Annotated in this window: 43 protein-coding genes; 14 read left to right on the top strand and 29 right to left on the bottom strand. The window is 70.7% G+C overall.

The genetic code is table 11. The features are described from left to right. A partial coding sequence (locus tag ACWCQ1_RS45590) for an RNA-guided endonuclease TnpB family protein (RefSeq protein WP_451029288.1) occupies window positions 1-459 on the top strand: 459 nt, incomplete at its 5' end. Between the two features lie 163 nt (window positions 460-622). On the opposite strand, the gene ACWCQ1_RS45595 is transcribed toward ACWCQ1_RS45590, so the two are convergent. From ACWCQ1_RS45595 to ACWCQ1_RS45635, 9 genes are all read right to left on the bottom strand, one after another. Beyond that, the gene (locus tag ACWCQ1_RS45595) at window positions 623-1,621 is read right to left on the bottom strand and encodes a quinone oxidoreductase family protein (RefSeq protein ID WP_451029289.1); all 999 of its coding nucleotides are present in this window, start codon (window positions 1,619-1,621) and stop codon (window positions 623-625) included. A gap of 629 nt (window positions 1,622-2,250) precedes the next feature. Further along, entirely contained in the window at window positions 2,251-3,066 is an 816-nt protein-coding gene (locus ACWCQ1_RS45600) for a DUF427 domain-containing protein (protein WP_451029290.1), read from the bottom strand. A gap of 22 nt (window positions 3,067-3,088) precedes the next feature. Next, on the bottom strand, window positions 3,089-4,102 hold the full coding sequence (locus tag ACWCQ1_RS45605; protein ID WP_451029291.1) for a 2-oxoglutarate and iron-dependent oxygenase domain-containing protein: 1,014 nt from the start codon (window positions 4,100-4,102) through the stop codon (window positions 3,089-3,091). A 20-nt stretch (window positions 4,103-4,122) separates the two neighbouring features. After that, window positions 4,123-4,971, bottom strand: coding sequence for an alpha/beta fold hydrolase (locus ACWCQ1_RS45610; RefSeq protein WP_451029292.1), 849 nt, complete (start codon window positions 4,969-4,971; stop codon window positions 4,123-4,125). A 32-nt stretch (window positions 4,972-5,003) separates the two neighbouring features. Beyond that, complete coding sequence (locus ACWCQ1_RS45615) at window positions 5,004-6,986, bottom strand: dipeptide ABC transporter ATP-binding protein (protein WP_451029293.1); 1,983 nt, start codon at window positions 6,984-6,986, stop codon at window positions 5,004-5,006. Then, entirely contained in the window at window positions 6,983-7,819 is an 837-nt protein-coding gene (locus ACWCQ1_RS45620) for an ABC transporter permease (protein WP_451029327.1), read from the bottom strand. Before ACWCQ1_RS45620 ends, ACWCQ1_RS45615 begins: the two co-directional genes overlap by 4 nt. Before the next feature lie 5 nt (window positions 7,820-7,824). Next, window positions 7,825-8,781: an ABC transporter permease gene (locus tag ACWCQ1_RS45625; RefSeq protein WP_451029294.1), complete on the bottom strand. Its 957-nt coding sequence runs from the start codon at window positions 8,779-8,781 to the stop codon at window positions 7,825-7,827. A gap of 3 nt (window positions 8,782-8,784) precedes the next feature. Beyond that, window positions 8,785-10,419, bottom strand: a complete 1,635-nt coding sequence (locus tag ACWCQ1_RS45630; RefSeq protein ID WP_451029295.1) for an ABC transporter substrate-binding protein — start codon at window positions 10,417-10,419, stop codon at window positions 8,785-8,787. A 161-nt stretch (window positions 10,420-10,580) separates the two neighbouring features. Then, entirely contained in the window at window positions 10,581-10,661 is an 81-nt protein-coding gene (locus ACWCQ1_RS45635) for a putative leader peptide (RefSeq protein WP_384482901.1), read from the bottom strand. A 204-nt stretch (window positions 10,662-10,865) separates the two neighbouring features. Between ACWCQ1_RS45635 and ACWCQ1_RS45640 the strand changes: the two genes are divergently transcribed. Then, window positions 10,866-11,639: a winged helix-turn-helix domain-containing protein gene (locus tag ACWCQ1_RS45640; RefSeq protein ID WP_451029296.1), complete on the top strand. Its 774-nt coding sequence runs from the start codon at window positions 10,866-10,868 to the stop codon at window positions 11,637-11,639. 88 nt (window positions 11,640-11,727) lie between these two features. Here ACWCQ1_RS45640 and ACWCQ1_RS45645 read toward each other — a convergent pair whose 3' ends face one another. From ACWCQ1_RS45645 to ACWCQ1_RS45700, 12 genes are all read right to left on the bottom strand, one after another. Further along, window positions 11,728-12,438 carry a DUF402 domain-containing protein gene (locus ACWCQ1_RS45645; protein ID WP_451029297.1) on the bottom strand — a complete coding sequence of 237 codons (711 nt, stop codon included), beginning with the start codon at window positions 12,436-12,438 and terminating at the stop codon, window positions 11,728-11,730. 59 nt (window positions 12,439-12,497) lie between these two features. Next, the gene (locus tag ACWCQ1_RS45650) at window positions 12,498-12,626 is read right to left on the bottom strand and encodes a hypothetical protein (protein ID WP_451029298.1); all 129 of its coding nucleotides are present in this window, start codon (window positions 12,624-12,626) and stop codon (window positions 12,498-12,500) included. Window positions 12,627-12,645: 19 nt separating this feature from the next. Beyond that, entirely contained in the window at window positions 12,646-13,971 is a 1,326-nt protein-coding gene (locus ACWCQ1_RS45655; protein WP_451029299.1) for an LLM class flavin-dependent oxidoreductase, read from the bottom strand. Further along, window positions 13,968-15,314 carry an LLM class flavin-dependent oxidoreductase gene (locus ACWCQ1_RS45660; protein ID WP_451029300.1) on the bottom strand — a complete coding sequence of 449 codons (1,347 nt, stop codon included), beginning with the start codon at window positions 15,312-15,314 and terminating at the stop codon, window positions 13,968-13,970. Before ACWCQ1_RS45660 ends, ACWCQ1_RS45655 begins: the two co-directional genes overlap by 4 nt. Before the next feature lie 13 nt (window positions 15,315-15,327). Further along, window positions 15,328-16,104 carry an ATP-binding cassette domain-containing protein gene (locus tag ACWCQ1_RS45665; RefSeq protein WP_451029301.1) on the bottom strand — a complete coding sequence of 259 codons (777 nt, stop codon included), beginning with the start codon at window positions 16,102-16,104 and terminating at the stop codon, window positions 15,328-15,330. Then, window positions 16,101-16,889, bottom strand: a complete 789-nt coding sequence (locus tag ACWCQ1_RS45670) for an ATP-binding cassette domain-containing protein (protein WP_451029302.1) — start codon at window positions 16,887-16,889, stop codon at window positions 16,101-16,103. Before ACWCQ1_RS45670 ends, ACWCQ1_RS45665 begins: the two co-directional genes overlap by 4 nt. Beyond that, window positions 16,886-17,728, bottom strand: coding sequence for an ABC transporter permease (locus ACWCQ1_RS45675; protein WP_451029303.1), 843 nt, complete (start codon window positions 17,726-17,728; stop codon window positions 16,886-16,888). Before ACWCQ1_RS45675 ends, ACWCQ1_RS45670 begins: the two co-directional genes overlap by 4 nt. Beyond that, window positions 17,725-18,675, bottom strand: coding sequence for an ABC transporter permease (locus tag ACWCQ1_RS45680; RefSeq protein ID WP_451029304.1), 951 nt, complete (start codon window positions 18,673-18,675; stop codon window positions 17,725-17,727). Before ACWCQ1_RS45680 ends, ACWCQ1_RS45675 begins: the two co-directional genes overlap by 4 nt. A gap of 7 nt (window positions 18,676-18,682) precedes the next feature. Continuing rightward, entirely contained in the window at window positions 18,683-20,236 is a 1,554-nt protein-coding gene (locus tag ACWCQ1_RS45685) for an ABC transporter substrate-binding protein (protein ID WP_451029305.1), read from the bottom strand. 35 nt (window positions 20,237-20,271) lie between these two features. Then, complete coding sequence (locus ACWCQ1_RS45690) at window positions 20,272-21,570, bottom strand: O-acetylhomoserine aminocarboxypropyltransferase/cysteine synthase family protein (RefSeq protein ID WP_451029306.1); 1,299 nt, start codon at window positions 21,568-21,570, stop codon at window positions 20,272-20,274. Then, entirely contained in the window at window positions 21,567-22,592 is a 1,026-nt protein-coding gene (locus tag ACWCQ1_RS45695; RefSeq protein ID WP_451029307.1) for an isopenicillin N synthase family dioxygenase, read from the bottom strand. The genes ACWCQ1_RS45690 and ACWCQ1_RS45695 overlap by 4 nt, the downstream gene beginning before the upstream one ends. 520 nt (window positions 22,593-23,112) lie before the next feature. Next, on the bottom strand, window positions 23,113-23,994 hold the full coding sequence (locus ACWCQ1_RS45700) for a sulfurtransferase (RefSeq protein ID WP_451029308.1): 882 nt from the start codon (window positions 23,992-23,994) through the stop codon (window positions 23,113-23,115). 373 nt (window positions 23,995-24,367) lie between these two features. On the opposite strand from ACWCQ1_RS45700, the gene ACWCQ1_RS45705 reads away from it, so the two are divergent. From ACWCQ1_RS45705 to ACWCQ1_RS45730, 6 genes are all read left to right on the top strand, one after another. Then, complete coding sequence (locus ACWCQ1_RS45705) at window positions 24,368-25,288, top strand: ABC transporter substrate-binding protein (RefSeq protein ID WP_451029309.1); 921 nt, start codon at window positions 24,368-24,370, stop codon at window positions 25,286-25,288. 108 nt (window positions 25,289-25,396) lie between these two features. Beyond that, on the top strand, window positions 25,397-26,434 hold the full coding sequence (locus tag ACWCQ1_RS45710; RefSeq protein WP_451029310.1) for an ABC transporter substrate-binding protein: 1,038 nt from the start codon (window positions 25,397-25,399) through the stop codon (window positions 26,432-26,434). Beyond that, window positions 26,431-27,192: an ABC transporter permease gene (locus ACWCQ1_RS45715; RefSeq protein ID WP_451029311.1), complete on the top strand. Its 762-nt coding sequence runs from the start codon at window positions 26,431-26,433 to the stop codon at window positions 27,190-27,192. The genes ACWCQ1_RS45710 and ACWCQ1_RS45715 overlap by 4 nt, the downstream gene beginning before the upstream one ends. After that, on the top strand, window positions 27,189-27,950 hold the full coding sequence (locus tag ACWCQ1_RS45720; protein ID WP_451029312.1) for an ABC transporter ATP-binding protein: 762 nt from the start codon (window positions 27,189-27,191) through the stop codon (window positions 27,948-27,950). Before ACWCQ1_RS45715 ends, ACWCQ1_RS45720 begins: the two co-directional genes overlap by 4 nt. Then, the gene (locus tag ACWCQ1_RS45725; protein WP_451029313.1) at window positions 27,947-29,014 is read left to right on the top strand and encodes a phosphotransferase enzyme family protein; all 1,068 of its coding nucleotides are present in this window, start codon (window positions 27,947-27,949) and stop codon (window positions 29,012-29,014) included. The genes ACWCQ1_RS45720 and ACWCQ1_RS45725 overlap by 4 nt, the downstream gene beginning before the upstream one ends. Before the next feature lie 3 nt (window positions 29,015-29,017). Next, a complete protein-coding gene (locus tag ACWCQ1_RS45730; RefSeq protein ID WP_451029314.1) occupies window positions 29,018-29,521 on the top strand; it encodes an AAA family ATPase in 504 nt (167 codons plus the stop codon). Between the two features lie 40 nt (window positions 29,522-29,561). Here the strand turns inward: ACWCQ1_RS45730 and ACWCQ1_RS45735 are convergent, their stop codons facing one another. From ACWCQ1_RS45735 to ACWCQ1_RS45750, 4 genes are all read right to left on the bottom strand, one after another. Beyond that, window positions 29,562-29,972 (bottom strand): nuclear transport factor 2 family protein, encoded by a 411-nt coding sequence (locus ACWCQ1_RS45735; RefSeq protein WP_451029315.1) that lies wholly within the window; start codon window positions 29,970-29,972, stop codon window positions 29,562-29,564. A gap of 37 nt (window positions 29,973-30,009) precedes the next feature. Continuing rightward, window positions 30,010-31,281, bottom strand: a complete 1,272-nt coding sequence (locus ACWCQ1_RS45740) for a sulfite oxidase (RefSeq protein WP_451029316.1) — start codon at window positions 31,279-31,281, stop codon at window positions 30,010-30,012. 317 nt (window positions 31,282-31,598) lie between these two features. Then, a complete protein-coding gene (locus tag ACWCQ1_RS45745) occupies window positions 31,599-32,879 on the bottom strand; it encodes an NtaA/DmoA family FMN-dependent monooxygenase (protein WP_451029317.1) in 1,281 nt (426 codons plus the stop codon). Between the two features lie 309 nt (window positions 32,880-33,188). Next, a complete protein-coding gene (locus ACWCQ1_RS45750) occupies window positions 33,189-33,518 on the bottom strand; it encodes a hypothetical protein (protein WP_451029318.1) in 330 nt (109 codons plus the stop codon). Window positions 33,519-33,682: 164 nt separating this feature from the next. Here ACWCQ1_RS45750 and ACWCQ1_RS45755 point away from each other — a divergent pair, with 164 nt between their 5' ends. Further along, the gene (locus ACWCQ1_RS45755) at window positions 33,683-34,432 is read left to right on the top strand and encodes an IclR family transcriptional regulator domain-containing protein (protein ID WP_451029319.1); all 750 of its coding nucleotides are present in this window, start codon (window positions 33,683-33,685) and stop codon (window positions 34,430-34,432) included. Between the two features lie 22 nt (window positions 34,433-34,454). Here ACWCQ1_RS45755 and ACWCQ1_RS45760 read toward each other — a convergent pair whose 3' ends face one another. Beyond that, entirely contained in the window at window positions 34,455-35,237 is a 783-nt protein-coding gene (locus ACWCQ1_RS45760; RefSeq protein WP_451029320.1) for an IclR family transcriptional regulator, read from the bottom strand. Window positions 35,238-35,407: 170 nt separating this feature from the next. Here ACWCQ1_RS45760 and ACWCQ1_RS45765 point away from each other — a divergent pair, with 170 nt between their 5' ends. The 4 genes from ACWCQ1_RS45765 to ACWCQ1_RS45780 are packed head-to-tail and all read left to right on the top strand — an operon-like array spanning window position 35,408 to window position 38,146. Next, window positions 35,408-36,307 (top strand): ABC transporter substrate-binding protein, encoded by a 900-nt coding sequence (locus tag ACWCQ1_RS45765; protein ID WP_451029321.1) that lies wholly within the window; start codon window positions 35,408-35,410, stop codon window positions 36,305-36,307. After that, window positions 36,304-37,134, top strand: coding sequence for an amino acid ABC transporter permease (locus tag ACWCQ1_RS45770; protein WP_451029322.1), 831 nt, complete (start codon window positions 36,304-36,306; stop codon window positions 37,132-37,134). The genes ACWCQ1_RS45765 and ACWCQ1_RS45770 overlap by 4 nt, the downstream gene beginning before the upstream one ends. Beyond that, window positions 37,134-37,883, top strand: coding sequence for an amino acid ABC transporter ATP-binding protein (locus tag ACWCQ1_RS45775; RefSeq protein WP_451029328.1), 750 nt, complete (start codon window positions 37,134-37,136; stop codon window positions 37,881-37,883). Before ACWCQ1_RS45770 ends, ACWCQ1_RS45775 begins: the two co-directional genes overlap by 1 nt. Beyond that, window positions 37,880-38,146: a hypothetical protein gene (locus tag ACWCQ1_RS45780; RefSeq protein WP_451029323.1), complete on the top strand. Its 267-nt coding sequence runs from the start codon at window positions 37,880-37,882 to the stop codon at window positions 38,144-38,146. Before ACWCQ1_RS45775 ends, ACWCQ1_RS45780 begins: the two co-directional genes overlap by 4 nt. 3 nt (window positions 38,147-38,149) lie before the next feature. Here the strand turns inward: ACWCQ1_RS45780 and ACWCQ1_RS45785 are convergent, their stop codons facing one another. Beyond that, the gene (locus ACWCQ1_RS45785) at window positions 38,150-39,214 is read right to left on the bottom strand and encodes an LLM class flavin-dependent oxidoreductase (protein ID WP_451029324.1); all 1,065 of its coding nucleotides are present in this window, start codon (window positions 39,212-39,214) and stop codon (window positions 38,150-38,152) included. Window positions 39,215-39,630: 416 nt separating this feature from the next. Further along, the gene (locus ACWCQ1_RS45790; RefSeq protein ID WP_451029325.1) at window positions 39,631-40,554 is read right to left on the bottom strand and encodes an NmrA/HSCARG family protein; all 924 of its coding nucleotides are present in this window, start codon (window positions 40,552-40,554) and stop codon (window positions 39,631-39,633) included. 104 nt (window positions 40,555-40,658) lie between these two features. Here ACWCQ1_RS45790 and ACWCQ1_RS45795 point away from each other — a divergent pair, with 104 nt between their 5' ends. Next, the gene (locus ACWCQ1_RS45795; RefSeq protein ID WP_451029326.1) at window positions 40,659-41,459 is read left to right on the top strand and encodes a TetR/AcrR family transcriptional regulator; all 801 of its coding nucleotides are present in this window, start codon (window positions 40,659-40,661) and stop codon (window positions 41,457-41,459) included. Here the strand turns inward: ACWCQ1_RS45795 and ACWCQ1_RS45800 are convergent. Beyond that, a complete protein-coding gene (locus ACWCQ1_RS45800) occupies window positions 41,435-42,376 on the bottom strand; it encodes a phosphate ABC transporter ATP-binding protein (RefSeq protein ID WP_133047852.1) in 942 nt (313 codons plus the stop codon). The two genes, ACWCQ1_RS45795 and ACWCQ1_RS45800, sit on opposite strands and share 25 nt — an antisense overlap. Window positions 42,377-42,467: the final 91 nt, after the last annotated feature.

Here is a 42,467-nt window from a genome sequence, read left to right on the forward strand (position 1 = left end):
CGCGACTTCCTGCACAAGCTGTCGACTCGACTCGTCCGCGAGAACCAAACGGTCGTGATCGAGGACCTCACCGTCCGCAACCTGCTGAAGAACGGCACGCTCGCGCGGGCCATCTCGGATGCGGCGTGGACGGATCTGCGCATGATGCTGGAGTACAAGTGTGCCTGGTACGGGCGCGACCTCGTCGTGATCGACCGCTTCTTCCCCAGCTCCAAGCTGTGCGGGGGCTGCGGCACGGTCGCGGCGAAGCTGCCGCTGCATGTCCGCGCGTGGACGTGCGAGCACTGCGGCGCGGTGCATGACCGTGACGTGAACGCGGCACGCAACATCCTGGCCGCCGGGCTGGCGGCAGCTGCCTGTGGAGACGGTGTAAGACCTCAACGGGAGTCCTCCCGGACGGGGCGGTCGTCGGTGAAGCAGGAACCCCAGCGGGCGACCGCTGGAATCCCCCGCCTTTAGGCGGGGGAGGAAGTCAAGTCACGCCGTATTTCATGCCCGACGGCCTGCTCGGCCCGGAACTGCTGGAACCCGGGATCCGCCGCACCGAGGGGAGCCCGCCGCACCGGACCGGCACAGGTGCCGTGTCGTGGGGGCGGCGGGGCGGAAGAACGCTCCTCCCGGCTCAGCCCGCGGTGTGCCCCGCGAAGGCCAGCACGGTCTTGCCATGGGTCCGTCCGGCCTCGTGACGCCGGTGGACCTCGACGACGTCCGACGACGAGACGACGGTCGGCCGGACGCGGGGCAGTGCTCCGGAGGCGAGCGCGGACAATGCCGTGGAAAGGTGCTCACCGATGGTGGCGGGGGAACGGCGGGCGACATCGCCGATGTTGTATCCGGCGACGGTCCTGTTGTTCTTCCACAGATCCCAGACGTCTGCGGTCCAGTCGGCGTGACGCCCGAGGTCCCCGTAGGTGACCACCCGGCCGAAAGGAGCCAGTAGCTCCAGGCCGGCGCGCCGTACCGGGCCGCCGACGGGGTCCAGCACCAGGTCCACCCCACGCCCAGCGGTGGCCTCCCGGACTCCGTCCTCGAACTCGTCCCGGACGAACAGCGCGTCGTAGCCCAGCCCGGCGGCCAGCTGTGCCTTCCTCCCGGTGCCGACCGTGCCGAAGACTCGCGCGGCACCGTGCGCTCGCGCGATCCGCGCCGCGGCCGAACCGACTCCCCCGACCGCTGCGTGGATCAGGACCGTCTCGCCCTCGCACAGTCGGCCCGCGTCCATCAGCACCCCGTAGGCCGTCGGATACACGCACGGCACGCCCGCCGCGTCCGCGAGCGGGAGCCCGCCGACGGGCCGGACGAAGTCCATGTCGGCCACAGCGAACTCCGCATATCCGCCGAAGGCCGGAAGGTAGGCGGCAACTTGCTCGCCGAGCACCGGCCCCGTCACCCCGCTGCCGAGTGCCGCCACCGTGCCGGAGACCTCAAGCCCGGGCACGTCGTAGCCGCCGGGGCCGTCGGGCTCGCCGAACTCACCCCGGCGATGCTGCACCTCCGCGAAGTTCACCCCGGCGTACGCGACCTCGATCAGCACCTGACCCGGGCCCGGCCTCGGGGCCGGCACCTGGATCTCCTCCAGGACCTCCGGTCCGCCGTTCGACTTGAATCCGTATGCACGCAACGTGGGGTCCTTGTCCGTTCTATCGACAACACTCGGGCCAAAGGACACCCCAACTCTCAGGCGCGACAGGTGTCCTGACGATCTGTAACTTTCCTACGGACAGCACGGGCTCGGCGGTCAGGGGCTCCGGCGACGGCGTGGCGTGATGGAAGCCCACAGACCGAAAGCTGTCAGCGGGGCGCGCCACACGGAACCGGACCGGCCGAACTCACCTCTGCCGGCTGCACCCCGGGCGCGTGGTGTGCCGGACGTGGACCGGCGCAGTCAGTCGGGACGGATGCGCCGGTCCTACACTGTCATCGAGGTTCCTCCGTGGATACCCCCCTTCAGGCGGGGGAGGAAACGGACTCCTGCGGAGCAGGGCAGGGAAAGCCGATGCGCCGCCAGGGCGGATCGGCGTTCACCCCCAACCGCCCGCAGATAAGTGGTAGCTTCTGTGGCGTCCGGCTGGGGATAACCAAGCCGGCCGGGCCTACCGCCGGGCTGGCGGGATGTCAGGTCTGTGGAGCTGGCGTAAGACTGCTGGGCGTACCCACGTCCCTTGCCGTTAATTCGGGGCAGCTGCTGTCTGAGAAGCAGAAAGCTCAACCCGCGAGGGAAGAATCTCCCTGCTTCAGCTGGGGGAGAAGTCAAGCCTGCGGTCTCTCCAAGAGCGTCCTCGTGAAGTGTGTGACGGGGCGATTCTGGGGTTCGCCGTCGACGGCGATGTCGACGGCCTCGTTGTAGAAGGCGAGCAGCCCCTTGATCGGGCCGACCGCCGGCAGCGGGTCCGGGTAGCTCCAGACGACGTTCGCCGGGATGTCGGACTCGCCGCGCCAGGACCAGTACTCCGCCGTGCCCTTGTAGGGGCAGCCGGTGTGGTGGTCGGTGGGTTCGAGCAGGTCGAGGCGGACGTCCTCGCGCGGGATGTAGTAGCGCGTGGGCAGGCCGGTCTCGAACAGCAGCACGGGGCGGTGGGTGTCCGCGACGACCGTGCCGTCGATCTGGACCACGAGGTGGCGGCTGCTCGGGATGGCGTCCACGCGTTTGTGCGGGTCCCGGGGGTGGACGAAGATCTCTTCCTCCTCCTCGTACCAGTGGTCGAGGCCCCGGCCTGTGCGCCGGAACCATTCGAAGGCGATGTGGTCGGCTAGGTCGGCGGCCGGGAAGGTCCAGGCGGCGTTCTCCAGCAGGTCGCCGTCGATGTCGAGGTCGTAGAAGATCCGTGAGCCGGTATGCGTACCGGTCGGGGGGTTCTTCGCGGGGCGGAGCAGGTCCTCGCGGACCTCGGTGCGCGGGAAGGCGTACAGCGGGACGGGGACACCCGGCTCCCAGACCAGGACGGGGTGCCGGCTGTCGACGACCGTCATCTCGCCCTTGCGGCCGCGTACCCAGCGCTCGCCGGGCTCCCACAGGAGGCCTTCCGGGGTGGTCCGCACGGCCTGTGCGGTGGGGAACGTGGTCATGAGCTGCTCTCCTCCGGCCGGTTCACGCGTTGACTTCCGCGACGTAGGGGCGATTCTCGCGCCAGGCCGCGAGCTGCTCGGGGCGGCCGAACACCCGCAGGTACTCCTCGACGTTGCCGCTGGCCCGTTCCCACACCGAGACGGGTTCGAAGTCGGAGCCGTCCGGGTCGGCGAACTCGGGCAGCGGTGCGACGACCGTGTCCAGACTCGGGTGGACGAAAACCGCGGAGGAGCGCCGGGTCACCGAGCCACCGGCCACCACGCGGTGCCGGCCGGGGCGCAGCCTGCCCTCCGTCCAGTTGGTCAGCAGGGTGCCGGTGAACACCTGGAGGGCGTCCGGCCGGATCGGTACGGGGGTCCAGGTGCCGTCGGGGCGCTGACCCTGCAGGCCCGCGTAGTCGCCCGCCTGGTGGAGCACCGTGAGCACGGAACTGTCGGCGTGTTCCAGGAGGAGGAGCTTCTCCTCGTCCGACGCGCCCTCGTGCGGCCACTTCGGGTAGTTGTTGACGACCACCGTCGTGTAGACGTCCTCGCCCAGCGGGAAGGCATGCGCGGGGACGTCCAGCAGGCGCGCGTACAGACCGAGGACGCGGCGGGCGACGTCCACGAAGGCGTCGTGATAGCGCTGGGTGGCCGCGCGCAGGCCGGGCTCCTGCGGCGGCCAGACGTTCGCGTGCTCGTAGAGGGTGGCGTGTTCGGCGGACAGCCCGGCGGCCCTGGCCGCTTCCGTGTTGTCGTACTGGGCGATGCTGAACCGTTCGAGCTCCAGGCGTCCGAAGTCGTCCGGCCACTGCCGCCAGCCGCGATAGGGGTGTCCGGTCGGGCTGGCCAGTCGCTCCTTCTCCGCGCGCGGCAGGTCGAGGACGCGGCGGAAGCCGTCGTCGAAGCCGGCGATCACCTCGGTGGGCACACCGTGGTTGACCACCTGGATGATGCCGATGGTCTCGGCGGCGGTGCGCACGGTGGCGAGCAGGTCCTCGGGGGCGTCGGCGGCGAGGGCGGCGGCGAGATCGATGACGGGGATGTCGTCCGACATTGCTCAGGCTCCTTCGGGATTCAGTGGGTCAGGGGTCGCAGGGCGTCCGCGAGGGACTGGGGGTCGGGGTGGACGGTGACGATGTCTCCGTCGGGTACCTGGGCGCGGAACCGGTCGAGGGACACCGCGTCGAGCGGGCCCTCTTCGGTTCGGATGAGCAACGGGGCCTGGACGGTGCCGAGTTGCTCCCAGAGCGTCTCGTCGTCGAGGGCGTTGGGCGCGTCGGCGGGCAGGCTGCCGAGGTGGTGGCGCCAGGACCAGGTGCCGTCCGCCGCCTGCTCGGTCTCCAGTTCGGCGGTGCGGGCCGCGTCGGTCGCGCCGCGCTCCTCCAGCCAGGCCGCCGCGTCGTCACGGGTGGCGAACTGCGGGCTGGGTTCGGGCCACAGCCGCAGGCCGGGTGACGAGGCACCGGGCAGCGCGTCGATGAGGACGAGGCGCCCGGCGCCGCGCGGGTACTTCGCCTTCAGCGCGATCGCGGCCAGCCCGCCGAACCCGGCGCCCACGACGGGCACGCCACCCGGAGCGAAGGAGCGGACCGCTTCCTCCAGCGTGGCCGCCAGCCGACGCGGGCGGTAGTCGCCCCGGCCGCGCCTGCTGGAACGGCCGTGTCCGGGCAGGTCGAGGGCGACGGCGGGCCGGTCCAGAGCCAGTAGCACGTCGTCCCAGGAACGGGCGCTCAGTCCGGCGTCGTGCAGGAGGACGACGGTGGGCTTCTGCGTGTCCCAGAAGACGCCGCCGACATGGCCGCCGGTGGCTACGGTCACCCAACGGCGCTGGATGACGGGGGCGTTCGGCAGCCCGGCGAACTCCTCGGCGGCGGTGCTCGTGGGCGTATTCGCGCTCGTAGCCGCACTAGTGGTCGTGCTCATCAGGGCTCCCGGTGCTCGGGGCGGTCAGGGGGTCACAAGAGGTCGGCGGCCACGCCTGGCGCGGCGGTGGCGGGGATCCCGGCGGGCAAGTCAGAGAGGTCCAGGTGGCAGCGCAGGACGTGACCACTGCCGAGGTCCCGCTCCGGAGGCGGCACGTCCTCGCACAGCCCCGTGATACGGCGCGTACAGCGGTCGGCGAACCGGCAGCCGCCCGGTCGTGCCGGGGCGTTCGCCACGGCAGCGGGTGGGCCGGCCGCCACCGGGCGGGAGGCCGCCTCGACCAGCAGGGCGGTGTACGGGTGCGACGGCCCGCGCAGCACGTCGGTCGCTCGCCCCTGCTCGACGACCACCCCGCGGTACATGACGGCGATCCGGTCGGCGAGATGGCCGACGACCGCGAGATCGTGCGAGATGAAGAGGTACGACGTCCCCGTACGGTCCCGCTGATCGGCCAGCACTTCGAGCACGGCCGCCTGCACGCTGACGTCCAGGGCGGACACGGGCTCGTCGCAGATCACCAGATCGGGTCGGCCCGCGAAACTCCGGGCGATGGAGACGCGCTGCTTCTGGCCGCCGGACAGTTGCGCGGGGCGGCGGTCCAGGAGGTCGGCGTCGATGCTGCTGCGGTCCAGCAGGGTTTCGAGGGAGGTGGCGGAGGGATCTCCGAGAGTGGCGAGCGATCTCCTCAGCACGGTGCGCACGGTGTGGCTGGGATTGAGGGAGGCGTCCGGGTTCTGGAAGACCATCTGGATGCGCCGGCGTACCTGGGCATCGCGCCGGCTCAGGCCTGCGGGGAGCGGTTCGCCGCGCATGCGCAGTTCACCCTCGCCGTCGGGGCCGAGCCCGGCGACGGCGCGGGCGAGGGTGGTCTTGCCGCTGCCCGACTCCCCCACCAGACCGAGAACTTCGCCTTCGCGGATTGTCAGGTCGACATGGTCGACGGCGACGGTGCTCCCGAACCGCCGTACCAGGTCCCGTACTTCGACGAGGACGGCGGCGGACTCGCTCGGCTGTGTGCCGCGCTCTGCCGTACGCGCCCCCGTGTCGGCCTCCCCCGGATGCAGGCAGCGCACCGCCCGGCCCGGTAGCGCCTGAGTGTCCAGCACGGGTTCGGCCGTCCTGCACGCGTCCTCCGCCAACGCGCAGCGCGGCGCGAAGGCGCAGCCCGTCGTGGCCTCACCGGGTAGTGGCAGCCGTCCGGGGACGGGCCGCAGCGGGCGTTCGGCGCGCGTCGCGCCGAGCACCGGCACGGCCGCCAGGAGGCCGGCGGTGTACGGGTGGGCCGGGGCCGCCAGGACCTCGCCCACCGGCCCCACCTCCACCAGCCGCCCCGCGTACAGTACGCCCACTCGGTCGCACATCCGGCCGATCAGACCGAGGTCGTGGCTGACGAAGACCACGGCGGCGTCGAGTCGGCTCCGCAACTCCTTGAGCAGGCCCAGCACTTCGTGCTCGACCGAGGCGTCGAGGCCCGTCGTCGGCTCGTCGAGGATCAGCAGGCGGGGCTGTGCGGCGAGGGCGGCGGCGATGACGACACGCTGCTGCTGGCCGCCTGAGAGCTGGTGCGGGTAGCGGCGGGCGAGCCGCTCCGGGTCGGGCAGCCTCACCGTGTGCAGGAGGTCGATGACGCGCTCGGCGGTCTGGCCACGCGCCAGACCGCTGCCGCGCAGGACTTCGGCCAGTTGGGTGCCGATCCGCATCGTCGGGTCCAGCGAGCCCGCGGCGTCCTGGTGGACGAAGGCGAGCCGGGACGCCCGCCATTGCCTCAGCTGCCGCCCGCCCAGGCCCAGTACGTCGGTGCCGTCCAGCCGTACGGCACCGCCCAGCACCGTGCCGCCCGGTGCGAAGTGCCGGGCGAGCGCGTACGCCAGGGTCGACTTGCCGCAGCCCGACTCCCCGACCAGGCCGAAGATCTCGCCGGGGGCCACCGTGAACGACACGTCGTACAGCACCTGGGCGGAGCTGTAGGCGGTGCTCAACTCCTCGACGACCAGCCCCTGTTCAGCTGTACTCATGCCTCGCCCCCTGCGGCTCGTCGTGAGGTGTCCGCGACCAGCGCGACCCCGACCACCAGCGAGACGATCGCGAGGGCGGGCGCGAGGACCGTCCAGGGCGCGTTGCCGAGCCACACCCGGTTGTCGGCGACGGCGGCGCCCCATTCCGGTGACCCCGGGGGTTGGCCGAGGCCGAGGAAGGAGAGGGTGGCGGCGGCGAACACGGCGTCGCCGAGCCGGGAGGTGGTCTCGACGTACACGGTGCGGCGGACGTTGGGCAGGATCTCGCGGCCGAGCAGCGACCACAGCGGCTCACCGCGCAGCAACGCGGCCTCGACGTACGGCTTCTCACGCTCGACGAGGGTCGCCGCCCGTACGCTGCGCGTGACCAGCGTCGTCAGCGCGGCCGCGACGACGAGGACCAGCACCGCCGTGGAGCGGCCGAGCAGCGCCGCGAACAGGACGGCGGCGATCACGGCGGGGAAGACGACGAGCGCGTCGACGATCCGCATCACCACCTCGTCCAGCCAGCCGCCCACGCCCCCGGCGAGCAGCCCGATCACGGTGCCGGCGAGGACGGCCAGCGCGGTCGCGGCGGGCGCCACTTCCAGGACGGGGCGTGCCCCGGCCAGCATGCGGGAGAAGACGTCACGACCGAACTGGTCGGTGCCGAGCAAGTGTTCACCGCTCGGTTCCAGGAACCGGTCCTGGGGGCGCTGGACGTCCGGGTCGTACGGCACCAGGTGCGGCCACAACAGCGCCACGGCGGCCCACAGCACGATCAGGGTGGCGCCGAGAACGGAGGCGAGAGGCAGCCGCCCCACCCGTCCCAGTGGCCGCAGAACGACGGTCACCGTGCTCAAGCGGCACCCCCGAGGCGTATCCGCGGATCCAGCAGCCGGTAGACGACGTCCGCAAGCAGTACGACCAGCATGTACAGGACCCCCAGTACCATCGCGCTCGCCTGCAGCGTCGGCAGGTCCTTGTCCTGCGCGGACTGGAGCAACAGAGCACCGGCACCGGGGTAGTTGAAGAGCAGCTCCACGACCACGATGCCGCCGAGCAGGTACTGCAACTGGACCCCGAGGGCGCTCGTGGCCGGCACCGTGGCATTGCGCAGGACGTGCCGGACGACGATCCGGGCGGAGCCGGCCCCGCGCAGCCGCGCCGCGCGCACGTAGGGGCCGTCGACGACGGCGATGGTGCTGGCGCGCACGTGCCGGGCGACGTAGCCGGTGCACACCAGCACCAGCGAGATCGCCGGCAGCAGCAGGTGCCACAGGGTCTGGCCCAGGCCGTCGGCCCCGGGCCTGGTCTGCGCGGACGCGGGCAGCCAGCGCAACTGCACCGAGAACACCACCAGCAGGACGACCCCGGTGACGAACTCCGGTGTGGCGCCCAGCGCCAGGGTCGTGGCGGTGATCGTCCGGTCCAGCACCCGGCCGTGGTACAGCCCAGCGATCAGGCCGAGCGTGAGCGCGACGGGCACCAGCAGTACGAACGCGAACAGCGCCAGGAACAGCGAGTGGCCCAGCCGCTCCAGGAGCAGCCCGCGCACCGGCACGTGCAGGGTGTACGACGTGCCCCAATCACCGGTGACGAAGTGCCCGAGCCAGCTGCCGTACTGCACGACGAGCGGCCGGTCGAGGCCGAGTTCGTGGTCGAGGGCGCGCACGGAGTCGTCGGACGCCTCGCGGCCGAGGACGGTGCGGGCCACGTCGCCGGGCAGCACCTGGGTGGCGAGGAAGACCAGGAACGAGACCCCGAGCAGCGTCAGCGGTATCGCGGCGAGCCGCCGCAGCAGGAACCTGGTCATGTCTCAGACCCGGGAGACGGTGGTGAAGTCGACGTACTGGCTGGGGTGGGCCTCGACGCCCCGGAATTTGTCGCCGTTGTAGGCACGCGCCGCGCCGCTCCAGTACGCGATGACGATCGGCACGTCCTCGTGCAGGGCCTTGGCGATGATCTCCGCCTGCTTGCGCCGTTCGGCGTCGCTGGTGGCGGCGTCATAGGCCTCGGCGGCCGCGTCGAGGGTCCTGTTGGCGTACTTCGAGCCGTTCCACACGCCGTTGCTCTTCACCATCGGGATGATGAACTGGCTGGGCACGGCTCTGCCCGCCCAACCGACCAGGTTGGCGGTGGTGAACAGCCAGGGCGTGTCCTTGGCCTGGTCACCGCCGTAGAACTCCTTCGAGGACCGCTGGTCGAGGTCGACGGTGATGCCGACCTCCTTCAGCTGGCTCTGGACGGTGACCGCGAAGTCCTTGTTGGGCGGGTCGAAGGTGAGCGTGAAGCGCAGGCTCTTCAGACCGGCCGCCTTGAGCAGTTCGGCGACCTTCGCCTTGTCCTTGGCACGCTGCTCGATGTCAGTGGGCGCGGCCGGGAACAACGGAGCGAACAGGTGATCGTTGCCCAGGTCGCCGAGTCCGCTGCCGGCGGCCTGGCGGACGGCGGGCCGGTCGAGGGCGTAGGCGACGGCCTGCCGGACCTCCTTCCGGTCGAAGGGCGCCTTGTCCACGCGGAGGGTGAGGACGGTGACTCCGGTCCCCCTTACCTTGTCGACGGTGATGCCCCCGCTGTTTCCCAGCGGTTCGACCAGCGCCGGCCTGCTGAGGAACTGGGCGTCGATGTCGCCGGACTGCAGGGCGACGAGGTCGGCCTGGTCGTCGGCGTAGAACTTCACGTCCACGCCGTCGAGGTAGGGCTTGGGGTTGTCCCAGTACTTCGGGTTGCGGACGAAGGAGGCGCCGGTGGAGACGTCGTAGGAGGTGAGGGTGAAGGGGCCCGTGCCGATGCCGTGCTTGGCGAAGTCCTCGGCGTAGTCCGTCTTGAGGATCACCGCGTTGTAGTTGCCGGCCGACACCAGGTACGGGAAGTCGGAGAAGGGTCGGTCGAGGGTGAAGACGACGGTGGAGTCGCCCTGGGTGCTCACGCCGCCTGCCTTGAGGACGGTGTCGAACGCGGACAGGGCCGCCGACTTGTTCTTCGGATCGAGCAGCCGGTCGAACGAGGCCTTCACCGTGGCGGCGTCGAGCTTCGTGCCGTCGGAGAAGGTGACGCCCTCGCGCAGGGTGAAGGTCCACTTCCGGGCGGAGCTGTCCGAGGCCCACTTGGTGGCCAGCCGCGGCACCAGCTTGAAGTCCTTGTCGAGCCAGATCAGGTATTCGGCCACCAGCTGGAAGAGGGCGATGGCGGTTCCGTCGTACGCCGTGACCGGGTCGAGGGCGGTGGGCGGCGGCGGGGCGCCCACGCGCAGGGTGCCGCCGCGCCGGGCCGGGCCCGTGGCCGACGCCGTCGCCCCGGCCGCGTCGTCCCCTGCGCCGGGCGCGCAGGCCGCGAGCAGGGCGGCCAGGGCGCCGCCGCCGGCCAGGGTGAGGAAGCCGCGCCGAGAGGGGCCGGACGGCAGGACGTCCTGCCAGCGCTGGGGCGGTGCGTCGGCATCGGATGCAGGCATGGGTTCTCCAGGGAACGACCGACGGCACGGCACAACCTGGGGGAGCTGTACACGGGCGTGTGCGGTAGGCAGAAAAGTGACAGGTGAAGGAAGGCGGAGCGCGAAGAAGCGCGCGGCAAAGGGCCGTCAGAAGGCCGGCGTGGTGCGCTCGGTCGGATACCTCAGCGCTGCGGACACGCGCACGTGCCGACGCGCAGCAGATCCACGTGGATCCTCCGGGTCAGCAGCGTGTTCGCGGTCACGAGTCATTGATAACAGCGAGGCTCGGCGGTAGACAACGCGGGATCTGTTTCAGAATCGAGAAACTCTGCCGTAAAACTCCGCCCGTAGACTTCCCGGCATGACCGACTCCCGCCGCACGCCCTCGCGTCTCGACGCCGGCTGTCGCCACCACGGTTGTGACGACCATCGGCCGTCTCGGAGGCAGGACAAGGGAGTTGCTCGCGATGCAGTCACCGGCATTCATACGGCCCGATGGGCCTTCGGGCTGCACGCCTGACGCCGGTCACTCGTCGATCGACGAGTTGCTGGCCCGCGCCCGCACCCGCCTGCGGCGACTGGCCCCGGAGGAAGCCGCCGGTGAACTCGCGGACGGCGCCCTGCTGGTGGACGTCCGCGCGGACATGGTGCGGCGCGCCGAGGGCGAGATCCCCGGCTCCCTCGTCATGGACCGGAACGTGCTGGAGTGGCGGCTGGACCCCTGCAGCGCCTGGCGCATCGAGGAGGCCACCGACCACTCCCTGCGCGCGATCATCATGTGCTCGCAGGGGTACATGTCGAGCATGGCCGCCGCGGGTCTGCACGACCTCGGACTGGTGCGGGCCACCGACGTCGTCGGCGGCTACGAGGGCTGGCGCGCCGCGGGCCTGCCGGTAGTGCCGGGCGGCACGATGCCCGGCTCCTACGTGGCCGCCGCGCCGTCCCCGATCAGCCTCGACCCGGGCGGCCAGCGCATGCTGGTGGACGGCGCCCCGGTCGCTCTGACCCCACTGGAGTTCCGGCTGTTGACCGCCCTCCTGCGGGGCAACGGCCGGGTCGTCTCCCGCGAGGACCTGCGCTCGGGGCTGGGTGAATGGGCGGGGAGCCGCAGCCGCTCCGTCGACCTGCACATCCACCGCATCCGCCGCAAACTCGGCCCCCGTGGCGCGGCTCTGCTGACGACGGAACGAGGCGTCGGCTTCCGCCTGCGCGCGACACTGGCACCGGCCGAGGGAGACTGAGGGTACGGGTCACGACCGCCGCGCCCGGACGGCTCCGACCGCGGAAGGCCGCCCTCCCCGTCGGCCCTCTTCCCTCTAGGACGTCGGCTCACGCTCCGCGTACCTCGCCGCCGCTGCTGTCGAGCGGAAGCGGCGACTCGTGTGCGGTCCCGCCACCCCGGGCAGGCCGGGCACACAGGGAGGTGGTGGGCCGGGGCGGCAGTGCCGGAAGCGGCCAGGAGGGCGGTGGGGTGAAGTCGCACCAGGTTCCGTCGAACGGGAAGACCCCGGTTTCCGCCAGCCGGGCCACCCGACGCCCCTCCTCGCGGATGTCCTCGGCCTCGCGCGACGTCCAGTAGGACGGATGCCCGGTCTTGTCCGCGAAGGACTCCTCGTCCTTCCACTGCCAGGTCCCGTCCGGTCGTACGGTGACGTCGAGCTCCAGGTCGAACACGTCGATGCCGTCCGTGTTCCGTCGGCGATGCTCCAGGTTGACGTACCAGCCGCTGAAGCCACCGTCACCGTCCGCTGACGAGAACAGCCACCAGACCGCGTGGCATGACTCGTTGGGCTGGTGGATGAGGGCGTTGCCCCGGTGCCAGTGCCCGGTTTCCAGGGGATACCCGGTTGCCGGCCGCTGTTCCGGCGGCACGTCTCTCAGATGCACGCCCGTCGGCAGTGCGGCCCGCCACACCGGCGAGCCCACAGCGAGCCACAACAGGAGTCCGTCCGGGCCGGAATCCACGACCCGCACCGGAGCCCGGGTGCTCAGGTGACCGCCGAGGTACAGGTTCAGGTGGAGTACGCGTCCGGGTTTCATGTGCAGGCGAGTCCTGGTGTCGGTGGGAGGAACAGGCTCGCGGTCGGATGCACCGGGGGTCACTGGACGTTCGCCCCGGTGGCCCCGATGGACTGCCGCATACTCGGCACCGCGATGTTCAGGACTGCCTGGTCCAGCAGGGTCGTGGCGCCCGCGGCCATGCACACCAAGTATCCGTCGTGCGGCACGGTCCTCTCCCGGCAGCATCTACCCCCGCCGGGACGGCCGCGGCAGGCCCAGGTGGTCGCGCAGCGTACGGCCCGTGTAGTGGGTGCGGAACAGGCCGCGGCGGCGCAGCTCGGGGATCACGAACTCGGCGAAGTCGTCCAGGGTGCCCGGCAGATACGGGAAGATCACATTGAAGCCGTCGGCGGCGCGGCCGTGGAACCACTCCTCGATGTGGTCGGCGATCTGCTCGGGCGTGCCGGTGATGCTGCGGTCGTCGTTCGCGACGCGCCGGACGAGGTCGCGGATGGTGAGGTTGTCGCGACGAGCGTCCTCGTAGATCTGCTGCTGGGCGGTGTGCGACTGGTTGGAGACGGGGAGTTCAGGCAGCGGGCCGTCCAGTGGGTAGCCGCTGAGGTCGAAGCCGCCGAGCCAGTACGACAGGTCGGCCAACGCGACCTGCGGGGGCAGGAGTTCGGTGAGTCGGGCCAGTTTGTCGCGGGCCTCGGACTCGGTGGGGGCGGTGACGACGGACAGGGCCGGGAGGACCTTGAGGTGGTCGGGGTCGCGGCCGTGGGCGGCGGCTCGCTCCTTGATCTCCGCATAGAACTCCTGGGCCCGGCCGAGGTCCTTGATGCCGGAGAAGATCACGTCGGCGATGCGGGCGGCGAGGTTCTTGCCCGCTTCGGAGGCGCCGGCCTGCACGATGATGGGGTGGCCTTGCGGCGGCCGGGCGATGTTGAGGGGGCCGGCGACCTTGAGGTGTTTTCCTTCGTGGTTCAGGGCGTGCAGCTTCGCGGGGTCGAAGTAGACGCCGCTTGCCTGGTCGTGGCGGAAGGCGTCGTCCTCGAAGGAGTCCCACAGCCCCGTCACCACGTCGTGGAACTCCTCGGCGCGGTCGTAGCGGGTGGCGTGGTCGAGGTGGGCGGCGAGGCCGAAGTTCTGGGCCTCTCCGTCATTGAGGGAGGTCACCACGTTCCAGCCGGCCCGGCCGCCGGAGATGTGGTCGAGGGAGGCGAAGGTGCGGGCCACGTGGTAGGGCTCGTTGTAGCTGGTCGAGGCGGTGGCGATGAGGCCGATGTGGGAGGTGCCGGCGGCGAGCGCGGCCAGCAGCGTCGTCGGCTCGAAGGAGTCGTTGACCACGCTGACCCGGCTCAGGACGTCCTCGTTCGCGAACGGCACGCCGACGAGGTCGGCGAGGAACACCGCGTCGAAGGCGGCCCGTTCTGCGGTCCGCGCGAAGGACAGGACCTCCCGGATGTTCACGCCCGCGTCCGCCGCGGTGTCCGGGTGCCGCCAGGCGGCCAGGTACTCCCCCGGTGGCTTGAGGAAGGCGTTGAGGTGCAGTTGTCCGGTGCGGCGGCTCATCGTCCGGTCTCCTGGAGGTGTCGGTCACGGACGGCGGGACGCGGCAGCCCGAGGTTCTCGCGCAGGGTGCCACCCTCGTACTCGGTGCGCAGCAGCCCGCGTTGCTGGAGCAGCGGCACGACGTGGTCCACGAAGTCCTCTGCGGGGCCGGGCAGATAGGGGAAGGAGATGTTGAAGCCGTCGGCCGCGAAGGAGCGGAACCAGGTCTCGATGTGGTCGGCGATCTGCTCGGGCGTACCGGCGACGGCGGAGCCCGCGGCGAAACGGTGCGCCAGCTGACGTATCGTCAACTTCTCGTCGTGGGCGAGCTTCAGCAGCAGATCGCGGCGCGACGTGCTGCGGTTGGTCTCGGGGATGTCCGGCAGTGGGCCGTCCACCGGGTGGTCGGTCAGGTCCAGGTCACCGATGTTGTCCTGGACGAGACGGCGGGCGACGTCGTCGTGGATGAGGTCCTGGAGCTCGGCGAGGCGCCGCCGCGCCTCCGTCTCGGTGGGCGCGACGAACGGGGAGAGGCCCGGCCAGACCAGCACATGGGCGGGGTCGCGGCCATGGGCGGCCGACCGCGCCTTGATGTCGGCGTAGAAGGTTTGCGCGGCGCCCAGTTCGTGCTGGGTCGTGAAGAGGACCTCGCCGTGCCGGGCGGCGAACTCGCGTCCCGTCTCTGAGGATCCGGCCTGGAAGACCACCGGATGGCCCTGTGGCGGCCGGGAGACGTTCAGGGGGCCACGGACGGCGAAGTACTCGCCGCGGTGGTGCGGGGTGTGCAGTCCGGCCGGGTCGTAGTAGCGGCCGGTCGCCTTGTCCCGTACGACCGCCTCGTCGTCGAAGCTGTCCCAGAGCGCCTTGACCACCTGCACGAACTCGTCCGCGCGACGATAGCGCAGCTCGTGTTCCAGATGGCGGTCGTAGCCGAAGTTCGCCGCCTCCAGGGGTACGACGGAGGTGACCACGTTCCAGCCCGCGCGGCCGCCCGAGATGTGGTCCAGGGAGGCGAACTTGCGGGCGATGTGGAAGGGGTGGTTGTAGGTCGTGGTCGCCGTCGCTGCCAGGCCGATGTGCTCGGTCACCAGCGACAGCGCGGCCAGCAACGTCAGCGGTTCGAAGTGCTCGGCACGGCCGGTGCGGGACAGCGAATCGAGCTGGTGGCCCCAGAGGGCGACGACGTCGGCGACGAAGAGTGCGTCGAACCGGCCGCGTTCGAGGGTGCGGGCGAGGTCGGCGTGGAAGGCGAAGTCGAGCTGTCCGTCGGGGCGGGCGTCCGGGTGCCGCCAACCGGCGATGTGGCCGCCGGAGCCGTGGACGAGGGCCCCCAGGGTGAGCCGACGTGCGGTGGGTTCGGTCATGCGGTCCTCCCGGTCATGCGGGCAGCCGGGGTACGGCGGCCAAGAGACGGCGTGTGTACGGGTGTTGGGGCTCGGCCAGGACGGATGCGGCCGGACCCAGTTCGACGGCGCGGCCGTCCTTCATCACCAGCACGTCGGTACACAGACGCCGCACGACGCCGATGTCGTGGGAGACGAGCAGCAGCGTCAGCCCGTACGCCTCGGCGAGGTCGTCCAGGAGGGAGAGGATCTGAGCGCGCACCGACACGTCGAGGGCACTGAGCGGTTCGTCGCCGACGAGGACCTTCGGACCGGGGGCGAGGGCACGTGCGATGGCGATGCGTTGCCGCTGTCCGCCGGAGAACTCGTGCGGATACCGGCCGCGCACGGACGGGTCCAGGCCGACCGCGCGCAGCAGTTCGTCCACCCGGTCGTCGTGGTCGCCGGGCAGTTTGAGGCACTCCAGCGGCTCGGCGACGATGTCGCGGACAGTGGCACGCGGGTCGAGAGAGCCCATCGGGTCCTGCAGCACGACCTGCACCTCGCGCCGGAACCACGGCAGCCTGCCCGGCTTCACCTCGCGCCCGCGGTAGTGCACCGTTCCGGTGTCCGGCCGGTCCAGGGCGAGCAGGAGCCGGGCCAGGGTCGACTTGCCGGAGCCGGACTCCCCCACGATGCCGAGGCTGTGGCCTTCCCGGAGCTCCAGCGACACGTCCTGGACAGCGTGGCGGTGAACGGCAGGCGCGAACAGCGAGGTGCGCGGCAGCCGGAAGGTGCGGCTGAGCCCAGTGCCCTTCAGAAGCTGTGTCATCGAGTGACCTCCTCGGATCCCGTGGCACGGGCGGCCGCCACCAGCCGCTGCGTGTAGGGGTGTCGGGGAGTTCGTACGAGGGCGTCGGTGGCACCTTCCTCGACGAGCCGTCCGTCCTTGAGCACGGCGGCTCGTGAGCAGAGCTGGGCGACGACGGCGAGGTCGTGGCTGATGAACAGCAATGCGGTGCCGTGGTCGCGGACCAGGTCGTCCAGGAGCTTGAGCATGTCGGCCTGGACGGTGACGTCGAGGGCGGTGCTGGGTTCGTCGGCGATGAGCAACGCCGGGCGGGTGGCGAGGGCCATCGCGAGGCCGACGCGCTGACGCTGGCCGCCGGAGAGCTCGTGCGGCCAGGAGCGGACGATGAGATCCGGGTCCGGCAGGCCCACCTGTGCGGCGAGTTCGACGGCAGCGGCCCGGGCCTGGCGCCGGTTGAGCCCGCGGTGCAGCCGCAGCGGCTCGACGAGCTGCTTCCCTGTGCGCATCAGCGGGTTGAGGGCGCTCATGGGTTCCTGGAAGACCATGGCCATGCGCTCGCCGCGCAACCGGGACAGCTCCCTGTCGCCAAGGCCCAGCAGTTCCTGGCCGCCGAGCCGGATGCTGCCGGTGGCCCGGGCGCCGTCCGGGAGGAGTCCCAGCACGGCGAGGGCGGTGAGCGACTTGCCGGAGCCGGATTCGCCGATCAGTGCGAGCCGTTCGCCAGGGTTGATCGACAGGCTCACCTTGTCGATGACGGTCGTACCACCGATCCGCACGCTCAGATCGGAGATCGTCAGCAGGCTCATGACGCCTCCCGCACGCGCAGTCGGGCGTCGGCCGCCTCGCGCAGCCCGTCGCCGAGCAGGTTGAACCCGAGCACGGAGGCGGCCACGGCGAGCCCCGGCCAGATGACGAGCAGCGGGCGAGCCGCGATGTACTGCTGCTGCTCGTGCAGCATGCGCCCCCAGGAGACCGCGGGCGCCGGCGCGCCGAACCCCAGGAACGACAGCGCCGCCTCGGCGAGCACCGCCACGGACAGCACCAGCGAGAGCTGCACGACCAGGGTGGGCGCGATGTTCGGCAGCAGGTGCTTTCGGACGGTACGCCAGGTACCGGACCCGGCGGCGTGCGCGGCCAGCACGTAGTCGGTGTTCAGCACCCGCCCCGCCTCGGCGCGGGCGACCCGGGCGAGGTTGACGCCCGCGCCGACGCCGACCGCGGTGACCACCGTCCAGGTGGAGCCGCCGTACACCGCGGTAAGGATCATCGCGATCAGCAGGACGGGGAACGCGATCAGCACGTCCGTGAGCTGGACGACGGCGGCGCCGATCCAGCGCGGTACGAGCACCGCCGCCAGTGCCAGGGCGAGCCCCACGACAGCGGCGATCGCCGCCGCGAGCAGGGCGGTCAGCAGAGTGCCGCGCGCTCCGGCCAGCAGCTGGCTCAGCTCGTCGCGGCCCAGCCGGTCAGTGCCCAGCAGGTGGCCGCCGGAGAACGGCAGCAGCCAGCCGTCCCGCGGACGCGCGAGGGTGGGGTCGTACGGCGTCCAGACGAAGGAGACCAGTGCGGACAGGAGGAGAAGGCCGACGAGGACCAGGCCGACCGAGCCGCTGCGGCTCTTCAGAAGCGCTCTGGAGACGGTCATACGGCGCTCCGCAGCCGGGGGTCGATCAGCCGGTGCGCGAGGTCGACGAGGAACCCGATGACCAGTACCGCCCCGGTGAGCAGCAGGATCTCGCCCTGCACCTTGTCCAGGTCCCGGTTGCCGACGTCCGTGATCAGCATCTGGCCGACGCCGGGCAGCACGAAGACCTGCTCCACCACGACCGCCCCCGCGACCAGCGCCGCGATCTGCAAACCGAGCACGGACACCACGGGCACCGCCGCGTTGCGCAGCCCGTGCCGCACCAGCGCGCCGGTGCGCGTGTGGCCCTTGGCCCGGGCGGTGCGCAGCCAGTCCTGGTGCAGGACGTCCAGTACGGCGGAGCGCACGAACCGCAGCAGTACGGCGCCCTCGGACAGGGCCAGCGTCAGCCACGGCAGGACCAGGCTGCGCAGCGCCTGCCCCGGCTCGGCCCAGCCGTCCACGGGGAACCCCTGCGCGGGCAGCCAGCGGACCTGGACGGCGAACACGACGACGAGCAGCAGACCCAGCCACAGTGTCGGCAACGCGATGCCGAGTTGCCCGAAGGCGTTGACCACGCCACCGAGCCGCGAGCCCCGGCGTACGGCGGCGACGATGCCCAACGGCACGGCGAAGACGAGCGCGAGGACGACCGCGCCGGCGGCCAGCGGTCCGGTCACCGCGAACTTCTCGACGAGCTGCCCCGACACCGACGTACCGTCGAGGACAGACCGCCCGAAGTCGCCGGTGACGACTCCGCCGATCCAGCTGCCGTACTGCGCGGCGAGCGGCCGGTCCAGGCCCAGGTCATGGCGTACGGCCGCGACCTGGGCCGGTGTGGCCTTGATGCCGCCGATGGTCTGGGCGATGTCGCCGGGCAGCAGCCGTAGCACCAGGAAGATCAGCACGCTGGCGGCGAGCAGGGACACCACCAGCAGTGCGGCCCGGCGCACCACATACAGGGTCACGCCGGCCTCACTTCTTCTTCGCCACGGCGAGGTTCACCAGGTCGTAGCGGTTGCTGGTGAAGTTGCGCGGTACACCGCTGACCCCGCTGCGCAGGACGGTGAGGGTCTGGTTGACGAACAGCCAGTCGGCCGCGGCGTCCTGGGAGACCTGGCGGGCGGCCTTCTTCAGCAGAGCGTCCCGCTCGGCGTCTCCGGCGGCGGTCTGCGCGGCGACGTACCACTTCTGGACGTTCGCGTTGTCGTAGCCGAAGTAGTAGGCGGGGTTGGCGAAGTTGTTCAGGTCGCGGGCTTCTGCGTGGTCGACGAGGCTGAGCTGGTAGTCGTGCTTGGTGTAGACGCTGTCGAGCCAGGTCTGGAACTCCACTTGGCGCACGGTGAGTTGGATGCCCACCTGCTTCAGCTCGGAGGCGAGGTAGTCACCGATCTCCGCCGGGTAGATGTTGGGTGTCTGGACGGTGAGCTTCAGGCCGCCGCCGTAACCGGCCTGCTGGAGCAGCTTCTTGGCGCCCTCCGGGTCGTAGGCGTCGATCGCGGTGAGGTCCTCGTAGCCAGGGTCGGTGGCCGGGACGGGGCCGCCGACCGGCTTGGCCGCGCCGCCGAGGGCCTTGATGAGACCGGCGTTGTCGACGGCCCGGCGGATGGCGCGCCGTACCCGCACGTCCTTGGTCGGGCCGGAGGCGTTGTTGAACGCGAGCGTGAACTTGTCGGTGGTGTCTCCGCGCAGGACGGTGTACTTGCTCCGGTCAGAGAACGGCTGGAGCAGGGTCGCGTCCGCAGCGGTCTCGATGTCGGTCTGCCCCGTCTGCTGGGCGTTGTTGGCGGCGTTTTCGTCCTTGATGTAGTGGAATACGACCTTGGCGACCTTGGCCTTCTTCCCCCAGTAGGCGTCGTTGCGGACGAAGGTGATGGACGAACCGCGCTTCCAGCCGGACAGCTTGAAGGGCCCGGTGCCGTTCTCCTTCCCGGCGAGGGAGGAGAAGTCCGTCCCCTTCTTGAAGACGACGCCCGCCCGGCCTGTCAGGCCCCAGGTGAAGCCGGTGTCACGGTGCTTGAGCGTGACGACGACGGTGTGGTCGTCGGAGGCGGAGACGCTCTTGACCGAGGCGAGCGCCGCCGCGTCGGGGTTCTTCGAGCCCTTCGCGGTGACCTGTCGCAAGGACCAGACGGCGTCGTCCGCGGTCACCTTGGTTCCGTCGTGGAAGGTGGCGCTCTTCGCGAGGCGGAAGGTGTAGGTGAGCCCGTCCGGCGACTCGTCGTACGACGTGGCCAGGCTCGGCTCGATCCTGTTGTTCTCGTCGCGGGTCAGCAGGCCCTGGTAGATGTTGTCGAGCAGGATCTGGTCGAGGGCCGCGCCGGCCGTGGAGGCGATGTCGAGGCTGGTCGGCTCCAGGACGAGGCGTACGTCGACCGTCGCGTGCGTGTCGATGTCGGCGGGCTGGGCGGCCTGGCTGGTCTGTCCGGCGTTCGCCGGGTCGTCTGCCGAACCGGTGCCACACGCCGTCGCGGCCAGGCCAGCGAGTACTGCGGTGGCGGCGAGCTGGAGGGCGGTGCTGCGGCGCATGGCGGATCTTGCTCCCCGGGTGTGTGAAGGGCGGTTCATACGGCGGCTGCCCGCAGGCCGGTTTGGAGGTCGGCGATCAGATCGCCGACGCCTTCCAGACCGACCGACAGTCGCACCAGGCCCGGCGTGACACCTGCGGCGAGCCGCTGGTCCGGGGTGAGTTGGGCGTGGGTGGTGGAGGCCGGGTGGATGACGAGGCTGCGTACGTCGCCGATGTTCGCGAGATGGCTGAACAGCCGCACTCCCTCGACGAATCGGCGCCCCGCCTCCAGGCCGTCGGCGAGTTCGAACGCGAGGACCGCTCCGGCACCGCGCGGCAGATAGCGCTTGGCCTGCGTCCGCCACGGGCTGGACGGCAGTCCGGCGTAGTGCACCCGCGTCACCTGCGGCTGCTCCTCCAGCCACTGGGCGAGCAACTGGGCGTTGGACACGTGCCGTTCGATACGCAGGCTGAGCGTCTCCAGGCCCTGCAGGAGCAGGAAGCTGTTGAAGGGGGAGACGGCCGGCCCCAGATCCCGGACCAGCCGGGTGCGCAGACGCAGCGCGTAGGCGAGGCCGAGCTCGGAGAAGGAGTCCCAGAAGGACAGCCCGTTGTACGTCGGATCGGGGCGGGTCAGCCCCGGCCAGCGGTCGGGATCCGCACCGAAGTCGAAGCGTCCGCTGTCGACGACGGCCCCACCGATGCCGGTGCCGTGGCCGGACAGGAACTTGGTGGTGGAGTGCACGACGATGTCGGCGCCGTGCTCGAAGGGCCGCAGCAGGTACGGCGTGAGCACGGTGTTGTCGACGACGAGGGGCACGCCGATCTCATGGGCGATGCGGGCGACCGCCTCGAGGTCGAGGACGTTGCCGCGCGGGTTGCCGATGGTCTCGCCGAAGAAGGCCTTCGTGGTGGGGCGTACGGCCGTGTACCAGGCGCTCAGGTCATCCGGGTCATCGACGAAGGTGACGTCGATGCCGAAGTCGGCGAAGGTGTGCTCCAGGAGGGTGCGGGTGCCGCCGTACAAGGACGAGGAGGCGACGATATGGTCGCCCGCGCGGGCCAGGTTGAGCAGGGCGAGGCTCGTCGCGGCCTGGCCGCTGGCCACGGCGACCGCCGCCGTTCCGCCCTCCAGGGCGGCGATCCGCTCCTCGGCCACGGCGGTGGTCGGGTTCGACAGCCTCGTGTAGGCGTGGGTGGTCAGGTCGGCCAGTTCAAAGGCCGCGGCGGCGTGCGCGGTGTCCCGGAAGACGTAGCTGGTGGCCGGGTGGATCGGCACCGCTCGTGTGCCGGTGGCCGGGTCGGGGACCGCGCCGGCGTGCACCTGCCGGGTCTCGAAGGCCCAGTTGCTCATCGGTTCTCTCGCTTCTCCAGGACGTCGGACCACCAGCGTTCGGCGACGCGTGGATGGGAGCGAAGCCAGCCGACGACGGCGTTCTCCCCGAAGGCGGCCAGGAGCGGGTTGTCCGGGTCGTCAGTGACACCGCGACTCAACGCGGCGAGTTCCGGTGGGAGTTGGAGCCGCTTGACGACCGCGTCGAGGCGCGGGCCGAGGAAGAAGGGGATTGAGTAGCGGTGCACGCCCGACTGCGGGCTGACGACCCGGTGTTGAGTGGCTTTCAGATACCCCTGGGTGGCGATCTCCAGCATCTCGCCGATGTTGAACACGAAGGCGTCGGGCACCGGGACCGCGTCGATCCACTCACCGTCCTCGCGCTGCACCTGGAGCCCGCCCACCTCGTCCTGCTGGAGCAGCGCGAGATAGCCGTAATCCTTGTGCGCGCCCACACCCTGGTCGGCGTCCTCGGCGGCGCGCGGCGGGTAGTGCACGATCTTCACGTGGACGGCGGCCTCGTCGTCGAACCACTGGTCGAAGTAGCCCTCGTCCTGTCCGAGCGCCGCCGCGAGGGCGCGCAGCACCTCACGGCTCACCCGCAGCGCCTCCGCCTGCCAGCGCAGCACGATATCCCTCAACTCCGGTAGCGCGGAGGGCCATTGGTTGGGGCCGATCAGACGCAGGTAGTCGGGATCGTCCGGGCCGGCATCGAGCGCCTCCCGTTCCGGCCCGATGTCGATCTGCTCACGCCAGTCGGCACCGCCCGCCGTGTACTCGGTTCCGGTGCGCGTATAGCCGCGGAACTGGGGCGAGTTGAGGTTCTCGATCTCCAGGCGCTGCTTTTCCGGCAGTGCGAAGAAGGCGCGGGCCGCGCTCAGCACGTCGTCACGTAGTGGTGCGGGGACGCCGTGCCCGGTGACGTAGAAGAAGCCGACTTCGTGGGCGGCGGAACGGAGTTCGGCGAGGAAGGCGTCACGGTCGGCGTCCGGGGCGCGGAAGCGGGAGATGTCGATGACGGGCAGGGCTGTGGGCTGGGCCATGGGGATTCCTTCGCGGCACGGCAGGCCGACTGCGCATCACAACTGCCCAGCGACGTGGGCTGGTTGAGCGGCAGAAGCGGGATCAGGCGGAGAGAGTAAGGGCGCGGGTCGCGAGCCGTGGAACGGCGATCAGCAACAGACCTGGTCGAACTGGTCGGCGCGGCGGCTCACCCAGAACGGGTCGAGCAGCACCGTGTGTGCCGTGCCAGTGGTCTCCATGACCGGATCAAAGCACACCCGGGAAGGTGCGTCCACCACGCATCCCGCAACGTGAGACACCCGCTGGGGCGGTGGACAGAGGCGGTCGCGATCGACCCCGGCCACGAGTGTTCTGCGGTCACCCGCCGCAGATCGGCGCACGGGCGGAACTGGCGTCGGGCATCCCCTCCGCCGATGACCTCCGGCTGATCGCATCCCCTTGGGCCACGACGGCTTCCACGTCGGGGTGGAGCAGGTCGCCGTGCTCGTGGGAGAGCTCGTCCGCTGGCCGGGTCCGGGAGGTCCCGGCTCGCCGAGCGGCTCAGCCGCCGAGTTCCAGCGGCAGCGCCGGATCCTTGGACCACTCCTCCAGCGAGCCGTCGTAGACGGCGATGTCGTCCCGTCCGAGGAGGGTGAGGGCGAGTGCCGTGCCCGCGGCCGAGATGCCGCCGCCGCAGTACAGGACGACCGGCGAGTCGGCGCCGTGGAGGACCGCGTCGGCGCGGGCGGCGAGTTCGGGGCCGGGCAGGACACGGCCCGCGAAGTCCAGCAGGTCACGGCCCGGAAGGCTGCGGCTGCCGGGGATGTGGCCGCGGCGGCTGTAGCGGGTGGGAGCGGAGCCGTCGAAGCCGCCGGCCGGCAGGGCGCACACCAGCGTGCCGGGACGGTCGCCGCGGCTGATGGCGGCCACCTCCTCGACCCCTACCCACAGTTCTGGCCGCGGGAGCGGGGTCAGAGGTGGCACGGCCGGACCGCGGCCGATGTCGTCGCCGCTGACGAGCGGACGCCCGGCCGCCTGCCACGCCTCCAGGCCGCCGTCGAGGACGGCCGCCGGCACGGAGATCGCCCGCAGCATCCACCACAGCCGGGCCGCCCAGATGCCACCACCGCTGTCGTACGTCACGACCGCGTCGCCCTCCGCCACACCGAGCCGCGCGAGCGCGGCGGCCAGGGCGTCGGGGGACGGCACGGCGAAGTGGTACGGCGCGTCGTGGTCGGAGAATTCTCCCGTGAGGTCGGCGTGGCGGGAGCCGGGAAGGTGCCGTTCGGTCCAGGCGGCCCGGCCGCTCGCACACCGGTAGTCGCCGTCGTGCCGGGGCGAGGGCAGCAGGGCGGTGGCGTCGAGGACGACCACGCGGGGGTCATCGAGACGGGCGGCGAGCCAGGTGTCGTCGACCAGGGGACCGGGCAGCAGGGAGCTCATGGCGGCCGATCGTACGTCCGTGAACTGGGCGTCTCACCGTCGATCGAGGTCATCCCATATGTCGGACCGCGCTTGCGCGGCCTCCCGGGTATGCCGTTATGGTTTCGGCCATCTACGCGGGAGCCCCTACCCGACCGGGCTGAGAGGGCGTCTGGGATCCGTTCGTTCGAACGCGGTCCCCATGGGGACGCCGACCGCACCAACCACGCCAGCCAGGCGTCCCGCGTAGGAGTTCACGTGTCTGCAGCAGTCGAGCCGAAGCGACCGGTATTCCACACCCCGGTGCGCTGCTCCTGTTGTTGTCGCTGACCCGCCTCACGCCCTTCTCACCGTTCACCACCGCGCGCTCGCGCACCTCCTTCGGAGTACTCCCATGCCGCACATCCGGGTCATGCTCGACTATTTTCATCCTTGGCCGAATTCAGCCGGTCTGTACGTCTCCCGTGCCCGTGGCTGGTTCGCGGAGGCAGGGCTGGACGTGGAGCTGGTCGTCCAGGATCCGGGACGCGGTGACACGCTGGAGTATCTGGCGCGGGGCGAGGTGGACTTCGGGATCTTCCCGCCGAACCGGCTGCTGGCCCGCCGCGCCGCGCGCGCCCAGCCGCTGATCGCGGTGGCCGCGGTCAACCACCGTGGCCTGGAGGCGATTCAGACCACGACCTCGACCGGCATCACCCGTCCCCGCGACCTCGCGGGCCGCCGTCTCGCCCTCAACCCGACCCCGCGCGGCCGCGCCATGGTCCGGCACCTGGTCGCGGCCGACGGCGGCGACCCGGGTGCCGTGCTCCTCGTCGACGCGGGCACCCGTGAACTGACCGTGGACGACATCGAGGCGGGCGAGGCCGACGCCACCTTCGGCACCTACTGGTCCTGGGACGCCCTGCGCGGCGACCTGCCCGAGGAGCGGCGGCTGACCTGGCCGGTGGACGAGATCGGCGCACCCCGCTACCACAGCTACCTGCTGGGCACGAGCGAGTCCCTGCTCGCCGAACGGCCTTCGCTCATACGGGACTTCCTCGCCGTCACGGCCCGGGGCTATGCCGCCGCCGCGCGTGAGCAGGACGACACCCTGACGCTGCTGGAGGGCGTGATCCCGTACTTCCCGCGCCCGCTCATCGCCCGTTCGCTCGCGCTGATCACCTCCACCTGGACAGACCCGGACGGCCGTTGGGGCGTCATCGATGAGAGCCGGATGGGCCCCTACGCGCACTGGCTCGCGGAGAACGGCGCGATCGCACACGATCGCGACTGGGACAGGTCCTTCACCAACGGTCTGCTGGACGTAGCCGCGTGACCTTCCTCACCCGTCGCCTGACCATCGACTTCAAACGAGTGGACAGCGCGCTGTGTCGGGCGTGACCGCCTCGCACCGCCTGTCTCCCCTCCGTACGAAGGACCCGTCATGCACCGCCGCACCCTGCTGTCCGCGATAGCCGCGACCTCCCTGCTCGCCGTCACCACCGCCTGCTCCACCGACGCCGACTCCTCGGCCGCGGCGAAGGACGGCACCACGACCGTCACCCTCGCCCTGGACTGGACACCCAACACCAACCACACCGGCATCTACGTCGCCCAGGCCAAGGGCTGGTTCAAGGACGCCGGCATCGACCTGAGGATCGTGCCGTACGGCTCCACCGCGCCCGAGACGCTGCTCGCCAACCACAAGGCCGACTTCGGCATCTCCTACCAGGAGGGCGTGACGACCGCACGGGCGGCCGGTGCCGACATCACCTCCGTCTACGCGGTCACGCAGAAGACGAACGTCACCATCGCCGTCCGCGCCAACCGCCACGACATCGCCTCCCCGAAGGACCTCGACGGCAAGACATACGCCGGTTTCGGCGCCCCCTACGAGAAGCCGCTGCTGCAGAAGGTCATCCAGAACGCGGGCGGCAAGGGTGACTTCAAGCAGGTCACCCTCAATACCTCGGCATACGCGGCGCTTTACGCGGGCAAGGCCGACTTCGCGATGCCGATGCCGACCTGGGAGGGCCTGGAGGCGGAGCTGAGCGGCAAGCCGCTCAAGAACTTCCAGCTGTCCGAATACGGCTTCCCGGCGATCTACTCGACGCTCGTCGCGTCCTCGGATCAGTTCCTGAAGAGAAACCCGGCGCTGGCGAAGAAGTTCGTGGCGGCCCTCGACAAGGGCTACCGCTACGCCGCCGCCAACCCCGACAAGGCGGCCGACCTGCTCATCTCCGAGAACAAGAGCGTGCTCACCAACACCGAACTGGTGAAGAAGAGTGAGGCGCTGCTGGCGAAGGAGTACTACAAGGCGGCGGACGGCACGATCGGCACCCAGAGCACCGAGCGCTGGCAGGCCTTCGCCGACTTCGAGTACAAGGCCGGACTGCTGGTCGACGCCGACGGCAAGAAGCTGACGAAGGCCCCGGACGCCTCGTCCTTCTTCAGCAACGCCTACCTCCCGGCCGCCAAGTGAGGCCGCTGCTGCGGTCGTTGTGGCCGCCGCTGCTGGTGCTGGCCGTGGTGGTCGGCGCCTGGCAGCTGTACGTCACCGCTGTCGGCGTCGATCCGACGACATTGCCCTCGCCCGCACGCGTCGTCGAGCAGGGCTGGGCGAACCGTGCGGACCTGTGGGCGCAGACGCTGCCGACCCTTCAGGAGACCCTGCTCGGCTTCGCGCTCTCCTTCGCGGCGGCCTGGCTGGTCGCGGTCCTGCTGGACTTCTCCGCGGCGGCCCGCCGCGGCCTGTACCCGCTGCTGGTCGCCTCACAGACGATCCCGATCGTCGCAGTGGCACCGCTGCTGATCATCTGGTTCGGCTTCGGGCTGCTGCCGAAGATGCTGGTGGTGACGCTGACGACGTTCTTCCCCCTGGCCGCCAACCTGGCCGCCGGCTTCGCGGCGACCGACCGCGAGGCGATGCGGCTGCTCCGCTCCCTGGGCGCGGGCCGGTGGCGGGCCTTCCGTCTGGTGCGGGTGCCGAGCGCGATGCCGTACTTCTTCGCGGGCCTGAGGGTGAGCATCACCTACGCCGTCGTGGGCGCCGTCTTCGCCGAGTACGCGGGTGCCGAGGCGGGCCTCGGGATCTATATGCAGGCGCAGAAGAGCGCGTTCCGTACGGACCTGGTGTTCGCGGCGGTGGGGGTGACGGCGGCGTTGAGCATCGCTCTGTTCGGGGCCACGTATCTGCTGCAGCGGCTGGTGCTGCCGTGGGAGCGAAAGGTGGGCAAGTGAGCAGTCTGCGCATCGAGGGTGTGGGCAAGTCCTTCGACGACCTGGAGGTGCTGCGGAACCTCCAACTCTCCGTCGAACCAGCCGAGTTCGCGGCGGTCATCGGGCCGAGCGGTTCCGGCAAGAGCACCCTGTTCGACCTGGTCTCCGGCCTCGACCGGCCCACGTCGGGACAGGTGCTGGTGGAGGACGAACCGGCCTCCGTGGAGTCCGGCAAGGTCGCCTACATGCCGCAGAAAGACCTGCTGGTCCCGTGGCGGACGGTCCTCGGCAACACGGCACTCGGCCTCGAGGCCCAGGGGATGAGGAAGAGGGAGGCGCGGGCGCGGGCCGACGCGCTGTTCGCCGACTTCGGGCTCGACGGCTTCCAGAACGCGTATCCGACCCAGCTCAGCGGCGGTATGCGACAGCGAGCAGCGCTGTTGCGCACGGTGGTGCTGGGGCGGCCGGTCCTGCTGCTGGACGAGCCGTTCGGCGCACTGGACTCGCTCACTCGGACCGAGATGCAGTTGTGGCTGGCCGACATGTGGCAGCGACACCGCTGGACCGTCGTCCTGGTCACCCACGACATCCGCGAGGCGGTCCTGCTCGCGGACACCGTACATGTGCTGTCCCCGCGCCCCGCCACGGTCGTGGAGCGCATCGAAGTGCCACTCCCCCGCCCGCGCGGCCAGGCGGACTTCACCGCACCCGAGTTCGCGGCGACCGAACGCCGGGTCCTGGAAACCCTGCACGGCACAACGGCGGTGAAGGCGCCGTGAGTTCACATCTGGCACACGGCCTCGGCACCGACCCGGTCGAGCCAGACTGGGCTCCGCTCACGGACGCCGAGGTGACGGACGTCGTCGGCCCGGCGCGGGTGGTGTGGCGCAGCCCGCGTCCCCTGTCGGCGGCGGCCGTCGTCGAGCGCGACGGACGGCGCCTGTTCGTGAAACGGCACCACATCACCGTACGAAACCTTGAAGGGCTGGCCGAGGAGCACGCGTTCCTGCGCCATCTGCGGCGCCACGGTGCCCCGGTGGTGGAGGTCCTGGACACGGCGGAGCGCGGTGAGTGGGCCTACGAGGTCCACTCGACAGGCGTCGGCATGGACCTGTACCGGGACGCGCTGTCCTGGTCGCCGTTCAGGTCCGCCGTGCACGCGCGGGCGGCCGGCGAGGCACTGGCCCGGCTGCACCTGGCGGCGCAGGGATTCGACGCGCCGCGCCGCCGAGTGCAGCCGCTGGTCGCATCGTTCACGGTATTCGCGTCCAGCGAGCCCCTGCTCGCTCTGGAAGGACATGTGGCCGCGCGGCCCGAACTGGCCGACGCCCTCAAGGAGTTCCCGTGGCGCGAGGACACCGAACGCGTCCTGGTACCACTGCACGAGCGGCTGTCCCCACACCTCGACGGCCTCGCCCCGCTGTGGACCCACAACGACTGGCACGCCTCCAACCTGCTGTGGGACGCCGACGGCCAGGTGGCCACGGTCCTGGACTTCGGCATGAGCGACAGCACGACCGCCGTGCACGACCTGGCAACGGCCATCGAACGCAACGCGGTCCAGTGGCTGCAACCGGGCTACCCGGTACGCGACGAGGACGCCCTGGCCCTCCTGGAGGGCTACCGCTCGGTGCGACCGCTGACAGCCTACGAGTCGGCCGCACTCCCCGCACTCCTGCCTCTGGTACACGCGGAGTTCGCGCTCTCCGAGCTCGGCTATTTCCACGGCGTCACACGATCGGCGCGGAACGCCCGCCTGGCCTACGAGTACTACGTCGGCCACGCGGAGTGGTTCGCCGGCACCGACGGCAAGCGCCTCCTGCGGCGACTGGCGGAAGGGTGAACCGTGCTCATCGTCATGGGTGGGATGCCCGGCACCGGAAAGACCACCCTCGCCCGTCTCCTGGCGGCGCAGATCGGGGCGGTCCACCTGAGGGTGGACACCATCGAGCAGGCGATCGTCCGCTCCGGACTGGCACAGCACCCCGTCGGCCCGGTGGGTTACGTCGTCGGATACGCCCTGGCCGAGGAGCATCTGCGGCAGGGGCTGACCGTGATCGCTGAGTCGGTGAACCCGCTGAGAGTGACGCGTGACGCCTGGCGGGCCACGGCGGTCGGGGCGGGTGTGCCTGTCCTCGAGGTAGAGGTGGTCTGCTCGGACCCGGCTGAACACCGGCGCCGCGTGACCTCACGGTCCGTCGACATTCCGGACCTGCCGTTGCCGGACTGGCAGCAGATCGTCGACCGCGATTACGAGCCATGGGACCGCGAGCGCTTCGTCGTCGACACGGCCGGGCAGGAACCGCGCCAGTCACTGGCCGAGCTGTTCGCTCGCCTCCGGTCGCCCTGACGGGTACCTGGCTGCGGCACGACGCGCGGACTCGGGCAACTCAGCTCTGACGGATCAGCCAACGGCCGTCCTCCTGCTCGGAGTCGTCCTCGACCAGCCCCACCACGGTCCAGTCCGCGGGCCGGTGCCGTCCGTCCGCCGTGCGGGTGGCGCTCCAGTGCCACACCGTGACGCAGGCCTGCAGGTGGGGCCGCCCGTCGGTCCACTCGATCAGGGTCTGTCCCACGACGTGCGCGACCGTGGGCTCGTGCCGGCCGGCCCGGCCCGCGGACATGAAGGCGGCGAAGTCGTCGCGCCCGTGGAAGCGCTGGGTGGGCCCGGGCATCACGTCGTACTCGATCAGCGCGTCCTTGGTGAAACACTCCACGAGCCGCCGGTACCGGCCCGTGTCCACCAGCCGGAAGAACGTGTAGGAGGTCCGGTAGATCTCCCGCTCGGCCTTGATGGTCACCGGAAGATCGTGGTCATTCGGGGAAAGCATGCCGGCGTCAGAGCACGGTCACCGGGTGGCGCACCACCGCGTCGAACAGATAGCCCTGCGTGTTGAACACGGCGGTGTCCGGCTGGGTGCGGCCCGCCGTGTCCGTGGCGCGTGCCAGCAAATGTGTCGGGCCGGGCGTGCCAGGTGTCCAGGGAACGGACCAGCGCGTCCAGGTGCCGGAACGCGGCCGGTCGTGCAGTCGGGCCCGCCGCCATTTCGTCCCACCGTCGGTGCTGACGTCGACCCGCACGACGGCGCCCGCACCCGACCAGGACCGGCCGTGCAGCACCTGGCTCTCCCCTGCCGGGAACGTCGCCCCGCTCGCCAGTTCGAAGGCGCTCTTGATCGTCTGCCGGGTGAGCGGCGTACTGCCCTCCTGCGGGTAGGCGGGGCCGAACAGCCGGTAGAAGGTGGTGTTCCACGGTGAGTACAGCGGCTGCGCCGACACCTCGATGTCGCCGACCCATTTGATCGAGGCGATCCCCACCCACGAGGGCACGAGCACGCGCACCGGGTGGCCGTGGTCGTACGGAAGCGGCTCGCCGTTCATCTCGTATGCGAGCAGCACGTCGTCCAGCGCCTTGGCCAGCGGCAGTGGGCGGCGAACCCGGCCCAGACTCTCGCCGCCGCTGACGTACTCCGCGTCCAGGCCACGGGGCTGTACGTCCACTGCGTACGGGGACAGCCCGGCCCTGCGCAGCACGTCGGCCAGGCGTACCCCGCGCCAGCGCGCGACGCCGACCGCTCCCAGCGTCCACGCAGTGCCCGTGACCGTTTGGCCCTGCTGTGTCGAGTAGTAGCTGCGGCCGTTTCCGGCGCACTCGACGAACGCGGTCCGGGTGACGGCCGGCAGGGCGCGCAGATCGTCGTATCCGAACTCCACCGGCCTGTCCTCGGCGGGTGTGCCGCGCAGCCCGTCACCCCACAGTCTCAGCCGCCAGTCGGCGACGTCCAGGACGGGCGTCGCGGTGTGGTTGCGGACGAAGAACAGAGCGTTGGGAGTGTGGTGGCCGGTTCCACGCAGCGCCTCCCAGCGGGTCTCGGCATTGGTGCCGCGTGGGATGAACCACTCGGGCGGCAGCGGTTTGAGGATCGGCGAGTCGGCGGCGTGAGCGGGATTTGGCACGGGGAGTGCGGTGGCGGCGGCGGTCGCGGCCAGCAGCGTCAGCAACCGACGCCGCGTGACTCCTTCCGCTCTGGCCTCCCCGGCGAGCCACTGGCGCAGCCTGCGGCGGTCGTAGGCGATCTCGTGGCGGGCGGCGGAACCGGCAGCAGACATGGCTGTCCCGTCATGGGTGGTGGATGGGAGAAGGGGCGCCGGCGGAGCGCGGCATCGACGCAATACGGAGCGTCCTCGGCAGGCCTGCGCGGACGAAACCGACGGCGCATACGTGACAAGGCCGCCGAAGGAGAGAACCCGGGGAGAAAACCGGTCAGCCGGTGAATCGACACAGCGCGGCGGCGACCCGGACGAGGTCCACGGCGCGGCGACGGGTCAGAGGCTCCGGCGGAAACATGACGCGATGCAAGCACGTCGTCCGGTCGGTGTCAACGAAGCCGTTATGCAGAGTAGTTGGAGCCCGGGCGCGGCTCAGGTCAGACACGGACGGGTGCTGTGTCGCGGGCCGGCAGTTCGAGCCCCAGGTTCTCGCGGAGCGTGGTGCCGGTGTAGTCGGCGGCGACGATCTTTCGTTTGCGCAGCTCGTGCAGGAGGCCGTTGACGACGAAGTCATGCTGGCGTGGGTCCGCGAGACCGCCCAGCGAGATCACGTCCAGGACGCCTGCGCGGAAGCGTTCCTCGACGGCGTCGGCGAGTTGCTCGGGGGTTCCCGCGGCGGCCCAGTGTCCGGTGTCCTGTGCCGCGATGATGAGCTCCCGCAACGTGTGGCCCTGCCGCGCGTAGCCGGCGAAGATGTCGACCCGGCCACGGCGGCGGTTCACCGACGCCACGTCGGGCAGCAGGCTCTGCGGCAGGGGCGCGTCGAGCGAAAGCTCCGACAGGTCGACTCCACCGCCGAGCATGTCGGCCAGCTGGGCACGGCCGCGTTCGAAGTCGATCGACTCCCGCTTCTCGCGCACGAGCCGCTTCGCCTCCTCCTCGGTGGCGCCATACGTGGCATGGAACGAGCTGAAGATCAGCGGCAGTCCGTCGGCCCGTCCCAGGCTGCGGGCCTGGTCGCGGATCTTCCGGGTGAAGTCCAGGGCGTGGTCGAGGGTGGGCAGGGACGTGAACACGATCTCCGCGTAGCGGGCGCCCAGCGCGGTCCCCGCCGCGGACTGCCCGGCCTGTATCTGCACCGGGCGGCGCTGCGGCAGCGGCGGGATGTTCAGCGGACCGGTGACGGTGAAGAACCGGCCGGAGTGGTGGATCGGGTGCACCCGCTTGCGGTGCAGCACCGCCCTGCCGTCCGCGTCGGTCGTCAGCGCGCCGGGTTCCCAGCTGTCCCACAACGCGTTGACCACGTCCAGTGTCTCCGCGGCGCGTGCGTAGCGTTCCTCCGGGCTGGGCAGTTCGCCGGCGCCGAAGTTCTCTTCACCGATCGAGGAGGTCACCAGGTTCCAGGCGGCCCGCCCGTTGCTGACGTGATCGAGCGTGCCGAAGAGCCGGGCCAGGTTGAACGGGTGGTGGAAGGTGCTCGACACCGTCGCGATCAGGCCGATCCGCGAGGTCACCTGGCTCAGTGCCGAGACGAAGACCAGCGGCTCCTGAGAACCGATCGCTCCCTGGGCGTCGAACCTGAGCAGATCGGCGGTGAACAGCGCGTCGAACCGCGCCGCTTCGGCGAGCTTCGCCACCCGCACGGCGGTGTCCAGGGTGGATCGGGTCGGATCGATCGCCAGGTCGTACGTCTCCGACGTGCCACCGGCTCCGGTCACGGTCTTCAGCGTTCTGGGCTGTTTTGCGCTCACTGTTCATCCGTTCTCATCGATGTCGGTGGCATCCGGGAGCGGCGGGCTTTTTCTGGTAGGGCGGTCTTTCCCGAAGGCCGGCCTTTTGCAGGGAGGGGCGAACACCCCACGCACGCGGTCAAGCCCGGTCGGGCATCACGGGTGGCGCGGGGCTGCCGGCAGCAGGCCGGGAGGTCGGTCAGCGACAGAGCGCGGCGTGGGTCCGGCACAGGTCGACGTGTCGGCGCCTCGTCCAGACCGGCGGCGCAGCCGCGACCGGTCCGACGTGCGTTGCCCTCACCATGACTCCCATCGGACCGGGCGCAAGTACCCGGCAGTACGCGGATCAGGCGGCCCTGGCCGCCGCGGCGTCGACAAGCCGCATCGCTCGGCACTGGGTTTGATCAACGGCATCATGATGTGCCGCTGGACCACGGGACCGCAAGGCCGCCTGCCGTAGCGGCTGAGCGGCACCAGGGGCACGCTGTCGAACGCGCCGCTGCCACGGAGGATCAGGACCTGTTGGCACGCCGCGGCCACACCGGCGTCATGGTCGGGTTCCACCTCGGCGACCAGGCACTCGGGGATGTCGATGTCGGGGATCTTGGCTGCGAGTTCGCGGGCCATGCCGGGCGCGGGCCACCATCACCCCGCATAGACGTCACGACCGCTGATGGGGGCCTCGAGCCGGTTGGCCGCGGCGTGGCTCGCCCTCCACGTGATCGGGCTCTTCGGCGATCGCCTCGGTCCTGGTGCCCGCGGCCGGCGCCGGAATCTGTAGCATCCGGCTCATGGACGTGGCGACGGGTGCACTGCCCAGAGGGCTCGGGCTGGTGGAACGGGTGGTCCGGGGGGAGCTCGACAGCCGAGGGGGACCCGGGGTGGTCCGGCTGGCGGAGGAGAGCGGGCTGGACAAGGGGCACGCGTCGCGACTGCTGCGGGATTTGGTCGGCACCGGGACACTGGCCCGGGACGGGCACGAGTTCCGCGCCGGGGCGGATCTGCTGGCCGTCGCGGCGGAGGCCGGGCCGTGGGGCGTGGAAAGCCGGGCGCTGCTGCGGCACTTGGTGGTCCGCTTCGGGGCGTGTGCGTACGTGGACGTGCTCTGTGGGGCGATGGTGCTCTCGGTGCGGGCCGAGCTGGCGGCCTGGGCCGAGTTCTCCTGGGCGCGGGCGGGGCGGCTGACGCCGGTCTGGTGCACCGGGGCGGGGCGGGCGCTGCTCTTCGACCACTCGCGGGCGGAGGTGGCACAACTCCTGGGCGGTGAGGACTTCATCGGGGCGGGCGGCCCCTACGCGCCGCGGACCGTGGACGATCTGCTGGCGCGGGTCGCCGCGGACTCCGGGCGCGGGGTCGCGGTGTGCGAGAGCGAGTACGACGAGGACGTACTGGAGGTGGCCGCGCCGGTGCGGGACGCGCGCGGGGACGTGGTGGCGGCGGTCAGCGCCGTCGTGCCGCACGCGGCGGCCAGGGACGACCGGGACGAGATCGTCGCCGCGATCGGAGACGCGGCGGCGCGACTGGCCTCCCTCCTCGGCTGAACCCCGGCTGGACCACGGCTGCTCAGTCCTGGTCCGTCTCCCCGTCCGTCGAGCGCAGTGCGGCGGTCAGCCAATCGCTCCAGCGCACCACCGACTCCGCGCAGGCCGCCGTCGCCGGCTCGAGACGGCGGCGGGGGCCGACGACCTGCACGGCGGCGACGATCTCTCCGCGGAAGTCCCTGACCGGAGCGGCGAGCGAGTAAAGACCCGGTTCGGCCTCCTGGTCGACGACCGAGTAGCCCCGCTTTCGGGCCGCGTGCAGGCGGGTCAGGAAGTCGGCCAGGTCGGCGGGGGTGTTGGGGCCGTGCCGGACGAAGGCCGTGCGGGCGAGAACGGCGGAGACCTCGGTGTCGTCGGCGTCGAAGAGCAGGGCCTGTCCGGCGTCACTGCAGTAGGCGGGATAGGCGCGGCCCACCCAGGAGACGAACGAGGACAGCGCCGGCGGCATCGACTCGAGGATCGTCACCGAACTGGCGCCCCGCAGGACTCCCAGGTAGGCGCACTCTCCCGTGTCGGCGGCGACGCCCTCCAGCGCGGTGCGGCCGTCCCGGCGCAGGCGGGCCTCGGTGATCTGCTGGGCCCGCGCGTACAGCTCCCAGGCGACGGAGTAGCGCAGCGACGCGGGATCACGGCGCAGGAACCGGGCTGTCTCAAGGCTCCGCAGGATACGGGAGACCTGGCTTCGTTCGCGGCCCAGCAGCGCGGCGACCTCGGCGGCGGTGTGGCCGCGCGGGTCCTGCGACGGGTGCTGGGCGAAGAGTCGGAGCACGGCCATGCCGCGTTTCAGGCTGCTGTCGGTGGTCATCGCGGGCCGAGCATAGCGCCAGGCTGCAGCGGTGCCTGCGGGCCTTCGTTGCGGGGACATTGCAGGTTCATTGCATGATCCGTGCATGATGAGCAACTGGACTTGCCTATTACGCATCTACGGATAGTCTCCAGCCATCCCTCGCAATTGATGCTCACCAGGAGTTCGTCTTGTCCGCTCTGCGCCCGCTAGTACTCCTCGGTTCCGCGACGCTGCTTCTGGCGGGCTGCGCCGACCCCTCCCAGCCGGCCGACACCTCTTCCAGCACGTCGTCCGACGCCTCTGCCGCCGCCCCGATCGCGAAGAACGCCGCGCTCGCCGCCAAGGTCCCGGCCGCGTTGAAGGCGAGCGGGATCAAGGTCGCCAGCGACGTCAGTTACCCGCCGATGGACTTCTTCGCCTCCGACAACAAGACGGTCGTCGGCGCCGAAGCCGACCTCGACAAGGCCCTCGGCACTGTCCTCGGCGTCAAGGTCACCATCGTGAACGTGCCCTTCGACTCGATCCTGCCCGGCCTGCAGTCGGGCAAGTACCAGCTCGGCGTCTCCTCCTTCACGGACACCGCCGAACGGGAGAAGGCCGTCGACTTCGTCACCTACTTCGACGCGGGCACCTCCCTGCTGGTCCCGGCCGGAAACCCCAAGGCGCTCAAGCCCGGGGGCGATTCCCTGTGCGGTCGTGCCGTCGCCGTGGCGAAGGGGTCCACCCAGGCCCTCGTGGACCTGCCGGCCCGCGCCAAGACCTGCAAGACGCCGATCAAGGTCAGCACCTTCCCGGACGGCACCGGTGTGAACCTCGCCGTCACCAGCGGCCGCGCCGACGCCGCCCTGGCCGACTCGCCGGTCGCCGCCTATGCAGCCAAGCAGTCCGGCGGCAAGCTGGAGATCGCCGGCGACTCCTACGGCAACGCGCCCTTCGGCATCGCCGTGCCGAAGAACAGTGAGCTGACCGGGTTGCTCAAGTCGGCTCTGGAGGACCTCAAGGCGAGCGGCGGTTACGAACAGGTCCTCGCCAAGTGGGGCCTTCAGTCCGGCGCCTTGGACAAGTTCGAGATCAACGCGGCCTCATGAGCGAGGAGTTGCCGGTCTACCGCCGTCGCAGGCCGGGCCAGTGGGTGCTGACCATCGTCGTCGTGCTCCTGGCCGCGAGCCTGGTCCAGTCGCTGATCACCAACCGGCGCTTCGGCTGGGGCACGGTCGGTGCCTGGCTGTTCAGCCGGACGGTGATGACGGGCCTGTTGACCACCCTGGAGCTCACCGCCGCCGCCATGGCGATCGGGCTCGTGCTCGGTGTCGCGCTGGCGCTCATGCGGCTGTCGGACAACCCCGTCGCGCGGACCGTCAGTTGGGCCTACATCTGGCTGTTCCGGGGCACCCCGCTCCTGGTCCAGCTGCTGTTCTGGGGATTCATCTCCGCGCTGTACCCGACGTTGTCGCTGCACCTGCCCCTCCTGCCGGCGACCGGCGGCGTCTCCGCGAACTCCGTCATCACGACCTTCGCCGCGGCCCTGCTGGGTCTCGGCCTCAACGAGGCCGCCTATCTCGCCGAGATCATCCGGGCCGGGATCGTCTCGGTCGACCCCGGGCAGTTGGAGGCGGCGGACGCGCTGGGCCTTTCCCGAGCCAGGACGCTGCGCCGGATCGTCCTGCCCCAGGCCATGCGAGTGATCATCCCGCCGATCGGCAACGAGACCATCTCCATGCTCAAGACGACCTCCCTGGTGAGCGTGCTGGCCTACGCGGAACTGTTGTACTCCGTACAGATCGTGTACGCCCGCACCTACCAGACGATCCCGCTGCTGATCGTCGCCAGCATCTGGTACCTGGCCGTCACGACCCTGCTGAACGTCGGCCAGCACTACCTGGAACAGCACTTCGCGAAGGGCGGCAGCCGATGATGATCGAGGCCACCGGTGTCCGCAAGTCCTTCGCGGGGCGGGAAGTGCTGCGCGGAGTCGACCTCTCCGTACCCCGCGGGACGGTCACCTGCGTGATCGGGCCCTCCGGCTCGGGGAAGTCCACCTTCCTGCGGTGCGTGAACCGTCTGGAGCGGCCCGACGGCGGCCGGATCCTGGTGGACGGCGAACCGATCGGCTACGAGCCGTACCGGGACGGACTGCGCGAGCTGCGCCGCCGTGACCTGGCCCGGCAGCGTCGTGACATCGGCATGGTCTTCCAGCGCTTCCACCTCTTCCCGCACCTGACGGCCCTCGCCAATGTCGCCGAGGGACCGCTCGGCGCGGGCCGCCCCCGCGCCGAGGCCACCGACGAGGCGCTCGCGCTCCTCGACCGCGTCGGCCTGGCCGACCGGCGCGACGCCTACCCCGCCCAGCTCTCCGGCGGCCAGCAGCAACGCATCGCCATCGCGCGCGCGTTGGCGATGCGGCCGAAGCTCATGCTGTTCGACGAACCGACCTCCGCACTCGACCCGGAACTGGTCGGTGAGGTGCTGGACGTCATGCGCGGCCTCGCCGCCGACGGAATGACCATGCTCGTCGTCACCCACGAACTGGGCTTCGCCCGCGAGGTCGCCGACGAGATCGTCTTCTTCGACGACGGCCGGATCCTGGAGTCCGGACCACCCACCCGTGTCCTGACCGCCCCCGCCCACCCCCGAACCCGCGACTTTGTGACGAGAGTGCTGTGACGACCTTCCACGACGCCCCGGCCGCCGGTCCCCTCACCCCTCCCGGATCACGCGAGCACCTTTTCGCACCGTTCTTCTACATCCCCCGCCTCGGCGCCCGAATCACCCCGCTCCCCTTCCCCGGCGCATCGGATGCGACCGGCGTGACGCAGGACCCGGACCACCCGCTGTTCGCGGAATTCGGCTGGAGCGAACTCAAGGGCTGGGTCCGGGCCCACCCGGCGGTGGCGAGAATGCATCATCCGGAGCTGACGATCGCGTGACAGTCAGCGCAGCAGGGGCAGCAACTGGTCTCCGACACGGCTGATCTCCTGCTTGTAGGGGGTGTCGGAGAGGACGAAGTGGGTGATGCCGAGCTTGCGGTAGTTCTCCAGTGCCGTGGCGACGTCGGCGGCGGAGCCGACCAGCCAGGTGGTCCCCGCTCCCCCGCCACCGAACTTTCCGGGGGTGGTGTACAGGCAGGTGTCGAGCACCTCGCCCAGAGCGGCGAGGTCGAAGAGCCGCCGCTGTCCGACGGCGGTCCTGCGGTCCCCCGCCCAGGTCAGTTCCTTCCCGCCCTCCGCCGCCATCCTCGCGACCCGCTCCTCGGCCGCGCGCCACGCCTCCTGCGTGGTCTCGCGCACCACCGTCGTGATCCGCAGCCCGAACTCCAGCGGCTGGTGCCTGCGGCCCACCTGCTCGCTCAACGCCTTGAGCCGGTCGATCCGTTCGGCAAGTCCGTCGAGCGGTTCGCCCCAGAAGAGCTGGACGTCCGCCTCCGCCGCCGACACCCGCTCGGCGGCCTCGGACGCACCCCCGAAGTAGAGAGTGGGATGCGCTCTCACACCGGTCGCGTACGGGCGTGGGGCGACCGTGGACCGGCCGACCTGGAAGTGCTCGCCGTCGAACGTCACATCCTCCTCGGTCCACAGCCGCCGTACGAGATGGAGGAACTCCCTTGTGCGGTCGTAACGTTGCGCGGGATCGCTGCGTGTGTCCCCGTACGCGGCGAGGTTGTCCAGTCCGCTGACGATGTTGACCAGGACCCGGCCGCGGCTGAGCTGGTCGAGGGTCGCCGCCGCGCTGGCGAAGTGAGCCGGCTGCCAGTAGCCGGGGCGGATCGCGATCAGGGGCTTGAAGGTGGTGGTCCGGGCGGCCAGCGCGGTGGCGACCGTGAAGGTGTCCGGGCGCCCCCACCCGGTTCCCAGGAGTGCGCCGCCCCAGCCGTGTTCCTCGGCCGTGCGGGCGAGGTCGGTGGAGTACTCGACGGAGCCCCAGCCGGTCGTCGTGTCGTCACCGCGGTGCCCCGGCTCGACGGTGTTGGGGATGTACCAGAGGAATTCCGAGCTCATCGTGCTTCCGATCGCTGTGCGGGGTGGGTGGCCGTCGGAGGGCGCCTCGGGCACTGCGCGCGGATCGGTGTCGGACGCCCGGGGCGGCCGGACATACGTCCTGTCAGGTCAAAGCGGACGCGACAGCGGGCGACAGTGGACCGGCGAAAAGGATCAGGGGGTCAACACTGGGCGCTGGACACGCGTACGAGGTCGACGCATCGCTCGCTGGTGAGCAACAGGACCTCGGGCATGCGGTCGAGTCTCCGAGTGATCCACCGGAATGTCAATGCGCCCGCTCCGCCCTCGCACCGCCGTTCCGTAGCCACCCACCATCTGCCACCCGCTCAGCCCGAGTCGCTACCTGCAGGGCGGTTGCCACAAGTCGAGGCGGCCTTCGGCGCCGGTCCTCAGAATCAGTCCCGTACGGGCCGCAGTCACCTCATTGCTCCAAGTCCCGGAGACGCGGTTTCGACGAGCCGCTTCCGCAAGGAGGCGGCGCCTGATTCGGCGAGCCAGTGCGCCAGGGTACGCAGTCCGGGATGGATCACCCTCAGCGCATCGATGTCGGCGTGCCAGCGCGATCCGGCTGCCCAGCGTTCCCGCACCTGGGCGATCTCGGGGTTGAGTGCGGTGGCCTCGGCGTGGGTGATCTGCTCATAGCGCACGGTGACCCCCGTGGCCTCACTGATCGCAGCGACCGCCTCGACCGGGGTGGGGGCGTCCCCGGCCAGTTCCAGACTCCGTCCCGCGAACCGGTCCGGCCGGTCGAAGGCCAGCGCGGCGAACTCGGCGATGTCCTCCACCGCGATGATCTGGACGGGTTCGTCCGGCGGGAAGATGTGCCGGTGCACGCCGTGGACGATGCCGTCGAGGCCGACGGACGTCGAACCGAGGTAGTTCGACATGAACCGCACCGGACGCAGCACGGTCACCGACCGGACCCGTTCACGCAGGTAGTCCTCGATGCGTTTCTTCCCCTCGGAGCCGCCCGGGTGACCAGGCGTGGACGCGACTCCGGTGAACACGACGTGCTCGACTCCCGCCGTGGCCGCGGCATCGATCAGCGCCCGGCCCCGGGCGAACTCCAGCTCCACGTCCGAGCCGGCCGGCCCGAACGCCACGGGCGGTACGGCGAACAGTGCCGCTGCCCCGTCCAGCGCGGCAGGCAGACTCGACGGGTCGTCGAAGTCGCCGCGCACGAGCTCCGCTCCGGCGATTTCAAGTGATGTGGCGGCGGGTGCGGTCGTGTCCCGCACGAGCGCGCGCACCGGCCTTCCGGCCGCCAGGAGCCGGCGCGCGGTGGCTCCGCCCTGCCGACCGGTCGCACCGGTCACGACGACCAAGCGGTCAGTGGTCATGTCGTCCTCCGCCCCGGGATGGTCGGTGGACAGGTGGGGTTGGACCCGGGGTCGATGTGGAATGCTCCACCCGGTTGAGTGGCGCGGACAAGGGATTACGTGACATGACGGCAGTTCCCCGGGACGCGAGCCGGGCCGATGCCCGCCGTAACCGCAGGAAGGTACTCGCCGCCGCCTCGCGGGCGTTCGACGAGCACGGCCTGGACGTCTCGCTCGGCGCGATCGCACAGCAGGCGGGGGTCGGCGCCGGCACCGTGTACCGGCACTTCCCCAGCAAGGAGATCCTGCTGGAGGCCGTACTCGTCCAGCAGCTCGACGACCTGGTGGAGACCGCTCGACAGTGGGCGGCCCGAACGGACCCCGCCGCGGCGTTCTTCGGCTTCCTCCTGGAGGTCGTCGACACGTCCCACGGGCGCAAGCACACATGCGACGCCTTGACCACCGGGACGAGCTGGCCACGGCCGAGTCTGGCCGCGTCGGCGCGACGTTTCCGACAGGCCCTTGACCAGATGCTTCGCGCGGCCCAGCGTGCCGGCGACGTCCGCACCGACGTGGACACGGATGATGTGGCAGCCCTGACCCTCGGGTGTGCGACGCTGCGGGCCGCGCACCGCGACCGCAACGGAGGTGCCCGCATGGTGCGGCTGGCACTGGAGAGCTTGCGGGCACCTTCATCGGTCACGCAAGGCCAGATGTTTCGTGACACCCCGGGTTCTTTTCACACAGCGTCGTGTGAGGAATGCGGCGCCTGGCTCAAGCTCCGGCCCACCGGCCGGCCTGCCCGTTACTGCGGAGCGACATGCCGGCAGCGAGCGCATCGACGCCGCCTCGACACCGCAGGCATGCCTGATGGAGGGCGCGAGGGCGCTCCGCGATCCGCTCAGCCGAAGCGCCCGTTGACGTAGTCAGCGGTCCGCCCGTCCTGCGGGGAGTTGAACATGGCGTCGGTCGGACCGTGTTCGACGATGCCGCCCGGTTCACCCTGCTCCGCGAGGAAGAAGGCGCACAAGTCTGAAACCCGGGCGGCCTGCTGCATGTTGTGGGTGACGATGACGACGGTGACCTCCTGTGCGAGGCCCTGGATGGTTTCCTCCACGCGTCGCGTGGATGTCGGGTCGAGCGCCGAGCACGGTTCGTCCATCAGCAGCACCCGTGGCCGTACCGCGAGGGCCCGTGCGATGCACAGACGCTGCTGCTGGCCGCCGGAGAGCGCGCCACCAGGTTGGCGCAGTCGGTCCCGGACCTCGTTCCACAGACCCGCGCGGGTCAGGCACTCCTCGACCAGCGCGTCCTTGGCCGCACGGTCGGCCTTGACGCCGGTCAGCCGTAGTCCGGCCACCACGTTGTCGTAGATCGACATGGCGGGGAAGGGGTTGGGTTTCTGGAACACCATGCCGATGTCCCGGCGGGCCTGGGTGAGTCTGCGTCCGGGTGCGTACAGGTCGGCGCCGTCCAGTAGCACCTCTCCGGCGAAGGCGGCGCCGCTGATCAGTTCGTGCATACGGTTGAGGGTGCGCAGGAAGGTGGACTTGCCGCAGCCGGACGGGCCGATCAGTGCCGTGACGCGCCCGGCGGGCATGGTCAGGGAGACGCGGTCGAGCACCTTGTGGCTGCCGAACCAGGCGGACACACCGCGGGCGTCGAGTTCGGCGGGGCCGACGCCCGCGGTCGGACCCGCAGGGGTCGCGAGGCCGGGGGTGCGGACGGCGGGCTGTTCGGCCGTCTCCGCCTCGGTCCCCGCTGTCGCCGCTGTGTCGTACTCGACGGTGTTCAGTTGTGCGGTCTGTGCCGCCTCTTCGGCGGCCGCGGTCGTGTCGGTCATCGGGATTCCTCCGTGGATACCCCCGCCGTCAGGCGGGGGAGGAAACGGACTCCTGCGGAGCAGGGCAGGGAAAGCCGATGCGCCGCCAGGG

The sequence above is a fragment of the Streptomyces sp. NPDC002144 genome (genome assembly GCF_053593695.1).

Excerpts from the sequence above, each read along its gene's own strand:
- ACWCQ1_RS45600 (WP_451029290.1), bottom strand. The coding sequence starts at position 3,066 with ATGACCACGTTCCCCACCGCACAGGCCGTGCGGACCACCCCGGAAGGC.
- ACWCQ1_RS45605 (WP_451029291.1), bottom strand. The coding sequence starts at position 4,102 with ATGTCGGACGACATCCCCGTCATCGATCTCGCCGCCGCCCTCGCCGCC.
- ACWCQ1_RS45610 (WP_451029292.1), bottom strand. The coding sequence starts at position 4,971 with ATGAGCACGACCACTAGTGCGGCTACGAGCGCGAATACGCCCACGAGC.
- ACWCQ1_RS45615 (WP_451029293.1), bottom strand. The coding sequence starts at position 6,986 with ATGAGTACAGCTGAACAGGGGCTGGTCGTCGAGGAGTTGAGCACCGCC.
- ACWCQ1_RS45625 (WP_451029294.1), bottom strand. The coding sequence starts at position 8,781 with ATGACCAGGTTCCTGCTGCGGCGGCTCGCCGCGATACCGCTGACGCTG.
- ACWCQ1_RS45630 (WP_451029295.1), bottom strand. The coding sequence starts at position 10,419 with ATGCCTGCATCCGATGCCGACGCACCGCCCCAGCGCTGGCAGGACGTC.
- ACWCQ1_RS45640 (WP_451029296.1), top strand. The coding sequence starts at position 10,866 with ATGCAGTCACCGGCATTCATACGGCCCGATGGGCCTTCGGGCTGCACG.
- ACWCQ1_RS45645 (WP_451029297.1), bottom strand. The coding sequence starts at position 12,438 with ATGAAACCCGGACGCGTACTCCACCTGAACCTGTACCTCGGCGGTCAC.
- ACWCQ1_RS45655 (WP_451029299.1), bottom strand. The coding sequence starts at position 13,971 with ATGAGCCGCCGCACCGGACAACTGCACCTCAACGCCTTCCTCAAGCCA.
- ACWCQ1_RS45660 (WP_451029300.1), bottom strand. The coding sequence starts at position 15,314 with ATGACCGAACCCACCGCACGTCGGCTCACCCTGGGGGCCCTCGTCCAC.
- ACWCQ1_RS45665 (WP_451029301.1), bottom strand. The coding sequence starts at position 16,104 with ATGACACAGCTTCTGAAGGGCACTGGGCTCAGCCGCACCTTCCGGCTG.
- ACWCQ1_RS45670 (WP_451029302.1), bottom strand. The coding sequence starts at position 16,889 with ATGAGCCTGCTGACGATCTCCGATCTGAGCGTGCGGATCGGTGGTACG.
- ACWCQ1_RS45675 (WP_451029303.1), bottom strand. The coding sequence starts at position 17,728 with ATGACCGTCTCCAGAGCGCTTCTGAAGAGCCGCAGCGGCTCGGTCGGC.
- ACWCQ1_RS45685 (WP_451029305.1), bottom strand. The coding sequence starts at position 20,236 with ATGCGCCGCAGCACCGCCCTCCAGCTCGCCGCCACCGCAGTACTCGCT.
- ACWCQ1_RS45690 (WP_451029306.1), bottom strand. The coding sequence starts at position 21,570 with ATGAGCAACTGGGCCTTCGAGACCCGGCAGGTGCACGCCGGCGCGGTC.
- ACWCQ1_RS45695 (WP_451029307.1), bottom strand. The coding sequence starts at position 22,592 with ATGGCCCAGCCCACAGCCCTGCCCGTCATCGACATCTCCCGCTTCCGC.
- ACWCQ1_RS45700 (WP_451029308.1), bottom strand. The coding sequence starts at position 23,994 with ATGAGCTCCCTGCTGCCCGGTCCCCTGGTCGACGACACCTGGCTCGCC.
- ACWCQ1_RS45705 (WP_451029309.1), top strand. The coding sequence starts at position 24,368 with ATGCCGCACATCCGGGTCATGCTCGACTATTTTCATCCTTGGCCGAAT.
- ACWCQ1_RS45710 (WP_451029310.1), top strand. The coding sequence starts at position 25,397 with ATGCACCGCCGCACCCTGCTGTCCGCGATAGCCGCGACCTCCCTGCTC.
- ACWCQ1_RS45740 (WP_451029316.1), bottom strand. The coding sequence starts at position 31,281 with ATGTCTGCTGCCGGTTCCGCCGCCCGCCACGAGATCGCCTACGACCGC.
- ACWCQ1_RS45750 (WP_451029318.1), bottom strand. The coding sequence starts at position 33,518 with ATGGCCCGCGAACTCGCAGCCAAGATCCCCGACATCGACATCCCCGAG.
- ACWCQ1_RS45755 (WP_451029319.1), top strand. The coding sequence starts at position 33,683 with ATGGACGTGGCGACGGGTGCACTGCCCAGAGGGCTCGGGCTGGTGGAA.
- ACWCQ1_RS45760 (WP_451029320.1), bottom strand. The coding sequence starts at position 35,237 with ATGACCACCGACAGCAGCCTGAAACGCGGCATGGCCGTGCTCCGACTC.
- ACWCQ1_RS45770 (WP_451029322.1), top strand. The coding sequence starts at position 36,304 with ATGAGCGAGGAGTTGCCGGTCTACCGCCGTCGCAGGCCGGGCCAGTGG.
- ACWCQ1_RS45775 (WP_451029328.1), top strand. The coding sequence starts at position 37,134 with ATGATCGAGGCCACCGGTGTCCGCAAGTCCTTCGCGGGGCGGGAAGTG.
- ACWCQ1_RS45785 (WP_451029324.1), bottom strand. The coding sequence starts at position 39,214 with ATGAGCTCGGAATTCCTCTGGTACATCCCCAACACCGTCGAGCCGGGG.
- ACWCQ1_RS45790 (WP_451029325.1), bottom strand. The coding sequence starts at position 40,554 with ATGACCACTGACCGCTTGGTCGTCGTGACCGGTGCGACCGGTCGGCAG.
- ACWCQ1_RS45795 (WP_451029326.1), top strand. The coding sequence starts at position 40,659 with ATGACGGCAGTTCCCCGGGACGCGAGCCGGGCCGATGCCCGCCGTAAC.
- ACWCQ1_RS45800 (WP_133047852.1), bottom strand. The coding sequence starts at position 42,376 with ATGACCGACACGACCGCGGCCGCCGAAGAGGCGGCACAGACCGCACAA.